Origin of the sequence: Longispora sp. NPDC051575 (assembly GCF_040681875.1) — a bacterium.
Taxonomy (GTDB): domain Bacteria; phylum Actinomycetota; class Actinomycetes; order Mycobacteriales; family Micromonosporaceae; genus Longispora.
Map to the genome: position 1 here is coordinate 340822 of NZ_JBFAZP010000004.1, position 56752 is coordinate 397573.

Annotated in this window: 52 protein-coding genes (1 of these 52 cut by a window edge); 21 read left to right on the top strand and 31 right to left on the bottom strand. The window is 73.3% G+C overall.

The features are described 5' to 3' along the window. A protein-coding gene (locus AB0M43_RS12520; protein ID WP_363723888.1) for a penicillin acylase family protein crosses the window boundary here: on the bottom strand, positions 1 to 2161 show its 5' portion. Its footprint begins 290 nt before the window's first position; the window shows 2161 of its 2451 coding nt (coding positions 1-2161); the start codon lies at positions 2159 to 2161; its stop codon lies beyond the left edge, outside the window. Between the two features lie 95 nt (positions 2162 to 2256). Here AB0M43_RS12520 and AB0M43_RS12525 point away from each other — a divergent pair, with 95 nt between their 5' ends. Then, positions 2257 to 3153: a 5'-3' exonuclease gene (locus AB0M43_RS12525; RefSeq protein WP_363723889.1), complete on the top strand. Its 897-nt coding sequence runs from the start codon at positions 2257 to 2259 to the stop codon at positions 3151 to 3153. 78 nt (positions 3154 to 3231) lie between these two features. Here the strand turns inward: AB0M43_RS12525 and AB0M43_RS12530 are convergent, their stop codons facing one another. Both AB0M43_RS12530 and AB0M43_RS12535 read right to left on the bottom strand, forming a co-directional pair. After that, positions 3232 to 4293, bottom strand: coding sequence for a S1 family peptidase (locus AB0M43_RS12530; RefSeq protein WP_363723890.1), 1062 nt, complete (start codon positions 4291 to 4293; stop codon positions 3232 to 3234). Between the two features lie 311 nt (positions 4294 to 4604). Continuing rightward, positions 4605 to 7328 carry a DEAD/DEAH box helicase gene (locus tag AB0M43_RS12535; RefSeq protein ID WP_363723892.1) on the bottom strand — a complete coding sequence of 908 codons (2724 nt, stop codon included), beginning with the start codon at positions 7326 to 7328 and terminating at the stop codon, positions 4605 to 4607. A 283-nt stretch (positions 7329 to 7611) separates the two neighbouring features. On the opposite strand from AB0M43_RS12535, the gene AB0M43_RS12540 reads away from it, so the two are divergent. After that, positions 7612 to 8331, top strand: a complete 720-nt coding sequence (locus AB0M43_RS12540; protein WP_363723893.1) for an HAD family hydrolase — start codon at positions 7612 to 7614, stop codon at positions 8329 to 8331. Between the two features lie 297 nt (positions 8332 to 8628). On the opposite strand, the gene AB0M43_RS12545 is transcribed toward AB0M43_RS12540, so the two are convergent. The 6 genes from AB0M43_RS12545 to AB0M43_RS12570 all read right to left on the bottom strand — a co-directional run bounded on the left by AB0M43_RS12545 (position 8629) and on the right by AB0M43_RS12570 (position 13547). Continuing rightward, complete coding sequence (locus AB0M43_RS12545) at positions 8629 to 9471, bottom strand: diacylglycerol kinase family protein (RefSeq protein ID WP_363723895.1); 843 nt, start codon at positions 9469 to 9471, stop codon at positions 8629 to 8631. Positions 9472 to 9609: 138 nt separating this feature from the next. Continuing rightward, positions 9610 to 10533 carry a twin-arginine translocase subunit TatC gene (tatC, locus tag AB0M43_RS12550; RefSeq protein ID WP_363723897.1) on the bottom strand — a complete coding sequence of 308 codons (924 nt, stop codon included), beginning with the start codon at positions 10531 to 10533 and terminating at the stop codon, positions 9610 to 9612. Positions 10534 to 10545: 12 nt separating this feature from the next. Further along, positions 10546 to 10809: a Sec-independent protein translocase subunit TatA gene (tatA, locus tag AB0M43_RS12555; protein WP_363723899.1), complete on the bottom strand. Its 264-nt coding sequence runs from the start codon at positions 10807 to 10809 to the stop codon at positions 10546 to 10548. Positions 10810 to 10993: 184 nt separating this feature from the next. Beyond that, complete coding sequence (locus AB0M43_RS12560; protein WP_363723901.1) at positions 10994 to 11224, bottom strand: hypothetical protein; 231 nt, start codon at positions 11222 to 11224, stop codon at positions 10994 to 10996. A gap of 300 nt (positions 11225 to 11524) precedes the next feature. Then, entirely contained in the window at positions 11525 to 12463 is a 939-nt protein-coding gene (locus AB0M43_RS12565) for a WYL domain-containing protein (RefSeq protein ID WP_363723903.1), read from the bottom strand. A gap of 100 nt (positions 12464 to 12563) precedes the next feature. Further along, entirely contained in the window at positions 12564 to 13547 is a 984-nt protein-coding gene (locus AB0M43_RS12570; RefSeq protein WP_363723904.1) for a WYL domain-containing protein, read from the bottom strand. A 30-nt stretch (positions 13548 to 13577) separates the two neighbouring features. Here AB0M43_RS12570 and AB0M43_RS12575 point away from each other — a divergent pair, with 30 nt between their 5' ends. After that, a complete protein-coding gene (locus tag AB0M43_RS12575) occupies positions 13578 to 14648 on the top strand; it encodes a DUF3866 family protein (RefSeq protein WP_363723906.1) in 1071 nt (356 codons plus the stop codon). A 177-nt stretch (positions 14649 to 14825) separates the two neighbouring features. Beyond that, positions 14826 to 15515 carry an HAD family hydrolase gene (locus AB0M43_RS12580; protein WP_363723908.1) on the top strand — a complete coding sequence of 230 codons (690 nt, stop codon included), beginning with the start codon at positions 14826 to 14828 and terminating at the stop codon, positions 15513 to 15515. A 621-nt stretch (positions 15516 to 16136) separates the two neighbouring features. Here AB0M43_RS12580 and AB0M43_RS12585 read toward each other — a convergent pair. The 3 genes from AB0M43_RS12585 to rfbC all read right to left on the bottom strand — a co-directional run bounded on the left by AB0M43_RS12585 (position 16137) and on the right by rfbC (position 18414). Then, positions 16137 to 16322 (bottom strand): hypothetical protein, encoded by a 186-nt coding sequence (locus AB0M43_RS12585; RefSeq protein ID WP_363723910.1) that lies wholly within the window; start codon positions 16320 to 16322, stop codon positions 16137 to 16139. Positions 16323 to 16405: 83 nt separating this feature from the next. Beyond that, positions 16406 to 17764: a Pup--protein ligase gene (gene pafA / locus AB0M43_RS12590; RefSeq protein ID WP_363723912.1), complete on the bottom strand. Its 1359-nt coding sequence runs from the start codon at positions 17762 to 17764 to the stop codon at positions 16406 to 16408. Positions 17765 to 17802: 38 nt separating this feature from the next. Next, entirely contained in the window at positions 17803 to 18414 is a 612-nt protein-coding gene (rfbC, locus tag AB0M43_RS12595) for a dTDP-4-dehydrorhamnose 3,5-epimerase (protein WP_363723914.1), read from the bottom strand. Between the two features lie 356 nt (positions 18415 to 18770). Between rfbC and AB0M43_RS12600 the strand changes: the two genes are divergently transcribed. Together AB0M43_RS12600 and AB0M43_RS12605 are read left to right on the top strand one after the other, a co-directional pair. Next, entirely contained in the window at positions 18771 to 19547 is a 777-nt protein-coding gene (locus AB0M43_RS12600) for a trypsin-like peptidase domain-containing protein (protein WP_363723916.1), read from the top strand. Between the two features lie 46 nt (positions 19548 to 19593). Next, positions 19594 to 19941 carry a DUF2304 domain-containing protein gene (locus AB0M43_RS12605; protein WP_363723918.1) on the top strand — a complete coding sequence of 116 codons (348 nt, stop codon included), beginning with the start codon at positions 19594 to 19596 and terminating at the stop codon, positions 19939 to 19941. Positions 19942 to 20056: 115 nt separating this feature from the next. On the opposite strand, the gene AB0M43_RS12610 is transcribed toward AB0M43_RS12605, so the two are convergent. Both AB0M43_RS12610 and AB0M43_RS12615 read right to left on the bottom strand, forming a co-directional pair. Continuing rightward, on the bottom strand, positions 20057 to 21643 hold the full coding sequence (locus tag AB0M43_RS12610) for a DUF2142 domain-containing protein (protein ID WP_363723920.1): 1587 nt from the start codon (positions 21641 to 21643) through the stop codon (positions 20057 to 20059). Continuing rightward, on the bottom strand, positions 21640 to 22086 hold the full coding sequence (locus AB0M43_RS12615; RefSeq protein WP_363723922.1) for a GtrA family protein: 447 nt from the start codon (positions 22084 to 22086) through the stop codon (positions 21640 to 21642). Before AB0M43_RS12615 ends, AB0M43_RS12610 begins: the two co-directional genes overlap by 4 nt. A gap of 196 nt (positions 22087 to 22282) precedes the next feature. Here AB0M43_RS12615 and AB0M43_RS12620 point away from each other — a divergent pair, with 196 nt between their 5' ends. Continuing rightward, positions 22283 to 23296, top strand: a complete 1014-nt coding sequence (locus AB0M43_RS12620) for a glycosyltransferase family 4 protein (RefSeq protein WP_363723924.1) — start codon at positions 22283 to 22285, stop codon at positions 23294 to 23296. A gap of 37 nt (positions 23297 to 23333) precedes the next feature. On the opposite strand, the gene AB0M43_RS12625 is transcribed toward AB0M43_RS12620, so the two are convergent. The 5 genes from AB0M43_RS12625 to AB0M43_RS12645 form a co-directional block, all read right to left on the bottom strand. After that, entirely contained in the window at positions 23334 to 24026 is a 693-nt protein-coding gene (locus tag AB0M43_RS12625; RefSeq protein WP_363723926.1) for a 4'-phosphopantetheinyl transferase superfamily protein, read from the bottom strand. Between the two features lie 104 nt (positions 24027 to 24130). After that, a complete protein-coding gene (locus AB0M43_RS12630; RefSeq protein ID WP_363723928.1) occupies positions 24131 to 25054 on the bottom strand; it encodes a penicillin-insensitive murein endopeptidase in 924 nt (307 codons plus the stop codon). A gap of 1 nt (position 25055) precedes the next feature. Then, positions 25056 to 25802, bottom strand: a complete 747-nt coding sequence (locus AB0M43_RS12635) for a M15 family metallopeptidase (protein ID WP_363723930.1) — start codon at positions 25800 to 25802, stop codon at positions 25056 to 25058. Positions 25803 to 26202: 400 nt separating this feature from the next. Continuing rightward, positions 26203 to 27552 carry a serine hydrolase domain-containing protein gene (locus AB0M43_RS12640; RefSeq protein WP_363723932.1) on the bottom strand — a complete coding sequence of 450 codons (1350 nt, stop codon included), beginning with the start codon at positions 27550 to 27552 and terminating at the stop codon, positions 26203 to 26205. A gap of 96 nt (positions 27553 to 27648) precedes the next feature. Further along, positions 27649 to 28236: an NAD(P)H-dependent oxidoreductase gene (locus AB0M43_RS12645; protein ID WP_363723934.1), complete on the bottom strand. Its 588-nt coding sequence runs from the start codon at positions 28234 to 28236 to the stop codon at positions 27649 to 27651. Positions 28237 to 28323: 87 nt separating this feature from the next. On the opposite strand from AB0M43_RS12645, the gene AB0M43_RS12650 reads away from it, so the two are divergent. The 5 genes from AB0M43_RS12650 (at position 28324) to AB0M43_RS12670 (ending at position 31924) form a co-directional block, all read left to right on the top strand. After that, entirely contained in the window at positions 28324 to 28677 is a 354-nt protein-coding gene (locus tag AB0M43_RS12650) for a helix-turn-helix domain-containing protein (protein ID WP_363723936.1), read from the top strand. A gap of 198 nt (positions 28678 to 28875) precedes the next feature. Beyond that, complete coding sequence (locus tag AB0M43_RS12655) at positions 28876 to 29496, top strand: AAA family ATPase (protein WP_363723938.1); 621 nt, start codon at positions 28876 to 28878, stop codon at positions 29494 to 29496. A gap of 52 nt (positions 29497 to 29548) precedes the next feature. Further along, the gene (locus AB0M43_RS12660; RefSeq protein WP_363723940.1) at positions 29549 to 30472 is read left to right on the top strand and encodes a TIGR04222 domain-containing membrane protein; all 924 of its coding nucleotides are present in this window, start codon (positions 29549 to 29551) and stop codon (positions 30470 to 30472) included. Further along, on the top strand, positions 30469 to 31308 hold the full coding sequence (locus AB0M43_RS12665) for a DUF692 domain-containing protein (protein WP_363724559.1): 840 nt from the start codon (positions 30469 to 30471) through the stop codon (positions 31306 to 31308). Before AB0M43_RS12660 ends, AB0M43_RS12665 begins: the two co-directional genes overlap by 4 nt. Next, positions 31301 to 31924: a hypothetical protein gene (locus tag AB0M43_RS12670; protein ID WP_363723942.1), complete on the top strand. Its 624-nt coding sequence runs from the start codon at positions 31301 to 31303 to the stop codon at positions 31922 to 31924. The genes AB0M43_RS12665 and AB0M43_RS12670 overlap by 8 nt, the downstream gene beginning before the upstream one ends. A gap of 48 nt (positions 31925 to 31972) precedes the next feature. Here the strand turns inward: AB0M43_RS12670 and AB0M43_RS12675 are convergent, their stop codons facing one another. Continuing rightward, entirely contained in the window at positions 31973 to 32905 is a 933-nt protein-coding gene (locus AB0M43_RS12675; protein WP_363723944.1) for a S1 family peptidase, read from the bottom strand. Positions 32906 to 33046: 141 nt separating this feature from the next. Here AB0M43_RS12675 and AB0M43_RS12680 point away from each other — a divergent pair, with 141 nt between their 5' ends. From AB0M43_RS12680 to AB0M43_RS12690, 3 genes are all read left to right on the top strand, one after another. Beyond that, positions 33047 to 33271 carry a hypothetical protein gene (locus tag AB0M43_RS12680; protein WP_363723945.1) on the top strand — a complete coding sequence of 75 codons (225 nt, stop codon included), beginning with the start codon at positions 33047 to 33049 and terminating at the stop codon, positions 33269 to 33271. Positions 33272 to 33331: 60 nt separating this feature from the next. Next, positions 33332 to 35239 (top strand): glycoside hydrolase, encoded by a 1908-nt coding sequence (locus AB0M43_RS12685; RefSeq protein ID WP_363723947.1) that lies wholly within the window; start codon positions 33332 to 33334, stop codon positions 35237 to 35239. A 221-nt stretch (positions 35240 to 35460) separates the two neighbouring features. Further along, the gene (locus AB0M43_RS12690) at positions 35461 to 36042 is read left to right on the top strand and encodes a hypothetical protein (protein WP_363723949.1); all 582 of its coding nucleotides are present in this window, start codon (positions 35461 to 35463) and stop codon (positions 36040 to 36042) included. Positions 36043 to 36171: 129 nt separating this feature from the next. Here AB0M43_RS12690 and AB0M43_RS12695 read toward each other — a convergent pair whose 3' ends face one another. The 3 genes from AB0M43_RS12695 to AB0M43_RS12705 all read right to left on the bottom strand — a co-directional run bounded on the left by AB0M43_RS12695 (position 36172) and on the right by AB0M43_RS12705 (position 38609). Further along, a complete protein-coding gene (locus AB0M43_RS12695; RefSeq protein WP_363723951.1) occupies positions 36172 to 36939 on the bottom strand; it encodes an ABC transporter permease in 768 nt (255 codons plus the stop codon). Positions 36940 to 37039: 100 nt separating this feature from the next. Then, a complete protein-coding gene (locus tag AB0M43_RS12700; RefSeq protein WP_363723953.1) occupies positions 37040 to 37990 on the bottom strand; it encodes an ABC transporter ATP-binding protein in 951 nt (316 codons plus the stop codon). Next, positions 37983 to 38609, bottom strand: coding sequence for a TetR family transcriptional regulator (locus tag AB0M43_RS12705; RefSeq protein ID WP_363723955.1), 627 nt, complete (start codon positions 38607 to 38609; stop codon positions 37983 to 37985). The genes AB0M43_RS12700 and AB0M43_RS12705 overlap by 8 nt, the downstream gene beginning before the upstream one ends. 96 nt (positions 38610 to 38705) lie before the next feature. On the opposite strand from AB0M43_RS12705, the gene AB0M43_RS12710 reads away from it, so the two are divergent. The 4 genes from AB0M43_RS12710 to AB0M43_RS12725 all read left to right on the top strand — a co-directional run bounded on the left by AB0M43_RS12710 (position 38706) and on the right by AB0M43_RS12725 (position 43536). Then, positions 38706 to 40277 carry an MFS transporter gene (locus tag AB0M43_RS12710; RefSeq protein ID WP_363723957.1) on the top strand — a complete coding sequence of 524 codons (1572 nt, stop codon included), beginning with the start codon at positions 38706 to 38708 and terminating at the stop codon, positions 40275 to 40277. 198 nt (positions 40278 to 40475) lie between these two features. Continuing rightward, positions 40476 to 41192 (top strand): hypothetical protein, encoded by a 717-nt coding sequence (locus tag AB0M43_RS12715; protein ID WP_363723959.1) that lies wholly within the window; start codon positions 40476 to 40478, stop codon positions 41190 to 41192. Between the two features lie 162 nt (positions 41193 to 41354). After that, a complete protein-coding gene (locus AB0M43_RS12720; RefSeq protein ID WP_363723961.1) occupies positions 41355 to 42689 on the top strand; it encodes an NAD(P)/FAD-dependent oxidoreductase in 1335 nt (444 codons plus the stop codon). Between the two features lie 301 nt (positions 42690 to 42990). Continuing rightward, positions 42991 to 43536 carry a helix-turn-helix domain-containing protein gene (locus AB0M43_RS12725; protein ID WP_363724561.1) on the top strand — a complete coding sequence of 182 codons (546 nt, stop codon included), beginning with the start codon at positions 42991 to 42993 and terminating at the stop codon, positions 43534 to 43536. A gap of 457 nt (positions 43537 to 43993) precedes the next feature. On the opposite strand, the gene AB0M43_RS12730 is transcribed toward AB0M43_RS12725, so the two are convergent. Both AB0M43_RS12730 and AB0M43_RS12735 read right to left on the bottom strand, forming a co-directional pair. Then, positions 43994 to 44848 carry a putative protein N(5)-glutamine methyltransferase gene (locus AB0M43_RS12730; protein ID WP_363723963.1) on the bottom strand — a complete coding sequence of 285 codons (855 nt, stop codon included), beginning with the start codon at positions 44846 to 44848 and terminating at the stop codon, positions 43994 to 43996. Between the two features lie 659 nt (positions 44849 to 45507). Further along, the gene (locus AB0M43_RS12735) at positions 45508 to 46227 is read right to left on the bottom strand and encodes an SDR family oxidoreductase (RefSeq protein WP_363723965.1); all 720 of its coding nucleotides are present in this window, start codon (positions 46225 to 46227) and stop codon (positions 45508 to 45510) included. Between the two features lie 58 nt (positions 46228 to 46285). Between AB0M43_RS12735 and AB0M43_RS12740 the strand changes: the two genes are divergently transcribed. Continuing rightward, on the top strand, positions 46286 to 46810 hold the full coding sequence (locus tag AB0M43_RS12740; RefSeq protein ID WP_363723967.1) for a MarR family transcriptional regulator: 525 nt from the start codon (positions 46286 to 46288) through the stop codon (positions 46808 to 46810). A 357-nt stretch (positions 46811 to 47167) separates the two neighbouring features. Here AB0M43_RS12740 and AB0M43_RS12745 read toward each other — a convergent pair whose 3' ends face one another. The 6 genes from AB0M43_RS12745 to AB0M43_RS12770 form a co-directional block, all read right to left on the bottom strand. Next, positions 47168 to 48325, bottom strand: coding sequence for an acyl-CoA dehydrogenase family protein (locus AB0M43_RS12745; protein ID WP_363723969.1), 1158 nt, complete (start codon positions 48323 to 48325; stop codon positions 47168 to 47170). After that, positions 48322 to 50271 (bottom strand): biotin carboxylase N-terminal domain-containing protein, encoded by a 1950-nt coding sequence (locus AB0M43_RS12750; RefSeq protein WP_363723971.1) that lies wholly within the window; start codon positions 50269 to 50271, stop codon positions 48322 to 48324. The genes AB0M43_RS12745 and AB0M43_RS12750 overlap by 4 nt, the downstream gene beginning before the upstream one ends. Then, positions 50268 to 51812: an acyl-CoA carboxylase subunit beta gene (locus AB0M43_RS12755; protein WP_363723973.1), complete on the bottom strand. Its 1545-nt coding sequence runs from the start codon at positions 51810 to 51812 to the stop codon at positions 50268 to 50270. The genes AB0M43_RS12750 and AB0M43_RS12755 overlap by 4 nt, the downstream gene beginning before the upstream one ends. Before the next feature lie 177 nt (positions 51813 to 51989). Further along, the gene (locus AB0M43_RS12760) at positions 51990 to 53840 is read right to left on the bottom strand and encodes an acyclic terpene utilization AtuA family protein (protein ID WP_363723974.1); all 1851 of its coding nucleotides are present in this window, start codon (positions 53838 to 53840) and stop codon (positions 51990 to 51992) included. After that, on the bottom strand, positions 53837 to 54658 hold the full coding sequence (locus AB0M43_RS12765; RefSeq protein WP_363723975.1) for a TIGR03084 family metal-binding protein: 822 nt from the start codon (positions 54656 to 54658) through the stop codon (positions 53837 to 53839). The genes AB0M43_RS12760 and AB0M43_RS12765 overlap by 4 nt, the downstream gene beginning before the upstream one ends. Before the next feature lie 202 nt (positions 54659 to 54860). Further along, complete coding sequence (locus AB0M43_RS12770) at positions 54861 to 55775, bottom strand: sporulation protein (RefSeq protein ID WP_363723976.1); 915 nt, start codon at positions 55773 to 55775, stop codon at positions 54861 to 54863. A gap of 180 nt (positions 55776 to 55955) precedes the next feature. On the opposite strand from AB0M43_RS12770, the gene AB0M43_RS12775 reads away from it, so the two are divergent. Further along, a complete protein-coding gene (locus AB0M43_RS12775; protein ID WP_363723977.1) occupies positions 55956 to 56687 on the top strand; it encodes a PH domain-containing protein in 732 nt (243 codons plus the stop codon). Positions 56688 to 56752: the final 65 nt, after the last annotated feature.

The window sequence follows — 56752 nt, forward strand, 5'->3', positions numbered from 1 at the left end:
TGAACAGCCACTCCACCGGCCCGATCCCGGACTTGCCGAACGTCTGGTTCGTCAGGGTCAGGGTGTGCAGGTCGCCCCACTGCCACTTCTTCGGGTCCGAGCCCAGTCGGGAGCGCAGTTCGCGCTCGGCGTCGGCCATCGCGGCGGCCAGGATGTCCTGCTGCGTCTCCACCTTCGGGGTCCGCCTGTCGTCCCACCAGGTGGACGCCGGGTCGGCGAGGAGGTTGCGGGTCACCTCGAAGAACCGCTCGCCGCCGTTGGCCGGATGGTCCTTGCCCAGCTCGTCGAACAGGCGCGCCATCAGGGCCCGCCAGGTGGCGTTGTAGAACGCGGCCGGCGCGGAGTCGGCCGGCTGCTGGTAGTCCCACCCCTTGAGCAGGTCCCGCGCGGGGCCCGACCCGGGCACGGCGAGCAGCGCCGGCACCAGGGCCGCAGCGCCGCCGTTGCGGTTGTCGAACTGGATCCGGCCGATCGCCGCCGCGTCGAGCTTGCCGGAGCCGAGCAGCAGGTCCGTGATCCGCTGCGACCGGTAGCCGAAGGCCCAGTCCCTGGTCAGCAGCCGGGGGTAGGCCGCCCCGACCACGGCCTGGTTGGCGGTGACGACATAGCCCCGCTCGGGGTTGTACTCGTTGGGCAGCTCCGCGAACGGGATGTACGACTTCCAGTCGTAGTCGGACTCCCAGCCCGGGGCCGGGTAGCGCCCGTCGCCCTTGCCCCGCACCGGCACCCGCCCGGGCGCCTGGTAGCCGATGTTGCCGTCCACGTCGGCGTAGACGATGTTCTGCGACGGCACCTCGAACTTGGCCGCCGCCGCCCGGAACGAGTCCCAGTCCCCGGCCCGGTTGATCGCGAACACCGCGTCGATGGTGTGCCCCGGGTCCAGCGCGGTCCACCGCAGCGCCATGCCGTACTGGCCCCCGGCCTTCGCCAGCTCCTTCGACGTGTCCGACATCAGCGGCCCGTGTTTCGTGCTCCGCACCGTGATCGTGACGGGCTCGCCGCCGGCGACCTGGAGGACCTCGGTCCGCTTGTCCAGGTCCAGCCACGCGCCGTCCACCTGGTACCGGTCGCCGTCGAGTTTTTCCAGGTAGAGGTCCGTGACGTCCGGGTCGAGGTTCGTGAAGCCCCACGCGATCCGCGCGTTGTGCCCGATCACGACCCCGGGCACTCCGGAGAACGTGAAGCCCGCGACGTCGATGCCGCAGGACGAACAGTGCAGCCCCATCTGGTACCAGATGCCCGGCATCGAGGGGCTCAGGTGCGGGTCGTTGGCGAGGAACGGCTTGCCCGTGGTGGTGCGGGCGCCCGCGACCACCCAGGAGTTGGAGCCGATCCCGTCGACGCCGAGCCCGGTCGCCCTCGTCGCGGCGGCGACCTTCTCGATCCCCTCCGCGACCCCCCGGACGAGCGACCCGGGCACCACGGGCGGTGCCACGCTGGCGTACTTCCCGTCGGCCACCGTGCCGGGCGTCGGCACGATCGGGGTGTGCCGGGTCTCCGGGTAGGTCGGGTACAGCTCCTCGACCCTGGCCCGGTCCATCCCGTCGGCCAGCAGCTGCGCCCGGGTCAGCTCGTCGTCCATGTTGCCGCGCAGGTCCCACGCCATCGCCTTGAGCCAGGCGAGGCTGTCCACCGGGTTCCACTTCTCGATCTCGTAGTCGCCGTTCTGCAGGCCGAGGACCGAGTACTCCAGGCTGGCCGCGCCGCCGTCGTGGTCGGCGAGCCACGCGTTGACCCCGGCGGCGTACGCGTCGAGGTAGGTCCTGGTCTCGGGGGTGGCGGCCGCGTACTCCGCCTCGGCCACCCGCCGCCAGCCCATCGTGCGCAGGTACTTGTCCGTGTCCAGCTGTCCCGCGCCGAACAGCTCCGACAGCCGCCCGGCGGTGACGTGCCGGCGGAAGTCCATCTCCCAGAACCGCTCCGAGGCGTGCAGGTAACCCTGGGCCCGGAACAGGTCACCGGGCGTGGTCGCATAGACCTGCGGGATGCCGTGCGCGTCCCACCGCACGGTCACCGGGGCGCTCAGCCCGGCCAGCTTCAGGTCCCCGGTGCGCTCCGCCAGGGGCCGGCGCACGGTCCACGTCCCGTAGCCGGCGCCGGCGAGCACGAGCACCAGGAGGGCGACCAGCGACCACAGCAGCACTCTGCGAAGCTTCCTCATGTCGCCGGATCGTACGCGCCCGGACACCCCGCCGGGACCCACGACCCGGTGCGGTCCGGCCGCGGCTGTCACACCCGGGGCCTAGGCTGGGTCCCATGGCATCTCCGCTGCTGGCCCTGGACGCCCCGAGCCTCTACTACCGGGCGTACTTCGGCGTTCCCGAGTCCATCACCGCCCCCGACGGCACCCCCGTCAACGCCGTGCGCGGCTTCCTCGACGCGATGAGCACCCTGATCCGGGGCCGCAGTCCGGACCGGCTGGTCTGCGCGCTGGACTACGACTGGCGGCCGGCGTGGCGGGTGGCCCTGCTCCCGTCGTACAAGGCGCACCGGGTCGTCGACGAGGAGGCCAACGCGGAGGCCACCCCCGACACGCTGTCCCCGCAGGTGCCGATCCTGCTGGACATCCTGGCCGCGCTCGGGATCCCGGCGATCGGCTCGTCCGGCTTCGAGGCCGACGACGTGCTCGGCACCCTGGCCGCCCGGGGTCCCGCCCCCGTCGAGGTGGTCACCGGCGACCGGGACCTGTTCCAGCTGATCGACGACGGCGTCTCCGTGCTGTACGTGGGCCGGGGCGTCGCGAACCTGGAGGTGCTCGACGACGCGGCGGTCCTCGCGAAGTACGGGGTGCCGGCCGCCGGCTACGCGGACTTCGCGGTGCTGCGCGGCGACCCGAGCGACGGGCTGCCCGGGGTGGCCGGGGTGGGCGAGAAGACGGCCGCGAAGCTGATCACCGCGTACGGGGACCTCGACGGCCTGCTGGCGCACGTGCACGAGCAGCCGAAGGGGCTGCAGGCCAAGCTGACGGCCGCCGCCGACTACCTGAAGGTCGCGCCGGAGGTGGTGCGGGTGGCCACCGACGTGGCACTGCCCGATTTCGACCCGACGCTGCCGAAGGAGCCGGTCGACCCGGACGGGCTCGCGGCGCTGGCCGAGCGGTGGGGCGTGACCGGGGCGGTCGGCCGGCTGACCACGGCCATGGCCCGGAACTAGCCGGCGGATCCGCACCGGTACACAACGGAGCTGAGCCGCCGGGGAGGGGACCGGCGGCTCAGCGGTTTCCGGTGACCGTTACGGGATGGTGGCGCCGTAAGCGCTCAGCACCTCGGGCACCGGCTGGAAGAACGTGGTCCCGCCGGAGGTGCAGTTGCCGCTGCCCCCGGAGGTGAGGCCCAGGGCCACGGAACCGGCGAACATCGAGCCGCCGGAGTCGCCACCCTCGGCGCAGACGTTCGTCTTGATCATCTGGTAGACGGAGCCCTGCGCGTAGTTGACGGTCTGGTTGAGCGCCGACACCGTGCCGCTGCGGACCTGGGTGGTGCTGCCGGAACGCCGGACGGCCTGCCCGACGAACGCGTTACCGGCGGAGGTGATGTTCTGGCTGCCGCTGTACAGGTACACGCTGCTGGGGTGCGCGACCGTGGACGTGTACCGCACGATGCCGTAGTCGTTGGTCGGGAAGCTGGTGCCGACCCGGGTGCCGAGCGTGGTGGTGTGCCCCGAGTTGGACCAGAACGTGGTGCCGAGGTTGGTGCAGTGCCCGGCGGTGATGAAGTGTGCCTGGCCGCCGCGGGTCACGTTGAACCCGAGCGAACAGCGGGAGCTACCCATGTAGATGGCCTGGCCACCGGCGATGAACGGCGTGAACGTGCCCTTGTCGAACTCCAGGCGGGCCGCCCCGTCGAGCTTGCCGACGACCGACTTGAGCTGGTCGAGTTTCGCGCCGGTGACGGTGCTGTCGGCGGTGACGACGACCTGGTTGGTCGCGGGGTCGGTGCCCCACGCCGTGCCGGGGATCGTCGCCGAACGGGTCAGCTCGGCGGTCGCGGCGGCCAGTTGGCCCGCGCTCCGGCTGACGATCTGGGGAACGGCGCCGGCCCGGTAGACCGCCGAGGCGGCTTCGGCGTCGGTGACCGTGACGACCATCCGGCCGAGACCGGCGTCCAGGTAGGTGCCGGCCGACTTGTCGCCGAGGGACCGCGACAGGTCCGCGGAGGCGTCCGCGCCGATGCCGGCCTTGATGCCCGACTCGGCGGACAGCGCGCCGGTGCCGGGCGTGGCCTGGGCGATGGTGGGAATGAGCAGGGCACCGGCGACGAGACCGGTGGCCGCGAGCAGTTTCGTGACTCTCACACGTGCCTCCCAGAGAGGGGGGTGGACGCGCCCGGGATGGCGCGCCCGACTCGGAGGCGCATCGGATTCCGCACGGAACGAGGTGCATCCGCGACAATTGCCTAATCCGATGCTGAACCGTGATGGGGATGTTTCCATGCCGCAATGTCATCAACAAGCGGCACACCAGGATCAGGGCAACACTGTGGACACCTGGACCCACAAGCTGGCACGGCGTGACATGAGTGTGAATGTTCGAGATTCAAGCCCATCAATTTCGACGGGTACGGGGGCTGGCGCGGCCGGGCCCCCAGAGGAGCCCGGCCGGGGCCTCACGCCATCGACGAGTACGCCAGCACCCCGCGCCGCATGTCGTCCATCGCCTGCCGCGCCGTGTCCCGCAGCGGCGTGTCCCCCGAGGCCTCCGCCAACTGCCCCAACAGGTCGATCACCTGCCGGCACCAGCGCACGAAGTCACCGGCCGGCATCTCCGTGTCCAGGCCGTGCACACTGGACAGCACCTTGGGCAGGGCCTCGCCGCGCGCCCACCGGTACACCGGCCAGACGAAGCCGAGGTCCGGTTCGCGGGTCAGCTGCAGGCCGCGCGCCGCCTCGTCGGACTCCACCTCGCCCCACAGCCGCAGGGTCTCCTCCACCGCGTCGCCGACCGCGCCCCGGGGCACGGAGGCCCGGTCGTCGGTGTCGCGGCGCGCCTCGTACACCAGGACGGAGGCGGCGGCGGCCAGCTCCGACGGGGACAGCCCGTCCCACACGCCCCGGCGCAGGCACTCGGCGACCAGCAGGTCGGTCTCGGCCCAGATCCGCGACAGGGTGCGCCCGGCCTTGGTGACCTGGCCGTCCGCGCTCAGGTAGCCCCGGTCGGTCAGTAGCCCGCACACCTTGTCGAACGTGCGGGTCAGCGAGCCGGTCCGGTTCTCCACCTTGTCGCGCAGGGTCTGGGTCTCCTTGTTCAGCCGCTCGCGCCGCTCCGCCCACCGGGCGTGGTCCTCGCGCTCCGGGCACTCGTGGCACGGGTGCCGGCGCAGCGCGCGGCGCAGCTCGTCGAGCTGGCGGTCGTCGGCCGCCCCGGACCGGGCCCGGCGCGCGCCCCGCCGGGCGGACTGCGAGATCTCGACGTTGCGCAGGCTCGACACCAGGTCGCGACGGTCCTGAGGGGACCGGGGGTTGAAGTGCTTCGGCACCCGGATGTGGCCGAGCGGCTCCACCGGGCTGGTGAAGTCCGTGGCCGGGATCCGGCCGGCCCAGCGGTCCTCGGTGACGATCAGCGGCCGGGGGTCGCCGAAGCCGCCCACGCCCGGGTCGATCACGATGGCCAGCCCGGTGCGCTTGCCCGTCGGCACCTTGATGATGTCCCCGGCCTTGAGCCGAGCCACCGACGCGGCCGCGTTGGCCCGCCGGGTACTGGCCGACTCGCGGGCCAGGCCGCGTTCCCGGTCGGCGATGGCGACCCGGAGCGCGTAGTACTCCGCGTAGTCGCCGAGGTGGCACTCCATGTCGGCGTCCATCGCCGCCAGGCCCTCCTCGTTGCGCACCACCTGGCGGGACGCGCCCACCACGGACCGGTCGGCCTGGAACTGCGCGAACGACGAGGCCAGCAGCTCCCGGGCCCGCGCGGGGCCGACGCTGGCCACGAGGTTGACGGCCATGTTGTAGGAGGGCCGGAAACTCGACTTCAACGGGTACGTCCGGGTGGAGGCCAGCCCGGCCACGTGCCGGGGGTCGGTCTCCGGGGACCACAGCACGACGGCGTGGCCCTCCACGTCGATCCCGCGCCGCCCCGCCCGCCCGGTCAGCTGCGTGTACTCCCCCGGGGTCAGGTCGACGTGCGCCTCCCCGTTGAACTTGACCAGCTTCTCCAGCACCACCGACCGGGCCGGCATGTTGATGCCCAGCGCGAGCGTCTCGGTGGCGAACACGGCCTTGACCAGGCCCCGGACGAACAGCTCCTCCACGATCTCCTTGAAGACCGGCAGCATGCCCGCGTGGTGGGCGGCCAGGCCGCGTTCGAGGCCTTCGAGGAACTCGTAGTACCCGAGGACGTTGAGGTCCTCGTGCGGTAGCGCGGCCGTGCGGCTCTCCACGATCCGGCGGATCTCGCGCCGGTCCTCGGGGTCGGTCAGCTTCAGCCCCGAGCGCAGGCACTGCTGGACGGCCGCGTCGCAGCCCGCGCGGCTGAAGATGAACACGATCGCCGGCAGCAGGCCCTCGCGGTCCAGCCGTTCGATGACGTCGACCCGGCCCGCGATCAGGTCCCGGCCGGAGCGGCCCCGCCGGCCCCGGTCGTCCCAGCCGATCTGGCGCAGCAGGTCCCGGGTGCGCCGGAGCAGCTCCGGGTGCACCTCGTGCTTGCTGGCCGCCTCCTGGTCGTGGAACAGGTCGAACATCCGCTTGCCGACGAGCATGTGCTGCCAGAGGGGTACGGGCCGGTGCTCGCTGACCACGATCTTCGTCTCGCCGCGCACGGTGACCAGCCAGTCGGCGAACTCCTCCGCGTTGGAGACGGTGGCCGACAGCGAGATCAGCGACACCGACGGCGGCAGGTGGATGATCACCTCCTCCCAGACCGCGCCCCGGAACCGGTCGGCGAGGTAGTGCACCTCGTCCATGACCACATACGACAGCGTGTCGAGGGTCTGCGACCGCGCGTAGAGCATGTTGCGGAGCACCTCGGTGGTCATCACGACCACGGGCGCGTCGCCGTTGATGGCGTTGTCCCCGGTGAGCAGGCCGACCTTGTCCGCCCCGTGCACCGCGACCAGATCGTTGAACTTCTGGTTCGACAGCGCCTTGATCGGCGTCGTGTAGAAGCACTTGCGGCCCTCGCGCAGCGCCTGGAACACCGCGAACTCGCCGACCACGGTCTTGCCGGCCCCCGTGGGCGCGCACACCAGCACGCCGGTGCCCCGTTCCACCGCCTCGCAGGCCTCGATCTGGAAATCGTCCAGTTCGAAGTCGAGGCCCCGCAGGAAGTCGTTCAGGGCCGGGTAGGCGGCCCGCCTGCGGAAGTCACCGTACCGGTCGGCGGGGCTTGTCATGCTCTCTAGGCTAAGCCATGGTCAACTCTGTTTCGTCGCGGCGCGAACGCGGATCCCTTTCCTGACCGGCCCCTGACGGGTCGGTCGGCCCCCCGGGGCCCCGCCGGCGTCACCCGCCGGACCCGCGCCCGCCCCTTCCGGACGTGTGGCGAGGTCAGGACGCACCCGACGCGCCGTCCCGCGTCCGCTCACCGGTCGCTTTCCCGTGTGCACACCCGGGAAACCGCACAGGGGACCCCCTGCCTCCGCAGTCTCGCTGCCGGGAGTCGGTATGGTGCAGAGCGTGACGCAGACAGAGCACCCCCCGAGTCCGCGCCGCCCGGTGGAGGCGGTTCTCGTCGACTTCCACGGCACGCTCGCCCAGGTGGAGGACGCCCCCCTGTGGCTCGCCGCGGCCGTCGAGGCGTGTGGCACCACCCTGGAGGGCCCCCGGGCCACCATCCTGCTCGACCGGCTGCTCACGGCGGGCCGCGCCGGTGGGCCCACGCCCGCCCGGATCCCGCCCCAGCTCGCGGAGGTGTGGGCCGAGCGCGACCTGTACCCGCACGCCCACCGGGCCGCCTACGCCGGGCTGGCCGCCACCGTGCAGTCCCCGATCGAGGGCCTCGCCGACGCCCTCTACGACCGGATCCGGCTCCCCGAGGGCTGGGTCGCGTACGCCGACACGGTCACCGTGCTCAGCGCCCTCAAGGACGCCGGCATCCCGACCGCGCTGGTGTCCAACATCGGCTTCGACATCCGGCCGATCTGCGAGGCGCTCGGCTTCGGCCACCTGATCACCGAGTGGGTGCTGTCCTACGAGCTCGGCCGGTGCAAGCCGGAGAAGGCCGTGTTCACCCACGCGTGCTCGGTGCTCGGCGTGCCCGAGGACCGGGCGCTGATGGTGGGCGACAGCGCGGCGGACGGGGCGGCCGTGGTGGCCGGCCTCCAGGCGCTGCTGCTGCCGGCCTCGCCGCCCGGGGCGGTGCACGGCCTGTCGGCGATCCTGGACTTCGTCTCCTGACCCGACCGGGGCCGGGGCACCGGAACCCTGGCGCTGCTGAGGCCGGGGCCGGGACCTCGGAACCCGGGCGGTGCGGAGGCCGGGGCCGGGCGGGCGAGTCCGCGCTCCGCGCGCCTGGGGTCACGCCGCAGGCCTTCCTCGCCGGGCCGAACTGACCGACCGCGCGCGTGGGGTCACGCCGATCCGGTTGGAGTAGGAGTCGCTCACCTGGGTCCGCGCTCCGCGCGTGGGATCACGCCCGTTCGGCGGCGACAGGCACGAGCCGGGCGCGCCGACCGCGTACCCCGATGATGGTTTCTAGTGCAGCAGGGTCAGCGCGCCCGGCTCGCAGGTGACCGTCACCGGCAGCGGGCCGAGCCGCTCCCCGTCGGCGTAGCAGTGCAGGTCGGGGCCGGCGATCTCCAGCGTCCGGGCCCGCAGGGTGCGCACGGCCGGGTGCGTCACGTGCGTCCCGCCGCGCACCTTCGGCTTCAGGGTCGCCAGGGCCAGCCGGCCCGCCACGCCCAGCGTCACGTCGAGCAGCCCGTCGGCCGGGTCGGCGCCCGGGCAGATCCGCATCCCGCCGCCGTAGGACGTCGTGTTGCCCACCGCGAGGAGCACCGAGTCCAGCTCGGCGGGTTCGCCGTCGATCACCAGCCGGTACCGCAGCGGGCGCAGCCGGGCCAGCTCCGCGAAGATCGCCAGGTCGTACCGCATCGGCCCGCGCGGCCAGCGCATCCGGTTCGCCCGCTCGTTGACCAGCGCGTCGAACCCGGCCGCCAGCACGCTGCCGTACCAGGACGTGCCGTGCGCCCCGTCCACCCGGGCCAGATCCACCTGACGGGTACGCCCCGCCAGCACCGCCGCCACGGCCGCCCCCGGGTCGGCGGGCAGCCCCAGTCCGGTCGCCAGGTCGTTGCCGGTGCCCAGCGGGACGATGCCCAGCGGGACGCCGGTCCCCGCGAGCGCCTGGAGGGCCAGGTGCGCCGTGCCGTCCCCGCCCATGGCCACCACGGCGGAGGCTCCCCCGGCGACGGCGGCCCGGACGGCGCCGGCCCCCTCGGGGAGCAGCTCGTGCGGGCCGAGCTGGGCGAGCAGGGCCGGTAGCAGGGCGGCATGGCGGCCCTTGCCCGCGGTGGGGTTGGCGACGACGGCGATCACCGGGGAAACGTAGCGGGTCTCCCGGTGAACCGGAAGACCCGTCGGTAACTTACGCGCCGGACGTGCTGGTCGAACCACATGGCGAGCGTCCCGCGCGGACGGCGAGCGTCCCGGTGTCCCGGGGCGCCCGCCGGCCCGCTAGATGCTGTCGTCGAACCTGCTGCGCCGGTCGAGCTTCTCCGGCTCGGGCACCGGCTCCGGTTCGGCGACCGGTTCGGGCTTGTAGTCCAGCGGCGCGGCCTCGTCGTCGGCCAGGTTCGCGTACTCGGCGGCGCCGCTCTTGCGCCCGCGTCGCCGGTCGTTGAGCCACGCGATGCCGATCGCGATGAAGTACATCAGGCTCAGCGCCAGCGCCAGCCCCGTCATGACGAACGGGTCGGGCGTGGGCGTGGCGATCGCGGCGAAGATGAAGAACAGGAAGACGACGGTGCGCCACCAGCTCAGCATCTTCTTCGCGCTGACCAGGCCGGCGAAGTTGAGCATCACCGCGAGCAGCGGGAACTCGAACGCCACCCCGAAGATCAGCATGAAGTTGGTGACCCAGCTGACGTACCGGGTGAGTTCGAGCGAGTTGGTCAGGTGCTCCTCCTGCGCGGGCAGCAGGAACTCCAGCCCCTTGCCGACCACCAGGTACGCCAGGAACGCGCCCGTCAGGAACAACGGCGTGGCGGCGGCCACGAACGCGTACGCCCAGCGGCGTTCCCGCTTGTGCAGGCCCGGGGCGACGAACGCCCAGATCTGGTACAGCCAGACCGGGGCCGCGACCACGAGGCCGGCCCACATGGCGACCTTGAGCTTGAGCAGGAAGACGTCGCCGACGCCCAACTGCAGCATGTCCGGGGCCTGGCCGTCGGGGAACAGGTCGCGGTACGGCTCCTGCAGGCGCTCCAGGATCCACGTGTGCAGCTTGAACACGTAGATCGCGATGAACCCGACGAGGATGCCGAGGAACGCCTTGAACAGGCGGTTCCGCAGTTCGCGGAGGTGCTCCATGAGAGGCATGGAGCCGTCGGCGGCCGGCTTCGACCGCGCCGCCGACCGTTTACGCAGGACGGGGCTCACGAACTTCCGTCGTTAGATGCTGGTGTCGCGCGGCGGGGCGGCCGGCGGCTGCACGACCGGGGGTGCCGGCTGCACGGCGGGCGCGGGCGGGGCGGCCGGCGGAGGCGTCTGGGCCTGCGCGGCGTTGCCGTCCTCGGCGAGACCCTTGGTCTCCGCCTTGATGATCCGCATCGACTTGCCCAGCGAACGGGCGGCGTCGGGGAGCCGCTTGGACCCGAAGAGCAAGACCACCGCAATGATGATCACAGCCCAGTGCCACGGCTGCAAACTACCCATCAGGAACCTCCAAGGCTTGTCAACGCAGTTCCATGGTACGCGTCCGCCGTCCCGGTATCGGGAGTGCGGCGACGTCGTCCCGCCGGGCAAGTGTTGCCAACTGACGAGAAAACGTCAACCTCGCGCAGGTATACGCACGGTAACCGCAGCAAGTTGTTACGTTGCCGGCGGTGATTTATAACATTTAAGAAGGTTTACGGTTTACTGCGGCCGCCCCGGCCTTCGCGCTGACCGCGTCGACCGTGCTCTGCAACCGCTCCAGCTTCGCCTGCAACACCAGCGCGTCGCCCTGCCGCGCCTCCAGCCGGGCCGCCGCCAGCCGCAGGGGCCGCAGCCGCCGCACCAGGGGCAGGCAGGCGAGCACGAGCAGCACGACGCCGACCACGAACCCGGCACCCAGAATCCACCACACCACGCCCAGACCCTACCCCGCGCGCCCGACGGTTCCCGCCTGCCACCCGTGGCGAAACCCGACACCCACCATCGGGGTACCGGAAGCGGGCGCCCGTTTCCCGCCACGGAGTCCCGTGCGCACGGATCGGCCGTGGGCGAGCCCGCCGTCGGGTCGCCGCGCGCCGCGTCCGCAGCGTGGGCGGGGCAGATCCTGGTGGGAGCCACCGATCAGAGCCCAGGTAAGCCGCGTCCGCAGCCCGGGCCGGAGGGTCGGGGCGGGCCGTCAGATGCCCGCGGCCCGTGCTGGGCCGGTGTCTGACGCTCAGTCGGTCGCGTACGCCAGCAGCGCGGAGCGGGCCGCGTCCCCGATCGACGCCACCAGCTCCGGTGGGGCCACCGCGCTCGCCCGGCCGCCCAGGCCGAGGATCAGCCGGTGCGCCCAGCCCAGGTCCGCCGCGCGCAGGGTCACGATCCAGTCCCCGTCGGGCTGCGGCGTGACCGACTCGCAGGGGTAGTACTCGGTCACCCAGCGGGCCTCGCGGGCGATCCGCAGCGTCACCAGGGGCAGTTCCGGGGTCGGCCGGAACACGCCCTGCGCGACGTCGGTGGGCACCGCCCAGGGCGGCGGGGCGCTGGGCTCCTCCAGCTCGGCGAGCGCGTCGATCCGGTCGGCCCGGAACAGCCGGACGGAGCACGCGGACCGGCACCACGCCTCCAGGTACGTCCGGCCGTCGGCCAGCAGCAGGCGCATCGGGTCCACGACGCGCTCGGTGGAGGCGTCGCGGCGGGCCGTGTAGTACGTGATCCGCAGGGCGCGGCCCCGGTCCATCGCGCCGCGCAGCTCCTCGACCCGTTCGGGCTGGTCGGGCATGCGGACCGCGAACCCCTCGGCCGCCGCCACCTTCTCGATCTTCGCGAGGGTGCGGTGCACGACGTCGCGGTCCATCGCGCCCGGCGACTCGGCGAGCAGCCGCAGCGCGACGTGCAGGGCGAGGGCCTCGTCCGGGGTGAGCCGCAGCGGCCGGTCGATCCCGGCGTCGTAGGTGATGGTGACGCTGTCCTCGTCGACGGCCATGTCGATCAGGTCGCCGGGCCCGTACCCGGGCAGGCCGCACATCCAGAGGAGTTCGAGGTCCTCGCGGAGCTGGCGCTCGGTCACGCCCAGGTCGGCGGCGGCGTCGGCGATCAGGATGCCGGGGCGGGCCAGCAGGTAGGGCACCAGGTTGAGCAGCCGGCCGAGCCGGTCGGCGGACGGGGTCACGCGGCCACCTCCCGGAGAACGGGGCGGGCCGGGCCGGGGGCGTGGCGGGCCGGGCCGGCCTCCGGGCAGGTGGGGAACCGCCGGGGCGGCACGGGGCGGGTCACGCGGCCACCTCCGCCGGGGAGTGCAGCCCCGCGAGCACCCGGAGCTGGTGGACCACCGCGTCGCGCACCTCGGGCGGGTCGAGGACCAGCACGTCGGCCCCGTACCCGACGAGGAACTCGGCGAGCCGGTCGGCGTCGGCGTACGCCAACGTGGCCACGTCCCCTTCGAGCCGGTCCGCGCGCCGCCGGATCCCGTCGGCCCGCCCGGGGGCCAGCCGCACGGTCGCCCGCCCGGTCCGCTCGGGCGCGGGCCCGCCGGAGAACCGGGCCACCTGCGAGATCAGGTCCACCCCGTCGGGCGTCGTGTACGCCCCCGGCTCGCCCGTCGCGCGCACCGTGCCGACGATCCGGGACAGCCGGAAGCACCGGGTGGCGCCCCGGTCGAGGTCGTGGCCCACCACGTACCACCGGCCGCGCCAGCAGACGGCGCCCCACGGCTGGAGCCGGCGGCGGCGCGCGGCGTCCTCGGTGGGGATCCGGTAGTCGAAGGTGATCACCCGGCGGTCGCGGACGGCGGCCGTGACGGGTTCGAAGGAGGGCTCCACGCCCAGGGTCGGCTCGACGCCGAGGGTGGCGTGCGGGTCGACGTCGATGCCGGCCGCGCGCAGTTTCGTCAGGCCGGACGAGGCGGCGGCGGCCAGGCCGTGGTCGCGCCACAGTTTGGCGGCGATGCCGACGGTGGCGGCCTCGTCGGGTTCGAGCTGGACCTCGGGGAGGGCGTAGTCGCGCTGGGCGATCCGGTAGCCGGGTTCGGCGTCGAAGACGCTCGATGTGCCGGTCTCCAGGGGGACGCCCAACTCGCGGAGTTCGGCCTTGTCCCGTTCGAACTTGCGCTGGAACGCCTCGTGGTCCTTGCTCACCGACGGGTCATGCTCATAACCTGGGACAGTCTGCGCGATCTGGGCGGCGGTGAGGAACCGGCGGGTCGACAGCAGACAGATCACCAGGTTGACGAGGCGCTCTGTGCGGGTGCGGGACACCTGTCGACGTTAGCAGGGTAGGTTGCGGGGGTGCTGCGCTGGCGATCCGGAACCGTGCTGACCGTCCGTCGTTCCTGGAAGGGCGCCGTCGAGCTCGACGTCACCGTTGACGCCCGAAACCCGGAAGATCCTCCTTTGGTACGCGCGCTGGCGTACCCGGCGATGGTCGGCGACCCGGTGCCCGGCGACCGGGTGCTGCTGAACACCAACGCGCTGAGCCTGGGCCTGGGCACCGGCGGGTACGCGCTGGTGGTCGCCCTCCCCGACCGGCTCCCCCCGGACTCCGACGCCCCGGGGCACGTGATGAAGGCGCGGTACACCCCGCAGCAGGTCACCGTCCTGGCCGCCGACGAGGAGGCGTCGCCCCACCGGGCGGTGCTGGCCGACGCCGACGACCTCGACGGGCTCCCGGTCCTGGTGGCCGACCTGCACTCGGCGCTCCCCGCCCTGCTCGCCGGGATCCTCGCCGACACCCCCACGGCCCGGGTCGCGTACGTGATGACGGACGGGGGCGCGCTGCCCGCCTGGTTCTCCCGGAACCTCGACGCGCTGTCGGGGCTGATCGCCGGGGTGGTCACGGTCGGCCAGTCCTTCGGCGGGGACCTGGAGGCCACCAACACCCACACCGGGCTCCTCGCGGCCCGGCACGCGCTCGGCGCGGACGTCGCGATCGTGACGCAGGGGCCGGGCAACCTGGGCACCGGTACCCCCTGGGGCTTCTCCGGGGTGTCCACCGGCGAGGCGGTCAACGCGGCGGCGACCCTGGGCGGCCGGCCGGTGGGCTCGGTGCGGCTGTCGACTGCCGACGGGCGCGCCCGGCACCGGGGCGTGTCCCACCACAGCCTCACCGCGTACGGCCGGGTCGCCCTGGCCCCCGCCGACCTCGTCCTGCCGACCGGCTGCGACCCGGCCCACCTGGAGCAGCTCGCGCCGCTGCTGGCCCGGCACCGGATCGTGCTGGTGGACCCGACGGGGCTCGACGACGCGCTGCGCGCCCTGCCGGTGAAGCTGTCCACTATGGGCCGGGGCCTCGACGCCGAACACGACTACTTCCTCGCGGCGGCGGCGGCGGGCCGGCACGCGGCAGCCCTCGCCGCCTGACCCCGGCGACACAGGGGGCGGGCCGGAATAGTCCGGCTGTCCCGGACCGCAGGCTCCGGCGGCCCACGCGGCCATGTTCCCGGCGGGCCGGGCGCGCGGAAGCCTCGCGCCCCAGCGTTCACCGCCCGGACAGACTCCGGCGGGAACGGGTTCACCGGCCCGCGTCACCCTCGACGCGTGACGCTGATCCGGGGCATTCTGCTGGACCTCGAAGACACCCTGTACCCCCGTTCCCAGTTCCTCGACCAGGCCTGGCAGCGGGTGTGCGCCGTCGGTTCGACCGCCGGCCTGGATCCGGCCCGGTTGCGCCCCGCCCTCGACCGCGCGGCGGCGGGCGGCAGCGACCGGCCCGGCCTGATCGACGAGGCTATCCGCTCGATCGGCGCGGACCTGGCCCTCGTCCCCCGCCTGGTCTACGCCTTCCGGGAGTACTGGCCGACGACCCTGGTGCCCTACCCGGGCGTCGAGGAGCGGCTGGACGAGCTGTCCGCCCGGCTGCCGCTGGTGCTGGTCACCGACGGCAACCCCGCGCAGCAGCGGGCCAAGGTCGAGGCGACCGGCCTGGTGCGGCACTTCCGCGCGGTGGTGTGCACCGACGAGGGCGGCGGCCGAGACTTCCGCAAGCCGCACGGTTCGGGGTTCCGCCGGGGGTTGTCCGCGCTGGCGTGCCCGGCCGACGCCGCGATCATGATCGGGGACCGGCCGGACCGGGACGTGGCCGGCGCGAGTTCGATGGGGATCCGGTCGGTGCGGGTCCGCACCGGGGAGCACGCGGGGCTGCCCGACCACCCGGCGACGTGGCGGACGGCGGACAGCACGGTGGAGGCGCTCGACCTGGTGCTGGGGCTGACCGTCGCGGAGGTCTGACCTTCACGGACCGGTAACGCCCCGACTCGTAACCCTCAAAAGCTTTTGGGGTGTACTCGCCCAGATGCGGCCTTTCCCCCGCCCACCGATCCGGACCACCTCCGCGCACGCGGCCCCAACCTGGCCCACATCCGCCCGGAGCGACCTGAAAATCCGCGCTGAGGCACGCCTCGGTCGGGGGCAGCACCATCCCCGCGCGGAGTGACCTGGAGTCCAGGCTGACGAACGCCTCGGTCGGGGCCAGCACCAACCCCGCGCGGAGCTACCTGAAGTCCACGCTGACGAACGCCCCGGTCGGGGCCAGCACCAACCCCGCCCGGAGCTACCTGAAGTCCACGCTGACGAATGCCCCGGTCGGGGCCAGCACCAACCCCGCGCGCAGTGATCTGAAGCCACCTCGTGCCGCGTCGCCGACCAGATCGCCCCAGCGGGCGGCCCCTGACAAGGGTGCGACTCCCCGCTCGGGACGGCCTGAAGCGGCGTTGTGCCGCGCGGCCTGCCGGAACCGCCGCAGCGCACATGTCACGGCGGCGCACCCGCCGCTCGGCTGGCGCGGACGTGCCGTTGGCCGCGTCGAGGCGCACGCCAGCGCTCCGCCGGACGATCGGCGGGTCGGTCGGGCTACGGGAGCAGGATCAGGGCCAGCCAGCCGACGAGGACGACGGCGAGGATCGCGGCAAGCACCCAGGTGGGGATTTTGTGCCCGCCCGCCCGGTTCCGGCTGATCTCTTCGGCGATCTTGGCACGGCGCTTCTGCACCCGGCTCGTGATGAAGTCGGGGCGGCCGTTCTTCTGCTGGTCACTCATGGCGGTTCCGAGACTACCGGCACCCCGAGGGCCGCATCAAGGCGCGATCCGTGGGGCGTCGCGGCGACGCCCCACGGAACCGGTCACATGCTCGCGATCAGCTTGTCCACGCGCTCGTCGTGCGCCCGGAACGGGTCCTTGCACAGGACGGTGCGCTGGGCCTGGTCGTTGAGCTTGAGGTGCACCCAGTCGACGGTGAAGTCGCGGCGCTTCTCCTGGGCCTGGCGGATGAACTCGCCGCGCAGCCGGGCCCGGGTGGTCTGCGGCGGGGTCTCCTTCGCCTCGAACACCTGGAGCTCGTTGACCACCCGGTCGACGTTGTCGCGCTTCTCGAGCAGGGCGTGCAGGCCCCGCCCGCGCCGGATGTCGTGGTAGGCCAGGTCGAGCTGGGCGACCCGGGGGCTGGACAGGGCGAGGTCGTGGCGGTTCTGGTACCGCTCGATGAGCTTGAGCTTGGCCACCCAGTCGATCTCGCGCTCGATCGCGCCGAGGTTGCCGCTCTCCACCGAGTCGAGGACCCGGCCCCACAGTTCGAGCACGCGGGTGAGGTTGGCGTCGTCGCCGCGCTTGGCGAGGAACTCGACGGCCTTGGTGTAGTACTCCCGCTGGATCTCCAGCGCGCTCGCGTCCTTGCCGTTGGCGAGCTTGATCGGGCGGCGGCCGGTGACGTCGTGCGACACCTCGCGGATCGCCCGGATCGGGTTCTCCAGGGTCAGGTCGCGCAGCACCACGCCGGCCTCGATCATGCGGAGCACGATGTCGGCGGTGCCGACCTTGAGGAGGGTCGTCACCTCGTTCATGTTGGAGTCGCCCACGATGACGTGCAGGCGCCGGTACCGCTCGGCGTCGGCGTGCGGCTCGTCGCGGGTGTTGATGATCGGCCGGGACCGGGTCGTCGCGCTGGAGACGCCCTCCCAGATGTGCTCGGCCCGCTGGGACAGGCAGTAGACCGCGCCGCGCGGGGTCTGCAGCACCTTGCCGGCCCCGCAGATCAGCTGCCGGGTGACCAGGAACGGGATCAGGACGTCGGCGAGTCGGCCGAACTCGCCGTGCCGGCTGACGAGATAGTTCTCGTGGCAGCCGTAGGAGTTGCCGGCCGAGTCGGTGTTGTTCTTGAACAGGTAGATGTCGCCCGCGATGCCCTCGTCGTGCAACCGCTTCTCCGCGTCGACGAGCAGACCTTCGAGAATCCGCTCACCGGCCCGGTCGTGAGCCACCAACTCCGACACCGAATCGCACTCGGGTGTCGCGTATTCGGGGTGGGAACCGACGTCGAGGTAGAGCCGTGCGCCGTTGCGGAGGAAAACGTTACTCGAACGCCCCCACGACACCACACGGCGGAACAGGTAGCGCGCCACCTCGTCCGGGGACAGCCTGCGCTGTCCGTGGAACGTGCAGGTGACCCCGTACTCCGTCTCAATTCCGAAGATGCGCCGATCCATGAACAGACCTTACCGGTACCCACCGACAAAGTAACCGCTCAGACACCTTCCGTTTTGAGTTTGGAGTACCAGCGCACGCAGGAAGCGTATTCCGGGAGCAGTCCGGCCGCCGCCTGTTCGGCCAGGGTGGGGGCCGCCGCGTCCTTATCGGACAGGATCAGGTCGCCCCGGTCGAAGGGCAGGTCGAGCGCCAGGTCCGGGTCGAGCGGGGAGATGCCGTGCTCGGCGGCCGGGTCGTAGTGCTCGGAACACAGGTACAGGAGCGTGCTGTCGTCCTCCAGGGCGCAGATGGCGTGCCCGAGGCCCTCGGCGAGGTACACGCCCCGCCGGTCCACGTCGTCGAGCCGGACGACCCGGTGCTGACCGAACGTGGGCGAGCCGACCCGGACGTCGATCACGAAGTCGAGCAGCGACCCGCGCAGGCACGTCACGTACTTGGCCTGGCCCGGCGGCGTGTCGGCGAAGTGCACCCCGCGCACCGTGCCGCGCGCCGACACCGAGGCGTTCGCCTGCTCCAGGCGCACCGGGTGGCCGGCGACCCGGGTGAACAGGTCGGCGCGGTACCACTCCAGGAAGCGGCCCCTGCTGTCCGGGTGCTGGACCGGCGTCATCGCGTACGCGCCCTCGATCCCCAGCGGCTCGATCCTCACAGCCCCTCCTCCACGGGCCCGCCCGGGCGACCCGCGTCGACGTCCCGGCGGGCGGGTCCCACCCGGGGAAGCCTAGGACACCTCGCTGCCTGCGACTGACCACAACCGGACAGTCACGGACGTTCCCGGCCATCTATGCTCGCCCGCCGCCCGCCGCCCGCCGCCACCCTCCGCGCCGGTGCCTCGGCGCCCCGGCGCCACCCGCCCCCGCCGGGAGCCGGGAGCCAGTCACGCCGGGAGCCGGAGGCCGGTCACGCCGACGGCTCCGGCCTCTCCGGCCCCGCCGTGGCGAGCCTCTCCGAACATTCCGGCCCCGGCCCCTGCCCGCGCCGCCCGCCCGGCCATAGGATCGGGCCGTGGTCCAACGGCACAGACGTCCCACCCGGCTGCCCCGCGCGCGGTTCGCCCTGGTCGCCGCGACGGTGCTGGTGGCGGCCGCCGCGGCCTGGGCCGTGTTCCCGGGCTCCGCCGTCCCGACCGCGGCCCCGCCGCCGCCCGGGCCGCCCGGCGTGGTCACCCCGGTGCCGCTGGGCGAGCCGGCGGTCGGCGCGCTGTTCGGGGCGGCCGGGGAGCGGGGCTGCACGGCGAGCGTGGTGCACAGCCCGGGGCGCAACCTGGTCCTGACCGCCGCGCACTGCGTGACCGGCGACGACATGTTCTTCGCGCCCGGCTACCACGACGGGCAGCGGCCGTCCGGCACGTGGCAGGTCGTCGACCGGATCCTGGACGACCGGTGGGACTCCGACGGCGACCCGGACTACGACCTCGCGTTCCTGCTGGTCCGCGACGCCGACGGCGACCGGCTGGTGGAGGACGTGGCCGGGGCGCACGAGCTGGCCACCGAGGGCCCGTTCGACCAGCCGGTCCGGATGACGGGCTACCCGGCGGGTCTGGACCATCCGATCAGCTGCGACGGCCTCAGCCAGCGCTGGGAGGACACCCAGTTGCGGATCGCCTGCGCGGGCTTCACCGACGGGACGAGCGGCGGCCCGTGGGTGACGGCGTCGGGCGCGGTGGTCGGCCTGATCGGCGGGTACGAACAGGGCGGTGGGACGGCCGACATCTCCTACAGCCCGTACTTCGGCGAGGGCGTGGCGGCGCTGTACCGACGCGCGACCGGGGGCGCGCGCTGATAGGGTTCGCCCCGCGCCCGCAACCTCTGGTGGAGACGGAATTCTCATGAAACTCACGATCGTCACCGCGACGACGGGGCTCATCCTGGTGGCCGTCATCGTCGAGTTGCTGCGCCGCCGGCAGCTCCGCGAGAAGTACGGCATGCTGTGGCTGGCCGTCGGTCTCGTCGTGGTGCCGTCCGCGCTGTTCCCGGGGACGCTGGACCGGTTCGCCCGGACGATCGGGATCGCCTCCGGGATCAGTCTGGTGCTGTTCCTGGCGGTGTCGTTCCTGCTGCTGGTCTGCGTCCACCTGTCGTGGGAGGTCAGCCGGCTGGAGGAGGAGACCCGGGTGCTGTCCGAGGAGGTCGCGTTGATCCACGCCAGGTTGGGCGCGGACGAGGAACCGAGCTGACCCCCCACAGGGGACCAGGAACGACCACCGAACCGGGCACGACCACCCGACCCGGCACCGTCCACCCGCCGCTCGCAGCCGGACCGCCGCTCGCGGGCACCCGGCCGGACCGCCGCTAGCGGTCCGCCCCGACCGGCTCCGGCAACACCCGTGGCTGCGGCACACCGGCCACGATGGTCGGCTCCGTCAGGTCCGGCCACGCCGCCGCCACCCGGGGCGCCCGCCAGGTCAGCCACCCGAGCAGCGCGAGTCCGAGCACCATGGCCAGCAGCGGCAGCTCGGGGCCGAGCGGCGGCGTCCACGCCCCGCCGAACGGGTTGAGGTCGGCGATCCCCGGCCGGTTCACCTTGATGCCGCGCTGCCAGCGGATCATCGTGAACCACAGGAACACCAGGTGGATCGGCAGCAGGACGACGGCGACCATCCGGGTCAGCTTGCGGGCCGCGTCGGCCCCGACGCCGCGCCGTTCGATCACGAACGCGCCGAGCAGGGGCACCGCGACGAGCAGCGGCATCATGTACCGGGCCTGGGTGATGAACCCGTAGCTGTTGACGTTGACGACCTGGATCAGGGACAGCAGTCCGCCGCCCCCGGCGACGAGCGCGAGGATCCGCAGCCGGTCGGCCCGGCTGCCGAGCGCGAACCCGGCCAGCACCAGCCCGCCGGCGACGCAGGTCCACACGGCGTAGAACGGGCCGGGGATCTCGGTGTCCAGCCAGCCGGTGACGCCGACCAGCTGGTCGAGGTAGTGCTGCCAGCGGGTGATCTCCGCCCACAGCGCCTGGGTGGGCCGCAGGGGGGTGGCCGCCTTGAGGGGGACGAGCACGGAGGACTTCATGACCACGATCCACGCCACGGACAGCAGGGCCGCCGCGCCGATCGCGAGGCCCCACCAGCGCAGCAGGGGCGTGCGCCACAGGGTGACGATCCGGCGCCAGCCCAGCGGCATCAGCAGGGTGACGAGCGCGATCGCGCCGAACAGCGGGCCCATGGAACGCAGGGTGACGAGCAGGATCGCGCTGATCCCGATGAGCGCGACCAGGGGCCGGGCCGGGCCGCGCGCCGGGCCGAGGAACAGCGGGATGCCGGCGGAGAACAGGGCGATGCCGGCGGAGATCTCCAGGCCGCTCGGGTTGATCGCGCCGGACATGTGCCCGACGATCGGGCTGGTGACCGCGATCAGGCCGCCGAGCATCAGCCCGTACCGGGACCAGCGGGCCAGGACCGTGAACGCGCCGGCCAGCAGCGCGGCGGACAGGGCGGCGCTGATCAGCCGGGCGAGGATCAGCCCGGGCCAGCCGGGCCACAGCCGCAGCGGGCCGCCGACGAGCGCGTAGTACAGCGGGTTGTAGCGGCCGGCGCTGGTCGGCTTGGACACGAGTTCGCGGTCGGCGGTGGGCGCGAGGGCGCAGGCGGCGGGCAGGGCGGGCTGACCGTGGTACCAGCAGCCGGTCTCCAGGGTGCCCCGGATCCCCTTCGGCACGACCTGGAACGCCCCGGTGCCGGCGAACGCGTCGGCGGGCTCGGGCATCACGTCGCCCCCGGCCACCCCGGCGGCGCGGACGGAGTGCGCGGGCTCGTCGGGCGCCCCGTCGTACGGCGCGGCGAGTGCCCAGGAACCGATCAGCAGGAAGAAGCCGAGGAACGCCGGCAGCCACAGCCGGCGGCCACTCGGGCGGGCGGGCGGTTCGGGGGAGGTCACGGTGACGCCTTCACTTCCGTACGATCGGGACGGGCTGCCGGGGTGGTGTAGATCCACCGGCGGGAGACCAGGTAGTTCATGACGAACAGGCTCGCGGTGACGACGGCCTTGGCGTAGCGGTAGTCCAGGCCCAGTTTGCTGATCCACGGGACGAGGACGACGGTGAGGCCGAGGTTGACGAGCACGAGGCACACGTACCGGGCGAAGTGCCGGACCGCGCCGCCGCCGGTGGCCGAGAAGACCCAGATCCGGTTGAGGAGGAAGTTCGCCAGGAACGCCGCCCCGTAGGCCAGGGCGGAGGCCAGGGAGAGCCACAGGCCGGCGACGCCGTGCAGGAGGATCAGGATGGCCTCGTCGAGCAGGAAGCACGCGCCACCCACAAGTGCGAACCGGACTCCCGAGGTGCGGGCGAGGATCCCGATCCGGTCTGGAATATCCACCACGGACGAGTCCCTTCCGGTCAACCCACGAGAGGCCCCCGAAAGTGTAAACGGTGTTTCGCACCACACCGCATAGGGGTGTCGGACAACTCCCCCTTATGTGGATCACAGATAAATGCCTTCTTTGTTCATAAAAGTACTGTGAGGATCCGCGCCAGGCTATCCTTTGTGGGTATTTGTCCAGTTCTAGGGGGCGCAGATGCGGATCGTGATCATTGCCACCCGGGATCCGCGCAACCAGCTCTCGGGTTCCGCCGAGCGGTACACCCACGAGATCGCGCGCCGGTGGGCCGCCGGGGGCCACGAGGTCCGGCTGTTCGCCCAGGAGGTGCCGGGTCGGCCACCCGAGGAGGACCACGAGGGGGTACTGGTGGCGCGCGCCGGCACCCGGCACACCGTCCGCCGCGAGGCCCGCCGCTGGTACGCCGAGACCCTCCCCACCCCCGACCTCGTCCTGGATCTGCTCGGCCCGCGCCCGTTCGGCTGCCCGGGCTGGGTGACCGACGCCCCGGTGGCCGCCCTGGCCCTGGGCGTGCGCCGGCTGCACGGGATCCGCCTCCCGCTCGTCGCCCGCTGGCGGCTGCGCGGCTACCGGGCCGTGCCCACCCTGGCCGTGTCCGCCTCCGCCGGCACCACCCTGCGCGCGCACGGCCTGGACGACGTGGCCGTGGTCCCCGCCGGGGTCGAGCCCGCGCTGCTCCCGGCCGCGCCCCGCGAACCGGCCCCCACCGTCGTGTACGCCGGCCGGCTCGCCGGCCCCGGCCCCCGCGAGGCGCTCCGCGCCCACCAGCTGCTCCGGGCCCGGATCCGCGACGCCCAGCTCTGGTTCGTCGGCGCCGGCCCCGACGCGGCCCGGCTGTCCGGCCCCGGGGTGCGGGTGCACGAGCCGGCCCGGCGCGCGGAGCTGACGGCCCGGGCGCACGCGCAGGTGCTCACGGCGGCGGTCGAGGACTGGCCGTTGGCCGTGGACGAGGCGGCGGCCCTGGGCACCCCCACGATCGGGTACGACCGGCCGGGGCTGCGCGACGCCATCCCGGCCGCGCGGGGCGTCCTGACCGGGCCGACCCCGGAGGCACTGGCCGGCGGGCTGCTGCTGCACCTGCCGGGCTGGACGGTGCGCCCGGCGGCCGGGGGCTGGGCCGGCGGGGCGCTGGCGTGGGACGCGGTGGCGGAGGCGGTGCTGCACGCGGCGACCCGGCCCAGGACGGCGTAGCAGCCGGCCCGGAACGGCATAGCGGTCGGAGGCGGTGTCAGCCCGCGAGCAGCGGTCCCGCGTCGTGTTCGGTGACCCCGCCCAGCGGGCCGAGCACGGTCAGCGCCGCCGCGTACCCCGCGCCCGGGTCCAGGTCGACCATCGCCGCGTCCAGGGCCACGCCGCCCGGGTACGCCAGCAGCCGGGGCGCCTCGCCCGGCGGGGAGACGTGCAGCTCGGCCATCGGCGCGTACAGCCCGTCGCCGGTCGCCTTGACCACGGACTCCTTCCGCGTCCAGTACGTGTAGAAGGCGCTCTCGCGGTCCGCCTCGGGCAGCGCGCGCCACGCGGCCAGCTCGGCCGGGGTGAGCACCGCGTCGGCGACCCCGTCGCGGTCGCGGCCCTCGGCCCGCTCGACGTCGAGGCCGAGCTCGACGCCGGTGGCGAAGGCGACGCCGATCCGGTCGCCGGAGTGCGACACGGAGAACCGCAGGTCACTGCCGACGAGCCGGGGCTTGCCGTGCGGGCCGGCGCACCGGGTGCACTCGCGGTCCAGCTCGATCTTCTCCGGCGGGGTGCCCGTGAGCTGGGACAACACCAGGCGGACGATCGCGCAGCCGACCGTGAACTGCTCCCGCGCCGAGGCGACCCGGAACCGGTCGTGCCGGTCGCGCTCGACGTCGCTGAACAGCTCGACGTGCGCCGCCCGCGCCTGGTCGGCCCGGCCCCACCACACCTGTACGTCCGTCACGCGCCCAGCTTACTGCGGCGGACATCCCCGGCATCCCGGGTGCCGGCCGGTACACAGTGGCCGGCCGGTGCCGGCGGGCCCGGTCACCCGGGCCCGCCCGCCGCTCAGTGGTACCGGATGTGCAGGTGGTTGTCGTGGTTGGGGTACTGGGTGGTCAGCCCCTCGGCGATCAGCGTCGGGTCGTTGAAGTACACGAGGGTCACGTGCCCCGGGGCGGCCGCCCGCACGGCCTGGACCAGCTGGCGGGTCGCCGCCCGGTCGTAGGTCGCCGACTGCCAGGTGATCCGGCCGGCCGTGCACTGCGCCGAGTCGGTCCGGACCGGCCACACGTCGATGTCGAGCCCGACCTCGTGGCTGGCGTGGCCGGGGATGTCCCCGCCGTGTTCGAACGACGCGTCCCCCAGCGGCACCCGGCCCTGCCCGGTGGCCGCGAAGGACCGGGCCGCCGCCTCCAACTGGCCGATCGCGCCGCCGGTGGCCCAGTTGGCGGTGCCGTTGCCGTCCGGGTCCTGGTCGCACAGGTCCCCGAACGCCGGGTAGGCGTAGTGCCAGAGCAGGTTCTTCCAGGTGGTGGCCCCGACGACCCCGTCGGCCCCGATGCCCATGTGGCTCTGGAGGGCCCGGACCGCGCTGTCGGTGCCCGCGCCGAACACCCCGTCGACGGCGAGGGCCAGCCGGCGTTTCCTGTTCAGTTGCGCCTGGAGCGCCTTCACGGCCGCGCCCGAGGAGCCGGACCGCACGGTGACCACGAGCGCGCCCCAGGTGGCGGCCCCGACGACGCCGTCGGCGGCCAGACCCTTGCTGGCCTGGAAGGACTTCACCGCGTTCTGGGTACTGGCGCCGAAGTTCCCGTCGGAGGGCGCGCCGTACCCGTGCTGTTGCAGCAGGTACTGCACCGCGAGGGTGTCCACGCCCAGGTTGCCCCGGCTCTGGAGCGGGTACGCCGCGCTCGGATGCGCGACGGCCGGCGCGGCCAGCCCGGTGACCACGAGCGCGACGGCGGCGACGAGGACGGTCAGCCGGCGCACGTCACACCCCGCAGTTCGGCGCGGACCAGGACCGGCCGGAGCGGATGTCGACGTGCACGTGGTCGTTGTGGTCGGGGTACCCGGGGCCGAAGATGCCGTTGAAGCCGGCGTACCGGGCGCGCTGGGCGATCTGGCACAGGGTCAGGCCGCTGCCCACCAGGTCCAGGGCCGTCCCGTACGTGTGCTGCCCGGTGCCGGAGCCGCCGACCGAGGAGTCGCACGCCCTGCTCCGGAAGCCCGAGGTGACGGTCAGCGGGTGGTCGCCGAGCTGGCGGCGGAGCGCCTCGGCCTTCCACATGGCGCGCAGCAGGTTCGCCTGCACGGTCGCCGCGGACACGCTGCCGCCCGCGTAGCCGCCGGCCCCGCAGCCGCCGTCGACCTCGGACCACGCGAAGTGCAGCGGGGTGCAGTCGTTGTCCTGGAGTTCGTACAGCTTGGCGAACGTCGCGGGGCCGGCCACCCCGTCGGCCCCGAGCCCGTACGCGGCCTGGAAGCGCTTGACGGCGGCGGCGGTCGCGGCCCCGTACGCCCCGTCGACCGCGATCACCTCGCCGTAGGCGCCCCAGCCGGCGACCCGGATCTGGAGGGTGGTGACGTCGCCGCCGGACATGCCCTGCGAGAGGGTGCGGTTCCAGGTGTAGCAGGCGTCGGCGTGCGCGGGCGCGGCGGTGCCGAGGCTGACCGCGCACACCGCCGCGAGACTCAGGGCGAGAGTGACGAACGTGCGGAATACCTTGTGGAGGGACATGGCGCTCCTTGTCCTAGCAGGACCCCGAATGCGGACATCGTGGCGGCAGCTATCCATCCAGGTCAATGGCATTGATCAATTCTTCACGAACCGGCCGCCCGGCGAGAGGGGACTGTTTCCCTCAGGAGGTGTCGCGGCCGCCGAAGGCGCGGGGCGCACGGGGGCCGCCGGAGGTGCGGGAGGCGCGAGGCGCGGGAGCGGTGGGCCGCCCGGGCCGGTGGCACTCGGGGACCACGACGGCGCCCCGCCTCCTGCGAGGTGGGGCGCCCGGGGTTGGCGGGCCCGATGGCGGGTTGCGGCCGGTACCACCTCCGAGCCCCGGACAACCGTAGATCTTTCGCGCCGCAACTCCAAACCGTAGAGTCGTCGTGTACAGATAGTGACAGAACTGTGGGACGAATCAGGGCAAGTCCACAGTGCCCGAACCCCAGCCCTCCCCGGGGTACGGCTCCCTGGTGAACCGGAACGTACCCAGCTCCAACGCGTCCGGCGACCCGTCCGCGCCCCGGACGACGGTGAGCGTCTCACCCGCGAAGTAGCCCTCCAGCCCCGTCCAGCCGCCCGCGCCGTCCGGCCGCAACCGGGTGCCCCGACCGGCCGCGCCCAGGGGAGCCAGCTCGAACGTCCGGTCCGGACCGAGGCGCAGGGTGTGCGGGGTGGGCCCCCAGTACCAGGTGCCGGTCAGCGCGACCAGCGACGGTTCGGCGGCCGGGTCGGGCGCCCAGGCGGGCAGCGGCGGCTCGTGCTCGGCGAGCAGGCCCAGCAGGTCCGTGGCCAGGCCCGGCATCGCGGCGTTCGTGGCGTTCGCGGCGACCGCCACGCCGGTCCGCTCGGCCGGGTCGGCCCACACGACGGCGACGAAGCCGGGCATCGAACCGGTGTGCCCGGCGAGCCGGCGGCCGTCGCGGCGGGCGAGCTGCGGGCCGAGGCCGTGCCCGATCAGCCAGTGCGGACCGTCGTCGACGCCGATCGGTTCGCGCATCTCCGCGAGGGTGTCGGCGGCCAGTACTCCCCCGGTGTCCCCGGCGAAGAACGCCGCCCAGCGGGCCAGGTCGGGCAGCGTGGACCAGAGCTGGCCGGCGGGGGCCATCGCGCCGCTGTCGTGCGCGGGCTCGGGCAGCAGCACGTCCGCCCACGGGTGGGTGGCCCAGCCCCGGGCGTGCCCCGGCCGGGGCAGGTAGCTGGTGCCGGTGAGCCCGAGGGGGCGGAGGATCTCGGCGTCGACCGCCTCCGACCAGGGCACCCCGCGCAGCAGGGCGACGAGGTGGCCGAGCAGCGCGTACCCGGTGTTGGAGTAGTGGAACCGGCGCCCCGGCCGGAACGGCGCCCGGTCCGGGCCGAGCATGGCGAGCAGCGCGGCGGTGTCGAAGCCGGGCGCGCGTTCCCACCAGTCGCCGTCGGGCTCGGCGCGCAGGCCGGCGGTATGCGACAGGAGCTGGCCGACCGTGACGTGTCCCACGGCGGTGCCCGGGACGTGCCGGTCGAGGGGGTCGTTCAGGTCGAGCCGGCCCTCGTCGCGCAGCCGCAGGACGAGGACCGCGACGAAGGTCTTGGTGATCGACCCGATCCGGTACTGGGTCTCCCCCGTCGGCGCGGCCCCGTCCACCAGGCCGCGCGCCCCGGACCACACGGTCGCCCCGTCCCGGACCAGCGCGCCGACCAGGGACGGCACCCGGGCGTCGGCCTGGGCGGTCGCGAGCCGGGTGAGCAGGGCGCGGGCGGTGCCCGGGAGCACGGTGTCAGGCGTCATACCCCGGAAACTACCGGCCCGACGGGTACGGAGCGGTGCGGTTTCGTACCCGTCGGACGGACCGCGTCCCGCCCGCGCGCCCGGATCGCCGGACGGTCAGGCGGCGACCAGGGCGTCGAGGGCCTCCCGCTCGCGGTGCGCGCCCGCCATCTGCCCGGTGGCGTCGAGCACCCGGACGTCGTGGATGCCGAGGAAGCCGAGGAAGTGCCGGACGTACCCGGTGAGGAAGTCCACCGGCGAGTCCAGCGGCACGCCGTTGCTGCTCACCGCGACGTAGGCCTCGCGGATGTTGTCGACCAGGCCCACCGGGCCCGCCTCGGAGTAGCTGAAGGTGACGCCGGCCTGGGCGACCTGGTCGAAGTACGCCTTGAGGGAGGCCGGGACCGAGAAGTTGTACATCGGGGCGCCGATCACCAGGTAGTCGGCGGACCGGAGTTCGGCGATCAGGTGCCGCGAGCTGGACAGCAGCTGGCGGTGGGCGTGGGTCCGGTCGGCCTCCGGGGTGTAGATGGCCTCGATCTGGCCCTCGCTGACGAACGGCACGCCCTGGGCGACGTCGCGGTCGACCACCTCGGCGTCCGGGTGCCGGCGCAGCAGATCGGCCACGACGGCCTCGGTGAGGCGGCGGCTGCTCGCGTCGGCGTACCGGGCGCTAGAGTTGATCTTGAGAATGCGGACGGACACTGGTGCCTCCGGGCTCAGGGGTTACACTACTTACGAAAGATAAGCACTTACGGAAGGTAAGTGCAAGGGGGCGCTAGAATTTTGGACGTGACCAAGGCGACAGGTCAGGACTTCTCGGCGGGCTACTGTCCGCAGGTCCAGTTCGCCGCCGAACTCATCGGGCGGCGCTGGACCGCGGCGATCATCGCCGTGCTCAACGAGATGGGCCACGCCCGCTTCAAGGACATCCGCTGCCGGGTGCCCGGCCTGTCCGACCGGCTGCTCGCCGACCGGCTGGAGGAGCTGGAGTCGGTGGGCGTCGTCGTCCAGTGCCCCGGCGCCGTGGGCTACTCGATCACCGCCAAGGGCCGCGAGCTCGGCCCGATCCTCAACGAGCTCGGCGCGTGGTCGGACCGGTGGTGCGCGGAGCTGGGCGACCGCCCCGGCCGCCGGACGTCCTGAGCCGGCCCCGCCGCGGGCCTCCTCCGCCCGGCCGGTCGGCGCGCGGCCGCCGACCGGAGCCGTGCCCCTCCGGGCAGCCCTCACCGTTTCGGCCGACCGGCCGCCGGCCCGACGTTCGATAAACTGCGCCCGCCGGGTACCGGCACCCGGCGGCCGATCCGCCGCCGCCCCACCCCCGCACCGACAGGGAGCCCAGCCGTGAGCACGCACGACCTGCGCGGTCCCGGCGAGCCGACGACTCTGTACTACCCGGCCGGCACGGTCGTCGTGGTCGCCGGCATCCCCGGCGCGGGCAAGACGACGCTGCTCCGCCGCCTCTTCGGCCTCACCGGCCAGGAGACCGGGCCGGTCGCGCTGCCCGGAGGGGCATGGCTGCTCGACTCGGAGCAGGCCCGCAACCGGTGGCGGGGCCGCCTCGGCGACCGGGTGCCGTACGCGGCGTACCGGCCGCTGGTGCACCTGACCCACTACCTCGCCGTGTACCGGGCGGTCCGCGCCGGCCGGGGCGTCGTCCTGCACGACTGCGGCACCCGGCGCGCCCTGCTGCGCCTCCTCACCGGGGACCGGGCGCACCTCGTCGCCCTGGACGTGTCGGCGGCCGACGCCCGGGCCGGCCAGTACGCCCGGGGCCGGCGGGTGCGGGGCCGGTCCTTCCGCCGGCACGACCGGGCCTGGCGGTTCCCCTCCGACGGCGGACTACCCCCGGTCGCCGAGGGTTACCGCAGCCTGGTGGTGCTGGACCGGGTCGCCGCTGACCGGATCGCGGCAATCGTCCTGGGCGGCCCGATCAACTCTCCGACAGCGGCTATCGTGCTGTAGCTTCCTGCCCCACAATGAGGTCCACCGTAGCCACACCAGCCGGGGGACCTCGATGGCGGACGACACACTCGTGTTCGCGTTTATCCTCTCGGGGGCGGCCCTGCTCGCCCTCTCCGTCGTGGTGCGCGGCCGGCTGTTCGCCGGCGGCGGAGGACACCACCTGCCGGTCGACCCGATCGACGTCGCCGCCCTCAAGGGCGGACCCGCGCTCGCCGAGTTCGCGGCGCTCGCGGCCCTGCGCGCGTGCGGGGCACTCGGCGCCCACGGCGCGCCCGGCCCGCTGCCCGCCGGCCTGCCCCGGCTCGCGCAGGTCGCCCACCAGGGCATCCTCCGGGGCTCGAACCCGTGGGAGGCCCTGCGCCTGCCCGACGCCCGCGCCGCCCAGAGCCAGATCCGGGCCAAGCTCGAGCGCCAGGGCCTGCTGACCAGCCGGGGGCAGCGCGCCGGGGCCCGGGTCCTCCCCCTGGTCCTGCTGTGCGCGGCGGCCGTCGGGGTCGCGCTGGCCACCCGCTCGGCGGCCGACGAGCACACGGTCGCGTTCGTGCTGGGCTCCGCCGTCCTCGCGATCGTCGGCGTCCTGTCGCTGCGCGCCCCGCGCCTGACCCGGGCGGGCCGGATGATCCTGCGCGACCAGTTCCGGCGCAACGGTCACCTGCACCCGCGCAACCGGCCGTCGTGGGCGACGTACGGGCCCGCGGGGGCGGCGCTGAGCGTGGGGCTGTTCGGGACGGCCGCGTGGTGGGCGTCGGACCCGGAGTACGCGCAGTACCTCGGGCTGGGGCGCGCCGCCCTGGTCTCCTCCGGCGGGTACTACACGTCGAGCGGCTCGTGCGGTAGCTCGTCGTCGACGTCCGGGTGTTCCAGCTCCAACGACAACAGTTCCTCGTGCAACTCGTCGAGCTGTTCCTCGTCGTCGAGCTGCAGCTCCGGGTCCAGTTGCGGGTCGAGCTGCGGGGGCGGCGGAGGCGGGGATTGACCGGCCGCGCCGCACCGGCGGATCCGCCCGGGCGGGTCGCCGGGGTGGGGATCGGGTGGCGGCCCGAGATCGCCGGGTTCGTCGCCGGGCTCGCCGGGCTGCGGTTCTGCGAGGTGATCGCCGAGACCGTCGGCCCGACCGTGCCGGAGGCCCTCGCCGAGCTGCGCGACCGGGGCGTGGCCGTCGTCCCGCACGGGGTGGCGCTGTCCCTCGGCGGCGCGGATCCGGTCGAGCCCGCCCGGGTGGCCCGGCTCGCCCGGTGCGCCGCGCTGTTCGACGCGCCGCTGGTCAGCGAGCACATCGCGTTCGTCCGGGCCGGCGGGGTGGAGGCCGGGCACCTGCTGCCCGTGCCGCGCAGCCGGGAGGCCCTGGCGGCGCTCGTGGCCAACGTCCGGCGGACCCAGGGCGAACTGCCCGTGCCGCTGGCCCTGGAGCCGATCGCGACCCTGTTCGACTGGCCGGACGACGAGCTGACCGAGGCGCAGTTCCTCACCGAACTCCTCGACGCGACGGACGCGCTGCTGCTCCTCGACGTCGCCAACGTGTACGCCAACGCGCGCAACCGGGGGCACGACCCGCTCGCCCTGCTCGACGCGCTGCCCCTCGACCGGGTCGCCTACGCGCACGTGGCCGGCGGGTCCACGCACGCCGGGCTCTACCACGACACGCATGCCCACCCGGTACCCGTCGAGGTGTTCGACCTGGTCCGTGAGCTGTGCGCCCGGCACCGGCCGCCGGCCCTCCTCCTCGAACGCGACGACCGCTACCCGCCGGCCGCCGAACTCCGGGCCGAACTCGACGCGATCGCCGACGCCTCGGGCCACCCCCGTGTCTGAACCGGTCCCCACGCCCCCGCCCGGCTTCCCGGCACCCGACGGGGACGCGGGCCCCGGCACGACCCGGCGGGTGTGCGGCCTCGCCACCCGGCACGCAGAACTCCTCTCCGCACCGGGGGCTGCCGCCGGTCCGGGTCCGGGAGCCCCAGGATCCAGTTCCGTTCGAGGGGTACCGGCGCCCGACGGCCCGCCGCCGCCCCGGCCCGGGCTCGCGGAGCGGCAGGCGGCGCTGGTGGCGGCGCTGGTCGGTGGGGCCGAGCCGCCGGACGGGTTCGACCCGGCGCTGCTCGCGGCCACCGCCTCCGGGCTGCTCGCCAAGCGTGCCGGCGACGTGGCCCGGGCCTGGCCGGAACTCGCCCGGAGCCTCGGGCCCGACTGGCGGCGGTGGTTCGCCGGCTGGGCGGCCGGTCGACCGCCCGGCGGGTCCCACGCCGACGGGCTCGCCGCCGCGCGGGACCGGGCCGCCGCCGGTGAGCTGGACGGGGCGGCGGCCGTGGAGCTGGCGGTCCGCGAGGTCGCGCGGGTGCCGTGGTGGGCGGTGCGCTGGGACCGGGCCACCCGGGTGCTGCGGGTGGCCGGCCGCACGTTCGTGCTCGGCGGACCGGGCAGCCGGTAACGCCGAGGGCGACGGGGGCTTCGGCCCGCCGCGCGCTCTCCGCCCGGCTCAGTAGACGGCGACGCCGTACAGGGACTGGGCGCGGGTGACCGAGGCGTAGAAGGTGGTGCCGCCCGAGGAGCAGTTGCCCGAGCCGCCGGACAGGATGCCGATCGCCACCGACCCCGCGTACAGCGGACCGCCGCTGTCCCCCGGCTCGGCGCAGACGTTCGTGCGGATCAGGCCGGTGACCGTCCCGCCGCCCGGGTAGTTGACCGTGGCGTTGAGGCCCGTGACCGTCCCCGCACGCACCCCGCTGGTCGGGCCGCTGCGCCGGACGGCCTGCCCGACGGAGCCCGGGGCGGCGGAGGCGATGTCCTGGACCCCGGCGCCGTACAGGGTGACGTCGCCGGGGTGCGGGATCGCCGGGTTGGTGTAGCGGACCAGGGCGAGGTCGTAGCCGGCGTGCACGGACGTGACGACGCCGAGGACGACGGTGAGGGCCGGGTCGGCGTACACCGTGCCGCCGACCTTGGGGACGCAGTGCGCGGCGGTGAGGAACGAGTACGTGGTGCCGGCGCGGACGTTGAACGCGACGGCGCACCGGCCCGGGTAGAACGGCTCGCCGCCCCGCAGCCGGGGGGCGAACAGGCCGGGTTCGCGGACCAGGGTCGCGCCCGCCCGGCGCGCGGCGGCGGCCACGGTGGACAGGTCGGCGCCGGTGACCGAGTCGTCGGCGGCCACCACCGGCCGGCCGGTCGCGGGGTCGGTCCACCAGGCGGTGCCGGGGACGCGGGGCGAACGGGCCAGCTCGGCGTACCCGTCGGATCCGGGGTGGTCCGTGATCGGGCGGCCCGGGTCGGCGTACCCGTCGGAGGTTGTGGATCGTGCCGGATCCGCGGCAGCGGCGGGGTCGGGTGCCAGGGCCGCGAAAGCCGCTGAAGGGCTGGTCAGGGCCGCGAGGAGGAGGGTCAGGACGGTGAGGGAGCGGGCGGTGCGCACGGAGGGGCCTCCCAGTTACATAGATGGACGTCAGTCAATTGCAGCGGCCCCGCCCCCGGGTGACAAGGGACGGACCATGCCGTCATGCGGGTTCCCCATATTGGCGTCATACTGGGTCGACAAATCCGTCAGATGCGTATGATGACGACGCCGAAGCCCGGTGACCTGCTGGTTCTCGACCGCGACGCCTCGCCCCAGTTCGCCGGGCGGCCACTGACCGTCCGGGTGATCCGGATGACGGATCGACGGTCCTCCGTGGGCGGCTGGGGGTGGGCCGAGGTGTACGTGCTGGACCCCGGGGGTAACGCGACCGGCAAGCGCGAGGTCTTCCTCCACCTCGCGGGGCTCCGTCCACGGGTGAGCTAACCGAACCCGAATGATATTTTACGTTCGTTCATGATCGGCGATATATGTACGGGGGGCGCGGTGGACGAGTTCGCCAACGTGCTGAACCTCGTCGGCGTGCCCGCGCGGGCCCGTCCGGCCGGCCACAATCCGCTGACCGTGTTCGCCGATCTGGGCGCCTGGCACGGGTACGGGCTGCCGGACGCCGGGCACGCGGGCGGCTTCACCGGGCCGCTGTACGTCGCCGAGGAGTACCCCTGGTGGCTCTCGGCGGTCTTCAGCCGGCTCGGCCTGACCGACCTGGACACCGGCGAGCCCGTCGAACTGACCCTGGACAGCGCCGACGCGCTCCCGGGCCGGCTGCGGCAGGTGTGCGTGGGCGGCGGGCTGACCGTGACCCTGGGCCTCTGGTACACCTCGCACCGGGGTGCCGTGGTCGAGGCCCGGGTCCGGCACGACGGCGACGGCCCCCGGCGGCTGGCGGTGTCCTGGACGGGCGCGCTGCTGCCGCACGAGTACGCGCCCACCCTGCGCGCCACGGACACCGGGGTCGCCGCCGACTTCCGGGAGGTGCGCGACCGGCACGCGTTCCTGTCCACGACGGACGCACGCTTCGAGGTCCACCACGACGCCCCCGTGATCACGGTCGTCACCGGGGCGGGCTACCGCACCGACCGGGTCGCCCCGCTCGCCGTGCACGGCGAGGCCCGGCTGACCTGGCAGGAGAGCTACACGTTCACGGCCGGCGAACGGGACAGGCTCGCGGTCCGCGCCGAGCCGCCGGACGCCCGGTGGGCCCGCTACCTGGCCCGGGCCCTCGACGGGGTGGCCCCCGAGCGCCGCCGGCTCGCCGTCAAGGCCGTCACGACCCTCGTCACGAACTGGCGCAGCCCGGCCGGCGCGCTCCGCCGGGACGGCGTCACCCCGTCGCTGAGCTCTGCCGCGCACAACGGCTTCTGGTCCTGGGACTCGTGGAAGCACGCCGCCGGGGTGGCCGCGTTCGACCCGGCGCTGGCGGCGTCGGTGATCGAGTCCGTCTTCGACCACCAGCGCGACGACGGCATGGTGCCCGACGCGGTGTTCTACAACCGCGACGGCGTGAACTGGAACGAACGCAACACCAAACCGCCCCTGGCCGCCTGGGCCGTGTGGCAGGTGTACCACGCGGGCCGCGACCTGGCCTTCCTCCGCCGGCTGTACCCGCGCCTGGTCGCCTACCACCGCTGGTGGTACGACGCGCGGGACCGGTGCGGCTTCGGGATCTGCTCCTACGGGGCCACCCTGGACCCGGCCAACGACACCGACAAGGCCGTCGCGGAGGCCGCCTCGTGGGAGTCGGGCACGGACTCGGCGCCCCGGTTCGACGACGTGACCGTGCTGCCGGGGCGGACCGGGTTCACGATCGACCAGGAGTCGGTGTGCCTGAACGCGTACCTGGCCGCCGAGAAGGACCACCTGACCCTGATCGCGCGCGCCGTGGGGTCCTCCGACACGTTCCCGTCCAAGCAGGTGGCCAGCTACGTCCGCGACCGAATGTACGACGCCGGCACCGGCTGGTTCTACGACACGATCGACGGCCAGCCGCTCGTGGACCGCGGCAAGGGCGTCGAGGGCGTCATCCCGCTGTGGGCCGGGATCGCGACCCTGCCGCAGACGGTGGCGGTCCGGGCCGCGCTGCTCGACCCTGCGCGGTTCGGGACGCCGGTGCCGTGTCCGTCGGTGGCGGCCGACAGCCCGGCGTTCGCGCCCGAGCGGCACTGGCGGGGGCCGGTGTGGCTGGACCAGCTCGCCTTCGCGGTGGAGGGGCTGCGGCGGGCCGGGTTCTCCTGGGAGGCCGACGCGCTGACGGAGAAGGTGTTCGCCAACGCCGACGGGCTGGCCGGGGACGCGCCGCTGCACGAGAACTACCACCCGTTGACGGGGGCCCGGCAGGGGGCGCCGAATTTCAGCTGGTCGGCGGCCGCGGTGCTGCTCCTGCTCCGGGGCTGAGAAGACCCTTTTCCGGGTACCGGGGCGCGTGGGCCCGCTCGGGGTGGCCGGGGCGGTGCGGGTCACGGCGCGGGCCTGCTCCGGGCAGGGTGGGGCGCGGCGCGCGGGCCCGCTCTTGGCGGGGTCGGTCGCGGCGCACGGGCCCTTTCCGGGCGGGGCGGTTCGCCGGTAGGGCGGGCACTGTGGAGAGGCGTGTCGCACCCGGGTTGTAGGGTGCCCGGATGATCGACGAAGAACTGGCCGAGGATCTGCGCGAGTACATCCGCACCGCCGTGCGCTCCGGATACGACGACCCGGCCGAGATCCCCGAGGAAGCCGCCGAGAACGTGGACTCCGAGGACGACCCGGAGGTGCTCGACCTGGCCGAGCGGATCCTCGCGGAGGAGTCGGCCGCGCTCGCCGCCGAGCAGGCCGGCTGGCCGGCGGTCACCGACTGCGACCGGATCGACGCCGCGTTCGCCGCCCTCGACGCGGCCGGCGTGGTGGCCCGCGCGCACTTCACCTGCTGCGGCACCTGCGCGAACGCCGAGATCGGCGCGGAACTGGCCGACCACCCCGCGCCCCGGGGCTTCGTCTACCACCACATCCAGGACACCGACCACGCCGTCGCCGGCGGCGGCCTGATGCTCGGCTACGGGACGGTGGCCGACGGCGAGGAGGCGGTGGCGGCGATCGGCGAGGAGGTGGTGGCCGCGCTGCGTGTCCAGGGCTTCGAGCCGAAGTGGAACGGGTCCGCCCAGACCCGGATCGAGGTGCCGATGACCTGGCAGCGCCGGGTTCCGGCCGGGTCTCACGCCGGCTGAGCGATCGGACGACGCGGGCCGCTGTCCCGGACGACGCGGGCCGCTGTCTCGGGACGGCCGGAGCGGGCCGGCTGCCCTGGTGGTGGCCGGGCGCGACGGCCGCCCTCGTGGGCGTACCGGGCGGCCTGGTCAGTCGATGGCGCGGCGGTGGAAGCCCTTCAGGCCGGTGGCGGTGAGCACCGTCCCCGACACGACCAGCGCCGACAGGCACAGCCACGGGGGCAGGTGCGGCACGTCGGGGACGAGGGCCGCGCGGACCCCCTCGGACAGGTACGTCAGCGGGTTGAACGCCGTCACCCACTGGAACCAGGGCAACGTGTCGAGCGACTTCCACGGGTACTGCGTCGCGCCCGTGAACATCAGCGGGGTCAGGATCACGGCGAACCCGACGCTGATCCGGTTCGGCGGCATCCAGGTGCCCACGTTCATGCCGAGCGCGCCGCCGACCCAGCCGCCGAGCAGCAGCGCCACGAGCAGCAACGGCAGCCCGGCCGTGCGCCACGGGGCGTGGCCGAGGACCAGCGCGCCGATCGGGAACATCAGCACGGCGGCCACCATGGACCGGATCACGGCCATGCACAGCTTCTCGACGGCGACGAGCGCGATGGGCAACGGGGCCAGCAGCCGGTCCTCGATCTCCCGGGTGAAGGAGAACTCCATCACCAGCGGGAACGCCACGCTCTGCAACGCGGTGAGGAACGCGGTCAGCGCCACCATGCCGGGCAGCAGGAGCCGGCCGAAGTCGGCGGAGACGTAGCCGGCGGCGCCGAGCACCTTGGCGAACACGAACAGCATGAACAGCGGTTGCAGGGCCACCTGGAGCAGGAAGACCCAGAACTCCTTGCCCGTGACGAACAGGTCCCGCCACAGGATCGCGAAGAACGCCGTCCGGGTCACCGGGGGCCCCTTCCGGTCGGTGGCGGCGGCACCGCGGGGCCGCCGCCGGTCGGGGGAAACGTCGCCGCGAGGCGGTGGGGCGGGGGGAACGTCGCGCGGTTCACCGCAGCCCTCTGCCCGTCAGGTTGATGAACACGTCCTCCAGGCTCGGCTCGCCCAGGTGCACGTCCGACAGGCCGGCGTCGTGCGCGCCCAGCAGGGTGGCCACCGGGGCGAGGAGGTCGGGGCCGGGCCTCGTCAGGTACAACCGGAGTCGTTGGTCCTTGATCTTCTCGACCCGGTCCACGCCGTCGAGGTCGGCGACGAGCCCGATCAGCGCCGGGTCGTCCCGGGTGACCGTGAGCTCCAGGACCGACTGGCCGGACAGGCTGTGGGTGAGGGCCGCCGGGGTGTCCAGGGCCAGCAGGGCGCCGTGGTCGATGATGCCGACCCGGTCGCTCATCTCGGCCGCCTCGTCCATGTCGTGCGTGGTGAGCACGATGGTGGTGCCCCGGTCGCGCAGCTCGCGGACCCGGTCCCAGAGGAACAGCCGGGACTGCGGGTCGAGCCCGGCGGTCGGCTCGTCGAGGAACAGCACCTCGGGCTCGTGCATCAGGGCCCGGGCGATCATGACCCGCTGGACCATGCCCCCCGAGTACTGCTCGATCTTGTCGTCGGCCCGGTCGGCCAGCCCGAACTCCTCCAGCAGCGCCGCCGCCCGCGCGCGCCGCTCGGCCCGGGGCACCCCGTGGTAGGCGGCGTGGAAGGTCAGGTTCTGCCGGGGGGTGAGCGAGCGGTCCAGGTTGCCGCGCTGGGGCACGACGGCGAGCTTGGTCCGGGCCAGCACCGGGCTGCCGATCACGTCGACCCCGCCGACGCTCGCGGTGCCGCCGGTGGCCCGGACCCGGGTGGTGAGCACGCCGATCGTGGTGGACTTGCCGGCGCCGTTCGGCCCGAGCAGGCCGAAGACCTCGCCCCGGCGCACCTCGAAGCTGAGGCCGTCGACGGCGTTGACGTCCCGCTTCGGGTACCGCTTGACCAGGTCGGCGACGACCACTGCGGCCTCAGCCATCCGCGCCGCTCCGGGCGGGGTAGTTGACGCCCGCCGCGAGCAGCAGGAACGCCCGGTCGAGGCAGTCGGACAGCGGCACGGACCGGTCCCGCTCGTGCCAGGCCATCGCGACCTGCACGGTGGTGACGGCCACCGACGCCACGAGGGAGGCCCGGGGGTCGTCGGCGGGCACGCCCATCCTGGCCGCCAGGCAGTCCGCCAGCTCATCCGTCCGCGCGGAGCTGAAGGCGCGGCACCGGGCGGCCAGCGCCGGGCTCGCCGCCAACAGGCTCTGCATGCACGACACCTTCTCCGGGTCGAAGCCGTGCGTGCCCCGCTCGGCGGCCCGGACCACCTCGACCGACGCGTGCCGGACGACGTCGAGGACGGCCTCGTCGGCCGGCCGGGCGCGGATCAGGTCGAAGAGGAGCTCGAACTGCTGCTCCTGGATGGTGAGGAGGAGGTCGTCCTTGCCCTCGAAGTACCGGAAGAAGGTGCGGGCGGAGACCTCGACGGAGTCGGCGATCTCATCGACCGTGGTCGCCTCGAAGCCCTTGCGCTGGAACAGGCCGAACGCGGCGTCGACCAGCGCCTCCCTGGTGCGCTGCTTCTTCCGCTCGCGCAGACTCGCCGTCTCCATGCGCCGAAGTGTATCCCATGGTCAGTAGATGACTAATGTCACAGCTCTACCTTTGTCAGTTGACAGCAGATGTCAGTCGCTGACAAATTTCTGGGCATGACACTCACGCTCGACGCCCCGGCGCCCGCGGCCCCGCGACGCGGCAGCGCCAACCCCTGGCTCACCCTGGCCGCCGTCGCGATCGGCATCGCGATGGTCGGCCTCGACGCGACCGTCGTCGCCATCGCCAACCCGGCCATCGCCCGCGACCTCGACGCCGGACTGTCCGGCCTGCAGTGGGTCACCAACGGCTACCTGCTCGCCCTCGCCGTCTCCCTGATCATCGCCGGCCGACTCGCCGACCGGTTCGGGCGCAAGAAGCTCTTCCTGCTCGGCGTGGTCGGCTTCGCGGTCGCCTCGGTGGCGATCGGGTTCTCCGACAGCATCGGCGCCGTGATCTTCTGGCGGGTCGTCCAGGGCCTCGCGGGCGCACTGCTCCAGCCGGCCAGCCTGGCCATCCTGCGCAACGCGTTCCCCGCCGAGAAGCTCAACATGGCCATCGGCATCTGGGGCGGCACCTCGGCGCTGTCCATCGCCAGCGGCCCGATCGTCGCCGGCCTGCTCGTCGAGAACGTCGACTGGCAGAGCGTGTTCTTCCTCAACGCGCCCCTGGCGGTCCTCGCCGTCCTGCTGGGCTGGTTCGTGATCCGCGAGTCCCGCGACCCCGGCGCCGCCGGCTCGTTCGACCTGCCCGGGGTGGTGCTGCTGTCCGGCGCGTTGTTCTCCCTGGTCTGGGGGCTGATCAAGGCCCAGGAGCACGGCTTCGGCGACGCGCTGCCGCTCGGGTTCATCGTCGGCGCGCTCGTGCTGCTCGCCGGGTTCGTCCTGCGGGAGTCGAGGACGCGGCACCCGCTGCTGCCGCTGAGCCTGTTCCGCAACGTCTCGCTGTCGGCCGGTACCGCGCTGGTGACCCTCGCGTTCTTCTCCCTGTTCGGCGCGTTCTTCTTCCTCACCCTGTACCTGCAGCAGGTGCACGGCATGGGACCGGTCGAGGCCGGCGTGCGGCTGCTCCCCCTGACCGCCACGTTCATGTTCTCCGCCCCCGCCGCCGGGGCCCTGACCGCGCGGTTCGGGCCGCGCCTGCCGCTGGTGGCCGGCATGGCGCTCACCGCCGTGGCGCTGTTCGGGCTGTCGCTGGCCGAGGTCGACGCCGCGTACCTGACCCTGTGGCCGTGGTTCGTCCTGCTCGGCCTGGGCTTCGGCCTGGTCATCGTCGCCGGCACCGAGGCGATCGTCGGCAACGCGCCGGTCGAGCTGTCCGGGGTGGCCGGCGGACTCCAGCAGACCGGCGCGCAACTCGGCGGGGTGCTCGGCACGACCGTGTTCAGCACCGTCATCGCCAGCCGGGTCGGGGACGCGTTGGTGCCGAGGCTGGTCGAGTCCGGGGTGCCCGCCGAGGTGGCGCCCCGGTTCCAGGAGGCGGCGCAGTACGTGGCGCAGGGGGTCGCGCCGGTGCCGCCGGGGACTCCCGGGCCGCTCGCGCGGGCCATCACGGACGGGGCGCACCTGGCGTTCATGGACGGGTTCCACACGACGCTGACCGTGGGGGCGGTCGTGGCGCTGGTCGGGGCCGTGCTGGCGCTCGTGGTGCGGCGCGGGGAGAACGCGGGGGCCGGGGTGGCGTTGTAGACCGGCGCGGGCGACGGCTCCCCGGGGGCCGTCGCCCTCCAGCGCTTCGGGCGACCCGCGCCGGCCGGTACCCGGAGAGTGGGGTTTCGGGGTTTCGCGCCACAAGCGGCGTCGAACATGGACAAGACGCCGCGCATTGGTTACCGTCGATGCACCTTTAGTAAAGTTTCCTAAAGGTCACTTGATGGAGGACCCCTCATGAAGAAGCTCATCAGACACGGATGGGTCGCCGGCCTCCTCGCCGGCGCCCTGTTCATGCTCGGGCTCGGCGTCACCGGCTACTCCGCCACCGCGACCACGGCGGTCGGGCCCGGGACGTCGAGCACCGTCGTCGGCGGCCCCGACACGTTCACCCAGGTCCAGCCGACCGGGGCACCGTCGGAGTACAACAAGCCCCTCGAACGGTGCGCCAACGGCACGAGCCACCCGATCTCCGGACCGAACCCGATCCTGTCCGAGCCGGCCACCACGAAGTTCACCAGCAACCTCCCGCTGACCCTCAGCGTGCGGACCAGCGGTGACATCTGGTGGGGCCAGACCGCCCTGGTGTTCACGAACCGGTCGAGCACCGCGTTCCACATCGACTGCGCCGTGATCACCTTCGTCGCCCCCTCCGGCTCCGGTGACCACAACTTCCAGAACACGGTCACCTTCGGCCACCCCCAGCAGGACTACGTCGAGGTCCCCAAGGGCGGCGGCAACTCGTACTACATCATCCGGCTCGGCTTCCACGACGTGCCGCTCGCGCAGCGGATCGCGCAGCCGGGCAAGCCGTTCGAGTACCAGCTCAACGGGCCGGGCAGCTCCATCGCCCGCGAGGCCATCCGGGACTCGGTCCGCTTCATCGGCGACCTGGACCTCAAGGCCAACGACGCGCTGGTGAAGAAGTACGGCACCGACCGGCTGACCAACTGACCGTCGGCGGGTAGCGGAGGTGGCGTGCCGAGTGGAGCGGCACGGCACCCGCACCCTCGTTGGTCCGGGGCGGGGCAGGCTCGACGGTCCGCGCCAGGCGGGGCGAGGCACTTCATTCCCGGTCGCTCCGCGCCGGACGGAGCGGCGCGGCACACTGGTCGGATGGACATCATCGTGATCGGACTGGGCGTCGGCGGCGAGGAAGTGGCCGGCCGGCTGGCCGCGTCGGGGCTGGACGTGCTCGGCATCGAGAACCGCCTGGTCGGCGGCGAGTGCCCCTACTGGGGCTGCATCCCCAGCAAGATGATGATCAGGGCGGCCAACGCCGTCGCGGAGGCCCGCCGGGTGCCGACGTTCGCCGGGGACGCGACCGTGCGCCCCGACTGGGGGCCGGTGCACGCCCGGATCCGCGACGAGGCCACCGACAACTGGAACGACCAGGTCGCCGTCGACCGGTTCACGGGCAAGGGCGGCACGTTCCTCCGGGGGCGCGGCCAGCTGACGGGCCCCGGCCGGGTCCGGGTCGGCTCCGAGGAGTACGAGGCCACGAAGGGCGTCGTCATCGCCACCGGTACGACCCCGGCCATCCCCCCGATCCCCGGCCTCGCCGACAGCCCGTACTGGACCAACCGCGACGCCATCGAGGCCGCCGAACTGCCCGCGTCCCTCACCGTGCTCGGCGGCGGGGCCATCGGCCTGGAACTCTCCCAGGTCTACGCCCGGTTCGGCGTCGCCGTCACCGTCGTGGAGGCCTCCGACCGGATCCTCGCCCTGGAGGAACCCGAATCCTCGAAGGTCGCCCGCGAGGCGCTGACCGCCGACGGCGTGACCGTGCACGTGGGCCGCAGGGCCGTCAAGGTCGACGGCACGACCGTGTACCTCGACGACGGCACCGAGGTCACCTCCGACAAGATCCTCGTCGCCACCGGCCGCCGCGTCGACCTCGCCGGCCTCGGCCTGGACACCCTGGGCCTGGACCCCAGCGCGCGCAACCTCGAGGTCGACGAGTGGATGCGGGCCGGCGAACGCCTGTGGGCGGTCGGCGACGTCACCGGGCGCGGCGCGTTCACCCACATCGCGATGTACCAGGCTGACATCGCCGTTCGCGACATCCTCGGCCAGGGCGGTCCGGCGGCCGACTACAAGGCACTCCCCCGGGTCACGTTCACCGACCCGGAGATCGGGGCGGTCGGGCTCACCGAGGCCCAGGCGCGCGAGCGGGGGCTGACGGTCGGCACCGGGTACTCCCCGCTGGGGTCCTCGACCCGGGGTTGGATCCACGGGGTCGGTGACGAGGGGTTCATCAAGCTCGTCGTGGACACCGACCGGGGGGTGCTCGTCGGGGCGACCTCCGCCGGGCCGGCCGGGGGCGAGGTGCTGGCCGGGTTGGCGGTGGCGGTGCACGCGGAGGTGCCGGTGGAGACGCTGCGCAGCATGATCTACGCGTACCCGACGTTCCATCGTGCGATCTCCGAGGCGGTGCGGGCGATCCATTAGGGTCGGGGGCGTGACGGGTGGTGGAGGTGGGAAGAGGGGCGGGGGCCCGGGGCGGGGCGGGGATGGGGCTGGTGCTGATTCCGGGGCCGGATCCGATTCCGGGGCCGGATCGGGTTCCGGGGCCGGATCCGATTCCGGGGCCGGATCCGGTTCCGGGGCCGGATCCGGTTCCGGGGCCGGATCCGGTTTCGCTGCCGGTTCCGGGGCTGGTTCGGGGGCTGGTTCCGGGGGCGGGAGCGGCGTCGGGGGTGTGACGGGGCGGCGGGAGCAGGAACGCAGTCGGCAGACCCGGCTGCGGCTCATGCGGGCCACCGCCGAGTGCCTCGTCGAGCTGGGCTGGTCCGGCACCACCACGACGGCGGTGTCCGAGCGCGCCGGCGTGTCCCGGGGCGCCCAGCTGCACCACTACCCGACCCGCGCCGAACTGGTCGTCGCCGCCGTCGAACACGTCGCCGTCGCGCGCACCGAGGAACTGCTCCGCACCGCCGACACGCTGCCCGGCGACGAACGGCGGACCCTGGCGGTGCTGGAGCTGCTCGCGGAGCTGTACACGGGGCCGTTGTTCGAGGCCGCCGTGGAACTGTGGGTCGCGGCGCGCACCGATCCGCAGCTGCACGCCGTGGTGGCACCGTTGGAGGACAGGCTGGGCCGGGAAGGGTACCGGCTGGCGCTGGAGTTGCTCGGCGCCGACGACGCGCGGCCGGAGATCCGGGACGCGGTGGGCGCGACGCTGGACCTGGTGCGGGGGTTCGGGTTGGCCAACCTGCTCAGTGACGACCGGTCGCGGCGGAGTCGGTTGCTGCGGCAGTGGGCGGCGATGCTCGACACGGTTCTCGCCGAGGGGTAGCCGCGCGCCTGGTGGGGGCTGCCTTCTTGCTCGGTCAGGCTCCGGGTGGGGTGCGCGGCTCAGCAGCCGTGCGGGGACCCGTGTCGTGGGGGGACTCGATCCGTGCGGTCATGCGTCATGTGGCCATGCCATGCGCCGTATGACCACGCGCCGTGCGGCCACGCGCCGTGCGGCCACGCGCCGTGCGGCCACGCGCCGTGCGGCCACGCGCCGTGCGGCCACGCGCCGTGCGGCCACGCGCCGTGCGGCCATGCGCCGCGCGGTCGCGCGCCCAGCGGCACGCGGCCCGGTGGAAACGCATCGCTTGCTCCCGGGCTCTAAGGTGCGCGGACCGCCTCGCGCGGTGGGCTGGCTCCGCCGTGCGCGGTGCGCTGTCCCTGCCGTGCGCGGCTCGGCGGGGACCGCACGTTGTCGCCGGCTCCCGAGCGCCCAGCGGGCGGGCACCCGCAGCACCCGGTCACCGACGCCGCGGTGACCCGTCGCCCGGGCGGGTGCCGATCACGACGGTCGCGGACAGCTCGTCGGAGGTGACGATCCGGGAGTCCAGGCCGTGGCGGGTGAACAGTTCCAGGGTCGCCGGGGCCTGGTGCTCGCCCGTCTCGACCAGCAGGTGCCCGCCCGGGGCCAGCCACCGCCCCGCCCCGGCGGCCACCCTGCGCTGGACGTCGAGCCCGTCGGCACCGCCGTCGAGGGTGACGTGTGGTTCGTGCAGCCGGGCCTCCGGGGGCATCAGTTCGATGGCATCGGTCGGCACGTACGGCGCGTTGGCGACCAGTACGTCAACCCGGCCGCGCAGGGTGGCGGGCAGCGGGGCGTAGAGGTCACCCTCGTGGACGGTGCCGCGCGCGCCCAGGTTGCGGCGGGCGCACCGCACGGCGGCGGGTTCGATGTCGGCGGCGTGCAGTTCGACACGGTCCGGAGTCGCGGCGAGGATGGCCGCGCCGACCGCGCCCGAGCCGCAGCACAGGTCGACGACGACGGCCCGCTCGTGACTGGCCGGCGGGGTACGGGCCAGCGTGATCCGGGTCAGGGCGGCACGGGTCAGGGCGATCGCCCGGTCGGCGAGGAAGGCGGTGCGGCGGCGGGGCACGAACACCCCGGGGTCCACGGCGATCCGCAGGCCGTGGAACTCCGCCCAGCCCAGGACGTGTTCGAGCGGCAGTCCGGCGACCCGGCGGTCCACGAGGGCGGCGAGTTCGGCAGGGGTCCGGGCGGCGGCGACGAGCAGGCGCGCCTCGTCCTCGGCGAAGACACAGCCGACGGCGCGCAGGCGGGAGACGATCACGGATTCGGAGTGCGGTGACAGCGACATGCGAGAGCCTTTCGGGGGTACCGACGGGCGCTCACTCGGTCGACTACGTCCGGCGGACCGCGCGGCCGTTCGAGGGGAGCACCCGGCCTGGACCAGCAGTCATGGGTTCCCACCTCCTCGATATGTCCAGCTCCGACGCAGGTGACGTTACATGATCCACACGACCTGGCACAAACACCGCACCCGACGCACCGGCCATGGGTCCGCTGCCGCCCCGGGGGCGTTTCGTGGAGTGCGGACGTCGCGCCTCCGGTGTTGGCGGTTTGCCGCGCGTGGGTAGACGTGAGCGGTCACGCCTACGCGGGACCGCTCGCTCACGTGCATGCGCAGGACCGTTCGTCTGTAGCGGCCAGCACGTTTCCCGCAGTCAAGTCGACTGTGATCGGGGCACGGCAGCTCAGGCTTCCTAGGCGGCTGGCCTGAATGCACATCCACGTCACCGCCAGCCAAGGGTGGAGCGACCTTCCTCGGCACAATGCGCGCGGACACCTGCCCCCTCCCACACATCAGCTCGGGAACCGAACCGGTCCTGCCCGCATTCTGACCCAGAACCGGATCGCTTCCCGCCGAAGTACCGGCCCGAGAACCGAGCCGTCTCCGCCCGGGCACCGTGGCGAAGAATGACGTCCCCGGCGTACCCGACGAAGGGTTTTTGCTGGTCAGCGGCCCAGGTACGCGCCTCCATTGACGTGCACGACCTGGCCGGTCAGGTGACCGGCGGCCGGGGAGGCGAGGAAGTCCACGGTCGCGGCGACGTCGGCGGTGGTACCGGGCCGGCCGTTGCGGGTGGCGGCGACCCGCTGGGCGACCCCCTCCTCGGTCATCCGGTCGCGGAAGAACTCGGTGGCCACGATCAGGCCCGGCGACACGACGTTCGCGGTGATGCCGCGTGGGCCGAGCTGGCTGGCGAGCGACGCGGTCCACGCCTCGACGGCCGCCTTGGCCGCGCCGTAGGAGTTGGCGCCCAGTCGCGCCGCGATCGACCCGATCGTGACGATCCGGGCGTCGTCGGCGAACCGGGGGGTCAGCGCGGTGGTGACGAGGACGGCGGACAGCAGGTTCGCGTCCAGGTTGGCCCGCCAGTTCGCGGCGAGCGCGGCCAGGTCGTCCCCGTCGTCGGGCCGGTCGAAGTCGGTGTTGCCGCCCGCGTTGTTGACCAGCACGTCGATCCGGTCGGGCAGCAGCGGCAGCGCGGCGGTGACGGCGGCCGGGTCCGCGGCGTCGAACGGTACGGCGGTGGCTCCGAGCCGGGCGGCGGCCTCCTTCAGCGGTGTCTCGCGGCGGCCGGTGACCACGACGCGGTCGCCCGCGCGGGCGAAGGACTCCGCGACGGCGTACCCGATCCCGGTCGCGCCTCCGGTGACGACGACAGTACGCATCCCAAACTCCTTTAGGCCTAAAGTAGTATCGGTGGCACGCTAACACGAGGAGGACCGCATGGACGACGCCGTCGACCTGATCCAGTCCGCCTGGGCCCGTGAGCGCCCCGGCACCCCGGTGGCGTCGATCGGCGTGATCACCCGGGTCTGGCGGATCGGCAAGCTGCTGTCCGACGAGCGGCGGCGGACGCTGACCCGGCTCGGTATCGACGCGGCGACCCTCGACCTGCTCAGCACGCTGCGCCGCGCCGGGGCTCCGTACCAGTTGCCGCCCGGCGAGCTGGCCCGGTTGTCCCTGGTCAGCGCCGGGGCGATCTCCCAGCGGGTCGCCCGGGCCGAGTCCGAGGGGCTGGTCCGCCGGGAGAAGGCCGGCCCCGACGGCCGGTCCGTACTGGTCACCCTCACCGACCACGGGCACCTTCTGCTGGACCGGTCCGTGGACGACCTGCTCCGGCACGAACAGGGTCTGCTCGGTGCACTCACCGAAGCTCAGTGTGAGCAACTGTCGGACCTGCTCCGGGTGCTGCTCGCGGATCTGGGCGGCCTTCACGAGCGGGAGGCACCGGAGCCACCCACGCTGTGATCGACCAACCCCGAGCCCGACCCAACCGAGTCGTATTGCCCAACCGAGCCCTACAGCCCGATCGAGCCCCACGGCCCAACCGAGCCGCACAGTCACCATCGGACGGCCCGGCACCCCGCGAGGAAGCGTTGACAGCCTCGGTGCCGCCGTGCCGGAAACCCACCAGCGGGCGTGCCGGACTCGACGTACCAGCTGGCGTGCCAGGCTCGACACCAGCTGGCGTGCCAGGCTCGACGCACCAGCCGGGCCTGGAGTGGCGCACGAGTGGGGTCAGCAGCGTGGTGCTGGCGCTGCGGAAGCGCTGTGACACTGGCCCGGGGGAAACTGTGCGGCACTGGCCCTGCGGAACGGGCCGGGTCAGTAGGAGCGCGGTAGGCCCAGGGTGTGTTGGGCGACGTAGTTGAGGATCATCTCGCGGCTGACCGGCGCGACCCTGGCCACCCGCGAGGCGACCAGCAGGGCCGCGATCCCGTAGTCCACGGACAACCCGTTCCCGCCGAGGGTCTGGATCGACTGGTCGACGATGCGCGCGGCGGCCTCGGCGGCGGCGTACTTGGCCATGTTCGCCGCCTCACCCGTCCCCTCGTCGTCCCCGGCGTCGTACAGCCACGCGGCCTTCTGGGTGAGCAGTCGGGCCTGTTCGAGTTCGATCGCGCACACCGCGAGGGGGTGCGCGATGCCCTGGTGCGCGCCGATCGGCCCCTGCCACACGGTGCGGGTCCTGGCGTAGTCCACGGCGGTGTCGAGGGCCTGGCGGGCCATGCCGAGGCTGAACGCGGCGACCATGATCCGCTCGGGGTTGAGGCCGGCGAACAGTTGCAGCAGCCCGGCGTCCTCGTCCCCCACCAGCGCGTCGGCGGGCAGGGCCACGTCGTCGAGGAACAGCGCGAACTGTTTCTCCGGCGCGACCAGTTCCATCTCGATCGCCTGCCAGGTGAACCCGGGCGCGTCGGTGGGCACGATGAACAGCGCGGGCTTCAGCTTTCCGGTGCGCGCGTCGGCGCTGCGGCCCACGACCAGCACGGCGTCCGCCTGGTCCACGCCGGAGATGAACACCTTACGGCCGTTGAGAACCCACCCCTCGTCGGTGCGGGTACCCGTCGTCGTCAGGTTGTGGCTGTTCGAGCCGGCCTCGGGCTCGGTGATGCCGAACGCCATCGTGACCGTCCCGTCGGCGATCCCGGGCAGCCACCGCCCCTTCTGGGCCTCCGTGCCGAACCGGGCGATGATCGAGCCGCAGATCGCCGGGGACACGACCATCAGCAGCAGCGGGCAGCCGGCCGCGCCGAGTTCCTCGCACACCGCCGCGAGGTCCGCGATACCGCCACCCCCGCCGCCGTACTCGGCCGGGATGTTGACGCCGAGGTAGCCGTAGCGGCCGGCCTCCTCCCACAGCTCCGTGGCCCGTTCGTTGGTACGGACCTTGTCGCGCATGTACCGGTGCCCGTACCGCTTGCCGAGTTCGGCCACCGCCGCCCGCAGGGCGCGACGCTCGTCCGTTTCGTGGAAGTTCACTGTGCCTCCAGGACCGCGAGTGGGGTGTCGGTGTCGACCTGGTCGCCCACCGTGACGTGCAGGACCGTGAGAACGCCGTCGACGCCGGCCGTGACCGGGAAACGCATCTTCATGGCCTCGAGTTCGAGCAGCAGGGCGCCGGCGGTCACCTGTTGACCCTCGGTCACGTGCACCGCCACGACCGTGCCCGGCATCGGGGCGAGGAGGGATCCGGCGGCCAGATCCGGTCGGGGCCGGGGAAACCTCTCGACGGGTACGAGAGATACCGCGCCGAGCGGGGAGTCCACGCACACGAGACCGGGGTAGGCGGACACCTCGAAGGTGTGCCGGAGGCCGTTGCGGGTGAGCACCACGCGGTCGGGGGTCGCCGAGACCAGGCAGACGCCTGCCAGGTCGGAGCCAGGGCTCTCCGCGAGGCCGGGCTCGGGAGGTCCGGAGTCGAGGCGGTGGGTGGCTTCCAGCGTGTCGCGGGTGAGGTGGTAGGTGACCTCGTGTCCGGCGAACGCCCTGACCTGGCGGGTGGACGGCACGTTGCGCCAGCCGGACGGGATGCCGCCCAGCACGGGAGCCTCCGCCCGGTTGCGCGCGGCGACGGCCAGGGCGGCGGCCAGTACCGACAGCGGATCGGCGTCCGGCGCCGCAGTCAGGTCGTGCCGGCCGAAGAAGCCGGTGTCGGTGGCCCCGGCCAGGAACTCCGGGTGCCGCAACGTACGGACCAGCAGGTCCCGGTTCGTGGTCAGACCGTGCACCGCCGCGCCGGCCAGCGCCGAGGCCAGTCGACGGGCAGCCTCCTCCCGGGACGGAGCCCAGGCCACGACCTTGGCGAGCATCGGGTCATAGTGGACACTGACCTGGTCCGCGCCGCCGTCGTCGACCCGGAGACCGAATCCGACGGGTACCGCGAACCGGGCGTCGACCCCGGGGAACTCGCACCGGAACAACGCACCCGCCTGGGGCAGCCAGTCCCGGGCCGGGTCCTCGGCGTACAGCCGGGCCTCGATCGCGTGGCCCGTCCGGACCGGGGGCTCCGGGGGCAGCGCCACGCCCTCGGCGATCCGGAGCTGCCAGGCGACCAGGTCCAGCCCCGTCACGCACTCCGTCACCGGATGCTCGACCTGGAGCCGGGTGTTCATCTCCAGGAACCAGAACTCACCGGACGGGGCGACGAGGAACTCGACGGTGCCGGCGCCCACGTACCCGATGGCCTCGCAGATCCGGGTCGACGCGGCGCAGAGCCTGTCGCGCAGCGCGGCGTCGACGAACGGGGAGGGCGTCTCCTCGACCACTTTCTGGTGCCGGCGTTGCAGCGAGCACTCGCGCTCACCCAGGGTCCAGACGGTGCCGTGGGTGTCGGCGAGCACCTGGACCTCGATGTGGCGGCCGTCGGCGACGTACGGCTCGACGAAGACCTCCGCGTCCCCGAACGCGGCGGCGGCCTCGGCACGGGCGGTGGCCAGTTCCGCGTCGAGTCGGGCCGGGTCGCGCACGATCCGCATGCCCCGGCCGCCGCCGCCCGCGTCGGCTTTGATGAGGACCGGGAACGTCGTGCCCGACAGGGTCGGGACGTCCGCGTCCGTGGCGAGTTTCTTCGCCGCCAGCTTGGAACCCATCGCCGCGATCATCTCCGCCGACGGGCCGACCCAGGTCAGACCCGCGTCGTGCACCCGCAGCGCGAACTCCGCGTTCTCCGACAGGAAACCGTAGCCGGGGTGCACGGCGTCCGCGCCCGCCCCGAGCGCCGCCGCGATGACCAGGTCACCGCGCAGGTACGTGTCGGTCGGCGTCACCCCCGGCAGCCCCACCGCGAGGTCGGCCTCCGCCACGAACGGCGCGGTCGCGTCGGCCTCGGAGTACACCGCCACCGTCTCGATGCCCAGGTCCCGACAGGTCCGGAAGATCCGGCGCGCGATCTCGCCCCGGTTGGCGACCAGCAGTCTGGTGATCACGGCCGGAACACCCCGTATCCGTCGGTGCCCTTGACCGGGGCGGAGTGGATGGCGGACAGGCAGATGCCGAGGACCGTGCGGGTGTCGCGCGGGTCGATCACCCCGTCGTCGTAGAGCCGGCCGGACAGGAACAGCGGCAGGGACTCCGCCTCGATCTGGGCCTCGACGGCGGCGCGCATCATGGCGTCGCGTCCTTCGTCGTACCGGTCGCCGGCGGCCTGGCGCGCGATGATCGACAGGACCCCGGCGAGCTGTTGCGGGCCCATGACGGCGGCCTTGGCGCTGGGCCACGCGAACAGGAAGCGGGGGTCGTACGCCCGGCCGCACATGCCGTAGTGGCCCGCGCCGTACGACGCTCCCATCAGGACGGACAGGTGCGGCACCCGACTGTTGGACACCGCGTTGATCATCATGGCACCGTACTTGATGATGCCGCCCCGTTCGTATTCCGCGCCGACCATGTACCCGGTCGTGTTGTGCAGGAAGACCAACGGGGTGTCCGAGGAGTTCGCCAGCTGGATGAACTGCGCCGCCTTCTGGGACTCCTCCGCGAACAGCACACCGCGCGCGTTGGCCAGGATGCCCACCGGATAGCCGTGCAGCCGGGCCCAGCCGGTGACCAGACTCGGCCCGTACAGCGGCTTGACCTCGTCGAACTCCGAGCCGTCCACGATCCGCGCGATCACCTCGCGCGGGTCGAACGGCGTCTTCAGGTCCTCCGGGATCAGGTCGAGCAGATCGTCGGCGTCCAGCAGCGGCGGTCTGCTCTCCTGCGGCGGGGTCCCGTGTTTGCGCCAGTTCAACCGGGCCACGATCCTGCGCCCGATCCGGATCGCGTCCCGCTCGTCCTCCGCCAGGTGGTCCGCCAGGCCAGACACCCGCGCGTGCATCACCGCCCCGCCCAGCGACTCGTCGTCGGACTCCTCGCCGGTGGCCATCTTCACCAGCGGCGGCCCGGCCAGGAACACCTTCGACCTGTCCCGGATCATCACCACGTGGTCGGACATCCCCGGGATGTACGCACCGCCGGCCGTCGAGTTGCCGAACACCAGGGCGATCGTGGGCAGCCCGGCCGCCGACGCGCGGGTCAGGTCCCGGAACACCCGGCCGCCCGGGATGAAGATCTCCTTCTGGCTCGGCAGGTCCGCGCCGCCCGACTCGACCAGGTTGATCAGCGGGAGGCGGTTCTCCATCGCGATATCGGCCGCCCGGAACGTCTTCTTCAGCGTCCACGGGTTGCTCGCCCCGCCCCGGACCGTCGGGTCGTTGGCGATGATGACGCACTCCACGCCCTCGACCACCCCGATGCCGGTGACGACGCTCGCCCCGACCGGATACTCACTCCCCCAGCCCGCGAGGGGGGACAGCTCCAGGAACGGCGAGTCCTCGTCGACCAGCAGCTCGATCCGCTCCCGGGGCAGCAGCTTGCCCCGGCCGTGGTGCCTGTCGGTGTACTTCGCGCCGCCACCCGCCACGGCCTTGGCGTGTTCCGCGTCGAGCTCGGCGAGCTTGGTGAGCATGGCCGTTCGGTTACCGGTCATGGGGCGGTCCTGTTCGCGATGAGTGGGACTGGGCTGCGTTCCAGAATGGCTCGGGTCGTACGGCAGGCGACAGTGCCGTTCGGCACCCTTGCGGGCGCGGCCCGACGAACTCGACCCTGCCGTTCGGCACTTGGCCGGCGGGGCCGCCGACCGGCAGTGTGGAGGGACCGACGGCGGTCACAGGAGGTCCTCCGGAATGTCCACGATGCGCGAGCGCAGCCACTCCCCGACGGCCTTGCCCTGGGGGTCGAACCGGGCCCCCTCCGCGACCCCGCTGCCGAGCAGGCCGTCAACGACGAACAGCGCCGCGTTCAGGTTGGGTAGCAGGTGCCGCGTCATCGAGTTCGCGGCGGTCTCGGGAAGGAGCTCGTGGAGGCGGTGGGTGGTGAGGGTCGCGGTGAGCCAGGGCCAGGCGCGCGGGTCACGGACCCAGACGCCGAGGGTGACCGCGCCGCCCTTGTCCCCGGAGCGGGCGCCGACCAGGGTGCCCAGTGGCAACCGCCGGGTCGGGCCGAACTCCGCCGTCCGGTGCACGCCTTCGGTGGTCCCTTCCCCTCCGATGCCCGACGGAGCCCTCTCCGGAACGCCGCGCACTCCCCGGGACAACTCGACCGGTGCGCCGGGCTCTCCCGGGGTGACACCGGCGAGCGGCTCCATGTCCGGCGGTGGTGGCGCGCCAACTCCCTGGTCCGATCCTCCGCTCGGGCCGCCCGGGACCTCACCTGCGCCAGGACGACCCGTCGCAGGAACCATGACGACCGGAGCGATCGGAGCGATCAGGTGACGGGTCGCGTCGGGAAGGACCAGCACCTGCTCCACGGTGGACGCGGGGAGAAACTCCGCGCGGTAGTCCCCGTAGGGCACCGCCTCGCCCGGCAGGGCGGCCAGGTGGAAGCCCGGGACGCTGCCCAGGGCGAGTTCCACGACCCGGGCGCTGAAGGCCTTCCCGACGCGTTTCGGGTCCGGCCCGCGCACCACGCACCGGAGCAGTGCGCTGGCCTCCTCCTGCACGTCGGCGTCGGCGTGGTCGGTGCGGGCCAGGGTCCATCGGGCCTCGGGAAGTTCGAGCTGCGAACGGACCAGCGCGGCCTTGGACTCGACGTCCAGGCCGGTCAGGATGAAGAGCGCCTCGTTGCGGTACCCGCCGACGGAGGTCACCGCCACCTTCACCGTCCCCGGTGGCGGCTCGCCCCGGACTCCGCTGACCAGCACCCGGTCGGGGCCGTCGGCGGTGAGCGCGATCGTGTCGAAGCGGGTGGTCACGTCGGGTCCGGCGTAGCGGGGGCCGGTGATCTCGTAGAGGAGCTGGGCACGGACGGTGTCGACCGTGACCGCGCCGTCCGTGCCCGGATGTTTGGTGATCAGGGCCGAGCCGTCGGCGCGCACCTCCGCGATCGGGAAGCCCGGGTGGCGGAGGGCCGGAAGCTCGGTGAAGAACGCGTAGTTGCCGCCGGTGGCCTGCGTGCCGCACTCCAGGATGTGCCCGGCGACAGTGGCCCCGGCGAGGACGTCCCAGTCGTCGCGCGCCCAGCCGAAGTGCGCGGCGGCCGGGCCGACCACGAGCGAGGCGTCGGTGACCCGGCCGGTGACCACGATGTCCGCACCGGCGGCGAGCCCCTCCGCGATCCCCCACGCCCCGAGGTACGCGTTCGCGGTCAGCGCCCCCGGGAAGCCGTCCCGGACGTCGTCGCCCTCGACATGGGCTACGGAGACCGTGACGCCCAGGGTCCCCGCGAGGGTCCGCAACGCCGCCGCGAGTCCGGCCGGGTTGAGGCCGCCCGCGTTGGTGACGATCCGCACTCCCTGGTCGACGGCCAGGCCCAGACACTCCTCCATCTGGCCGAGGAACGTGCGGGCGTACCCGAGGGAGGGGTCACGCAGCTGGTCACGGCCCAGGATGAGCATGGTCAGCTCGGCCAGATAGTCACCGGTCAGCACGTCGAGATCGCCCCCGGTGAGCATCTCCCGGACGGCCGAGTGCCGGTCGCCGTAGAAGCCCGACGCGTTCCCGATCCGCAGCACGGTCACCGGACACCCTCTGCCGGTACGGGAGCAGGGTCGGCGGCGGCCGGCGTCGCCCGGGGGCGGCCCGGGCCGGGAGGTCCGGCGAAGGCCTGGGCGATGTCCAGCCAGCGGTCGGCCCCCGTCCCCTCGGCGCGCAATGCCACGTCGGCGCGATGCCGGCGCTGGGTGACGAGCAGGCAGAAGTCGAGGGCTGGTCCGGTGACCCGGTCGGCGGCGTCGGCCGGGCCCCAGGTCCACAGGCCACCGTCCGGGGTGGTCAGTTCGACGCGGGGCTCGGCGGGCGGCGGTTCGAGGCCACGGACGGCGAACCCGAAGGACCGGGTGCGGACGCCCAGGTGGGCGATGTGCCGCAGTCGGCCGGTGGGCGGACGCGACACGCCCAGCGCGTCGGCGACGTCCTCGCCGTGCGCCCAGGTCTCCATGATCCGGGCGGTGGCCATGGAGGTGCCGCTCATGGGCGGGCCGTACCAGGGGAATCTGGTGTCCGGGGTCCCGGCCAGCGCGTCGGCCAGCCGGGCACGGGAGGTGCGCCACCGACTGAGGAGCGTGGTGGGGGTGAGGAGGGCCCCGGCGTCCGCGCCCTCGTCGACGAACCGGGCCGGGTCGATGGTCGCCAACTCGGCCAGGAAGCCCGCTGGGTCCGTCACGGCGAGCAGCGCCCGTTCGTCGGTCCAGGCGAGGTGCGCGACCTGGTGGGCGATGGTCCAGCCGGGTGCCGGGGTCGGGCGGCGCCAGGTGGCGGCGTCGAGCGGTGCGACCAGGGAGTCGAGGCTCTCGCTCTCGTGGCGCAGGTCGGTCAGGACGTCCGCGAGCTCGACCATGGCGTCTCCACTGTGCCCGTGGGGCTACGACCTCTCGACCATCCCACTCTCGTACCCGAAAAACAAGCTGCTCTGATTGTTTTTTGCCGTCGTGGTCCGCACGGTCACGGGGCCCCGGAATCGGCGAAAACCAACCGCCAGACCCCAAACACCACCAAGCCCCCGACCAAACGGCCAGGGGCTCAGCGAACACCAGAACGGACTAGTCGAAGATCTCCCCGAGGATGCCGCCGCCGCCACGCCGGCCGTGCCGGTACCCGTGGCCGCCGCCGTGGCCGCCGTGCCCGTAGTTCGGCTGCTGCGGGTAGTGCGGCTGCTGGAAGTGCTGCGGCTGCTGGTGCGGACGGCGCGACGCGGCCTGCCGGACCCAGCCGTCGACCACGGCGGCCCAGTCGGTGGAGTCCACCGAGCGGTAGTCCACCTGGTAGGTGTTGATCACGTCGGTGCCGCTGGTGAACAGCCCGCCGCGCTTGTCGAACTCGAGGACGACGGCCATGCCCTGCGGGTTCGCCAGGAAGGTGACCTCGGCGGAGTTGATGCCCTGGTACTGCCCCGGCGGGTAGAACTCGATCTCCTGGTAGAACGGCAGGTGCTGCTGCACGCCCCGGATGTGGCCACGCTCGCAGTCGGCGCCCTTGAACCGGAAGCCGAGCCGCGCGAACGCCTCGATGATCCGCTCCTGGGCCGGCAGCGGGAACACGTTGACCTGGTCGACGTCGCCCTTGTCCACGGCGCCCGCGACGGCCAGCTCGGTGCGCAGGCCCAGCGTCATCCCGTGCAGCCGCTGGCCGCCCTGGACGTTGGTCAGCGGGGTCTCCCACGGCATCGGGAACTGGAACGGGATCGAGATCGGCTGACCCGGCCCGACCTGGAACCTCCCGGCGACGTTGAGCTTGTGGAACTCCGTCAGCTGGTTGTACTCGCTGTCGCCGCTCTCCACCTCGATCTTGGTGATGAGGCCCAGCGACACGTACTCGATGTCCACCAGGTGGTCGCCACCGGTGATGTTCACCCGACCCTCGAGGTTCAGGCCGGGCCGGGTGTTCGGGTTGGTCAGGACCGTGTCCACGGTCGGACCGCCCACACCGAACGCACGCATCATCTTCTTGAAGACCACCGGTGACTCCTCCTGTCGAACAACTTCCCCGAGGTTAGCCGAGCCGCGCCAGGATTCCAGCAGGCCCGAGGCCCGCACTGGGGCTTTCGGCCACGATTGCCCCGCTGCAGAACTGCGTCAAGAATCCGACGGTGCGCGACGGGGCAGCGGGAATACCACCCGCCCCCTACGGTGTGCGACATGTCCCTCGCTCGACTCCGGGTGATCTACGCCGCCCTCCCGCCCCAGGGGTGGTTGTTCCTCCTCGGGTGGTCGGCCACCATCGTCGTCAAGTTTCTCGCGCTGCGGGTGCTGCCCGAGACGCCGACGAGCGACCTCGCCTACATCGCGCGGGCGCTGGTCTCCCTGACCCTGATGGTCGGGGTCATCGTGCTGTTCGCGGCGCGGGCGCGCGCCACCACCCCCGCCCGGTTCGTCGCGCGCGGGGGCGCGTTCGTCGCGGGGCCCGCCGTACACGTCAAGGCCGTTCCCGCGTTCGGCCTGGCTCTTTGGTGGGGGTACGCGTTCGACGCCCTGCCCATGACGGGCTTGTGGCTCGGCGTGCTCGGCGCGGCCCTGCTCGCCGCCACAGCGGTGACCTTCGCGCCCCGCCCGGCGGTCGCCCTCACCCCCGCCGGGGTCGAGTTCCGGACCTGGTGGAAGGTCCGGCGGGCCGCCTGGGACGACCTCACCGCGGTCGAGTTCCCGCTCGCGGTCCGGGTCGGGCCGGCGGAGTGGTGGCGGATCCGCGAGTCACTGCTGCGGGTCCACCCGGGCTACACCGCCGACGCCATCGGGTACTACGGCCTGCACCCCGAACACCGCCCCGCGATCGGTACCGAGGCAGAACGGATCCGTCTGCACGGAGAGCTGTCCCACATCTGGTTCCGCCGGTTCCACGGCCTCGGCGGACGCGGTCCGGGCCAGGCGTGAGGCACGGTCCAGGCCAAGGTGGGGCACGGTCCAGGCCAAGGTGGGGCACGGTCCAGGCCAAGGTG

Excerpts from the sequence above, each read along its gene's own strand:
- AB0M43_RS12585 (WP_363723910.1), bottom strand. The coding sequence starts at position 16,322 with ATGAGTGACCAGCAGAAGAACGGCCGCCCCGACTTCATCACGAGCCGG.
- AB0M43_RS12680 (WP_363723945.1), top strand. The coding sequence starts at position 33,047 with ATGACGACGCCGAAGCCCGGTGACCTGCTGGTTCTCGACCGCGACGCC.
- AB0M43_RS12690 (WP_363723949.1), top strand. The coding sequence starts at position 35,461 with ATGATCGACGAAGAACTGGCCGAGGATCTGCGCGAGTACATCCGCACC.
- AB0M43_RS12715 (WP_363723959.1), top strand. The coding sequence starts at position 40,476 with ATGAAGAAGCTCATCAGACACGGATGGGTCGCCGGCCTCCTCGCCGGC.
- AB0M43_RS12640 (WP_363723932.1), bottom strand. The coding sequence starts at position 27,552 with ATGACGCCTGACACCGTGCTCCCGGGCACCGCCCGCGCCCTGCTCACC.
- pafA (WP_363723912.1), bottom strand. The coding sequence starts at position 17,764 with ATGGATCGGCGCATCTTCGGAATTGAGACGGAGTACGGGGTCACCTGC.
- AB0M43_RS12755 (WP_363723973.1), bottom strand. The coding sequence starts at position 51,812 with ATGACCGGTAACCGAACGGCCATGCTCACCAAGCTCGCCGAGCTCGAC.
- AB0M43_RS12730 (WP_363723963.1), bottom strand. The coding sequence starts at position 44,848 with ATGTCGCTGTCACCGCACTCCGAATCCGTGATCGTCTCCCGCCTGCGC.
- AB0M43_RS12660 (WP_363723940.1), top strand. The coding sequence starts at position 29,549 with ATGGCGGACGACACACTCGTGTTCGCGTTTATCCTCTCGGGGGCGGCC.
- AB0M43_RS12525 (WP_363723889.1), top strand. The coding sequence starts at position 2,257 with ATGGCATCTCCGCTGCTGGCCCTGGACGCCCCGAGCCTCTACTACCGG.
- AB0M43_RS12725 (WP_363724561.1), top strand. The coding sequence starts at position 42,991 with ATGCGGGCCACCGCCGAGTGCCTCGTCGAGCTGGGCTGGTCCGGCACC.
- AB0M43_RS12635 (WP_363723930.1), bottom strand. The coding sequence starts at position 25,802 with ATGTCCCTCCACAAGGTATTCCGCACGTTCGTCACTCTCGCCCTGAGT.
- AB0M43_RS12740 (WP_363723967.1), top strand. The coding sequence starts at position 46,286 with ATGGACGACGCCGTCGACCTGATCCAGTCCGCCTGGGCCCGTGAGCGC.
- AB0M43_RS12720 (WP_363723961.1), top strand. The coding sequence starts at position 41,355 with ATGGACATCATCGTGATCGGACTGGGCGTCGGCGGCGAGGAAGTGGCC.
- tatA (WP_363723899.1), bottom strand. The coding sequence starts at position 10,809 with ATGGGTAGTTTGCAGCCGTGGCACTGGGCTGTGATCATCATTGCGGTG.
- AB0M43_RS12765 (WP_363723975.1), bottom strand. The coding sequence starts at position 54,658 with ATGGTCGAGCTCGCGGACGTCCTGACCGACCTGCGCCACGAGAGCGAG.
- AB0M43_RS12605 (WP_363723918.1), top strand. The coding sequence starts at position 19,594 with ATGAAACTCACGATCGTCACCGCGACGACGGGGCTCATCCTGGTGGCC.
- AB0M43_RS12705 (WP_363723955.1), bottom strand. The coding sequence starts at position 38,609 with ATGGAGACGGCGAGTCTGCGCGAGCGGAAGAAGCAGCGCACCAGGGAG.
- AB0M43_RS12710 (WP_363723957.1), top strand. The coding sequence starts at position 38,706 with ATGACACTCACGCTCGACGCCCCGGCGCCCGCGGCCCCGCGACGCGGC.
- AB0M43_RS12535 (WP_363723892.1), bottom strand. The coding sequence starts at position 7,328 with ATGACAAGCCCCGCCGACCGGTACGGTGACTTCCGCAGGCGGGCCGCC.
- AB0M43_RS12620 (WP_363723924.1), top strand. The coding sequence starts at position 22,283 with ATGCGGATCGTGATCATTGCCACCCGGGATCCGCGCAACCAGCTCTCG.
- AB0M43_RS12775 (WP_363723977.1), top strand. The coding sequence starts at position 55,956 with ATGTCCCTCGCTCGACTCCGGGTGATCTACGCCGCCCTCCCGCCCCAG.
- AB0M43_RS12700 (WP_363723953.1), bottom strand. The coding sequence starts at position 37,990 with ATGGCTGAGGCCGCAGTGGTCGTCGCCGACCTGGTCAAGCGGTACCCG.
- AB0M43_RS12735 (WP_363723965.1), bottom strand. The coding sequence starts at position 46,227 with ATGCGTACTGTCGTCGTCACCGGAGGCGCGACCGGGATCGGGTACGCC.